The sequence below is a fragment of the Micromonospora sp. DT229 genome, from assembly GCF_049844505.1.
GTDB lineage: Bacteria > Actinomycetota > Actinomycetes > Mycobacteriales > Micromonosporaceae > Micromonospora.
The window spans coordinates 1-55,663 of the sequence record NZ_JBNCLD010000012.1 but is presented as its reverse complement, the minus strand read 5'-3'; the positions used below and the strand labels follow the sequence as shown (position 1 = coordinate 55,663).

Sequence of the window (55,663 nt, the reverse complement as noted above, 5' to 3'; positions counted from 1 at the left end):
CTGGTCGACCGGGTGGTCGGCTATCTGGCCCCCCGACTGCTCGGCGCCGGCCCGGCCGCCCTGGTCGACGCGGGTGTGACCACCATCGCCGAGGCCATCGACCTGGAGATCATCGACGTTACGCAGATCGGCCCCGATCTACGGATCACCGCGTCACCCCGCAAGAGGGAGGGCTAGGCATGTTCACCGGCATCGTCGAGGAACTGGGCGAGGTCGTCGGGGTCACCCCGACGGCGCAGGATTCCGTTCTGGTCGCGGTCCGTGGCCCTCTGGTCACCTCCGACGCTCGCCACGGCGACTCGATCGCGGTAAACGGCGTCTGCCTGACCGTCGTCGAGGTCGACGGCGGGGTGTTCACCGCAGACGTGATGGGGGAGACCCTGCGCCGTTCGGCCCTGGGCGGGCTGCGGGCCTCCGACCGGGTCAACCTGGAGCGGGCCGCCGCGCTGGGCAGCCGTCTCGGCGGACACCTGGTGCAGGGGCATGTCGACGGCGTCGGTGAGGTGCTGGCCCGGGAGCCCGCATCCCGCTGGGAGACCGTCCGGTTCCGGCTGCCGACGGGGCTGTCGCGGTACGTGGTGGAGAAGGGCTCGATCACCATCGACGGGGTCTCGCTGACCGTGGCCGAGGTCGGCACCGACTGGTTCACCGTCGGCCTGATCCCGACCACCCTGGCGCTGACCACCCTGGGCACCCGGGCTGTCGGCGACCCGGTCAACCTGGAGGTGGACGTGTTGGCCAAGTACGTCGAGCGGCTGCTCGGCGCAAACCCGCCCGGCGCCGATCCGCTCGGCGCCAACCCGCTCGGCGCCAACCCGCCCGCCCTCAACCTGCCCGGGCCGGTGGCGTCGTGACCGCCTCCAGCGGGTGCGGCCCGGTCGGCCGGTGGCGTACCGCCCGGCTCACCACCGCGACCTCCGTCCCGATTCCGTCCACCTACTCGGAGGCCGTCGCATGAGCGAGCACAGCGAGCCGGGACCCTTCACCGACATCGAGCAGGCCCTGGCGGACATCGCCGCCGGTCGGCCGGTCGTCGTGGTCGACGACCCCGACCGGGAGAACGAGGGCGACCTGATCTTCGCCGCCGAACTGGCCACCCCGGAACTGTTGGCCTTCACCGTGCGGTACACCTCCGGGTTCATCTGCGTACCGCTGACCGAGGGCGAGTGCGACCGGCTGGACCTGCCGCCCATGCACCACACCAACCAGGACCGCCGACAGACCGCGTACACCGTCACGGTGGACGCCCGGGAGGGGGTGAGCACCGGCATCTCCGCAGCCGACCGGGCGCACACCATCCGGCTGCTGGCCGACCCCTCGACCGGCCCGATCGACCTGGCCCGGCCCGGGCATGTGGTGCCGCTGCGGGCCCGCCCGGGCGGGGTGCTGCGGCGGGCCGGCCACACCGAGGCGGCCGTCGACCTGGCCCGGCTGGCCGGGCTGCGCCCGGCCGGGGTGCTCTGCGAACTGGTCAACGACGACGGCACCATGATGCGCCTGCCGGACCTGGAGAAGTTCTGCGCCGAGCACTCGCTGGCCCTGATCACCATCGCCGACCTGATCGCCCACCGGCGTCGTACCGAGAAGCAGGTCGAACTGGTCGCCGAGGCCCGGATGCCCACCGAGCACGGGGTGTTCCGGGCGGTGGGCTACCGCAGCGAGAACGACTCGGCCGAACACGTCGCCCTGGTGATGGGGGACATCGGTGACGGCCGGGACGTGCTGGTGCGGGTGCACTCCGAGTGCCTGACCGGGGACGCCTTCGCCTCGGTGCGCTGCGACTGCGGCCCCCAACTCAACGCCGCCCTGGACCGGGTGGCCCGGGAGGGGCGGGGAGTGGTCCTCTACGTGCGCGGTCACGAGGGGCGGGGCATCGGGCTGCTGCACAAACTGCGGGCCTACCAGCTGCAGGACCAGGGCCGCGACACGGTCGACGCCAACCTGGACCTGGGCCTGCCGGCCGACGCGCGGGACTACGGCACCGGGGCTCAGATCCTCTACGACCTCGGGGTGCGCACCATGCGGCTGCTCACCAACAACCCGGCCAAGCGGGCCGGGCTGGAGGGCTACGGGCTCACCGTCACCGGCCGGGAGAGCCTGCCGGTACGCACCCACCCGGAGAATGTGCGGTACCTGCGCACCAAGCGGGACCGGATGGGGCACCTGCTCGACGTGGACGAGACCGCCGAGGCCCCGATGGGCCGTCCGGTGGCCGGCAACGAGATCGGAGCGTAGGACAGATGGCGGGTTTCGGTGAGCCGGGTGCGGCCGCGGTCGACGCGGCGGGGATGACCGTGGGGGTGGTCGCCGCCCGCTGGCACGGTGACCTGACCGATCACATGCTCGACCGGGCGGTGGCCGCCGCGCAGGCCTGCGGTGCCCGGGCCGTGGTGGCCCGGGTGGCCGGCTCGGTGGAACTGCCGGTGGTGGCCCAGGCCCTGGCCCGCCGCTGTGACGTGGTGGTCGCCCTGGGGGTGGTGGTGCGGGGCGCCACCGCCCACTTCGACTACGTCTGCCAGTCGGTCACCGAGGGGCTGACCCGGGTGGCCCTCGACGAGGGCAAGCCGGTGGCGCACGGGGTGCTCACGGTCGACACCCTTGAGCAGGCCCGCGACCGGGCCGGGCTGCCCGGCTCGGCCGAGGACAAGGGCTGGGCCGCCACCGTCGCCGCGCTGGAGGCCGCCCTGGCCATCCGGCAGGTCAGCACCGGCGGCAACCAGCGCGTCGGCTTCGGGGTCTGACCGGGAGTCCCGGCCCTCCACCGGCTCAGACTTCGGTCTCGTCGGGGTCGAACTGTTCCCGGACGGCCTCCTCGACCGCCGTCGCGGACAGTCTGGTGACCACCTGCCCGCTGATCGAGCAGCCGGCCCAGTAGCTGCCGGTGGACTGCGAGCCCTGAATGCTCCAGTAGTCGCTGTCGCACCGGGCCACGTCCCTGTTGACGGCGTCGACGTCCGCCTCGCTCAGCAGCACGTGCGGGATGCCGGTCTTGCTGATGTACATGAAGTCCGTCGGCATGTAGATCGTCACGTTGTCCACCCCGGCGGCGGCCAGCAGGCCGGCCAGCGCGGTGACGTCGTGCCCGGTGTGGCAGACCAGGAACCAGAGGGTACGGCCGCTGAGGCCGGCCGGGGTGAACTTCAGCGTGACGTCCTGGACGAACTCGTCCAGCCAGCGCCCCCCGATCCAGGGTGCCTCCTGGTGGTGTCGGTCGTCGAGGTGGTAGCCGGAGTGGGCGAGCACCAGCACCGGCTCGCCGGGGTCCAGCGCAGGCACGAGCGGGGTCTGCATCTCGGCGATCGTGCTGTTCTGCTCGGACCGCAGGACGTGTGTCGCGACCGCCTCATTGTCCCGCAGGCGCTTGAGGTCGGCCGCGAACACTCGGCTCAGCTTGCTCTCGCTCTCGATGATCCAGATCATCAGGGGCTCCCGTCCATGAAGGGTGTGGCCCCAGGATCCGCTCGCACTTCGCGATCGTGGTCGCTACGGTCCGTTACCGAACAGTCGGGAATCAGGCCCGGTCACGTCGGGACGGTCTGCGGGTCACCGGCGGCGTCGTGGGTGGCCATGGCCTCCTGCCGGTCGCCCTCCTCGCGCAGCATGGCGCAGTGCAGCCACGCCGGCGGGATGCCGAAGCCCTCCACCAGGGTGCCCATCTGCGGGCGTAGCTCCTTGAGCAGGCTGTTCACCACCCCGGTGATCGCCTTGGCGCGGGCCGGGGTGAGTCGGCCGTGCTCCAGGAACCAGCCCTTGTGGGTCTCGATGACGCTGAGGGCGTACAGATCACAGACCCGGGACAGCAGGGCCTTGACCGCCGGGTCGGTGGTGTTCTCGATGCCGGCGACGAACGCCTCCAGGGTGACCCGGTCGACATGGGCGGCGGCGGCCGTCAGGACGTGATCCTGCACGTCGTTGAAGATGTCGAAGGGGCGGTCCCTCTTGGTGGCGGCGCCGTTGCGCAGCCGCCGGACCGCGCCGTCGAGCAGGTGCTTCTCCCGGTCCTCGAAGACCTTGAGCTGCCAGCCCCGGTCGGTGACGGCGACCTCCTCGTCACGGCCGGGCACGGCGCCGACGAGCCGTTCGATGAGCGCCCGCGCGGCGGTACGCTCCAACACCATCTCGCGGACCTGTTCGGCGACGAAGGAGGCACGCCCCCAACCGTCCAGGGAACCGAACTCGTCCCGGTAGCCGGTGAGCAGCCCCTTGGCCACCAACTGCAAGAGCACGGTGTTGTCGCCCTCGAAGGTGGTGAAGACGTCCGTGTCGGCCTTCAGGCCGGGCAGCCGGTTCTCGGCCAGGTAGCCGGCGCCGCCGCAGGCCTCCCGGCACATCTGGATGGTGCGGGTGGCGTGCCAGGTCTGCGCGGCCTTCAGACCGGCCGCCCGGGACTCCAACTCCCGCTGCTGATGCTCGTCGACCGGTTCGCCGCCGCCCTGCACCTCGTCGATCGCGGCCACCAGCTCGGCCTGGGCGAAGTGCAGGGCGTAGGTGGTGGCCAGGGCCGGCAGCAGCTTGCGCTGGTGGGCCAGGTAGTCGTTGAGCAGCACCTCCCGTTCGGCGTCGGGGGCGCTGAACTGGCGGCGCAGGTCGCCGTAGCGCACCGCGATGGTCAGCGCCACCTTGGTGGCCGCCGCCGCGGCGCCACCCACGCTGGCCCGGCCCCGGACCAGGGTGCCGAGCATGGTGAAGAAGCGCCGGGAGTCGTTCTCGATCGGGCTGGAGTAGGTGCCGTCGGCCGCCACCTGGCCGTACCGGTCCAGCAGCATCTCCCGAGGCAGGGTGACGTGGTCGAAGCTGAGCCGCCCGTTGTCCACCCCGAGCAGGCCGGCCTTGGGCCCGGCATCGCCGATGGTCACCTCGGGCATCGGGTTGCCCTGGGCGTCGCGGATGGGGACCAGCCAGGCGTGCACCCCGTGCCGCTGCCCCTTGGTGATCAACTGGGCGAAGACCACCGCCATCCGACCGTCTCGGGCGGCGTTGCCGATGTAGTCCTTGCGGGCCGCCTGATGCGGGGTGTGCAGGTCGAAGGTCTGGGTTTCCGGGTCGTAGGTGCAGGTGGTGCGCAGTTGCTGCACGTCCGAGCCGTGTCCGGTCTCGGTCATCGCGAAGCAGCCGAGGAGGTCACCGGCGACGATGTCGCGCAGGTAGGTGTCGTGGTGCCGCCGGGTGCCCAGGGACAGCACGGCACCGCCGAACAGGCCCCACTGCACCCCCGCCTTGACCATCAGGGACAGGTCGACCTGGGCCAGCATCTCGGTGGCCACGATCGAGCCGCCGACCTCGCCGTGGCCGCCGTACTCGGGTGGGAAGGCCGCCGGCATACCCGCATCGACCGGCAGTCGGCCCAGCAGCCGGGTGATCCGCTCCCGGGCCTGGTCGCCGGTCTCGCCGTACACCGGCAGGAAGCTGTCGTCGAGCTTGCGGCGATGAGCCTCGCGGACCTGGACCCACGGGCCGTCGAGGACCTCCTGCAGGCGGGCGGGGTCGACGGGCTCGGACGGACGACTGGACATGGCGGCTACCTCTGGCGACATCGTCATGGGTGCGTTTTGTACCCGATCGAGCTTACCCAGCCACCTTCTTGTGGCCTCGATCATGACGTTATCGGCCCGGAGAGTCGTTGCCCGCCGGGTATCCAGGGCGGGATCGGGAGATTCAGAGGCGACGGGCTTCGATGATGCGGGTCAGGAACTGGCGGGTGCGGGGGTGCACCGGGTCGGCCAGCACCTGGCTTGGTGGACCGGATTCGATCACCCGTCCGGCGTCCAGGAAGCAGATCTGGTCGGCCACGTCCCGGGCGAAGCCCATCTCGTGGGTGGCCAGCACCATGGTCATTCCCTCGGCCTTGAGGTCGCGGATCATCGTCAGCACCTCACCGACCAGCTCCGGATCCAGGGCCGAGGTGACCTCGTCGAGCAGCAACAACCGGGGGGAGTTGGCCAGCGCCCGGACGATCGCCACCCGCTGCTGCTGGCCCCCGGAGAGCCGGTCCGGGTACGCGTCGGCCTTGGCCCCCAACCCCACCCGCTCCAGCAGCTCCCGGGCCCGGGCCTCCGCCTCGGCCCGCGCCCGGCGGTGCACCCGACGGGGCGCCAGAGTGATGTTGTCCAGCACGCTCAGGTGCGGGAAGAGGTTGTACGACTGGAACACCATGCCGATGCGACGGCGTACCTTGTCGGGGTCGACGCCCGGCGCGGTGATGTCCTCGCCGTCCAGCTCGATCGTCCCGTCGTGCAGGTCCTCCAGCAGGTTGATGCAGCGCAGCAGGGTCGACTTGCCCGAACCGGAGGACCCGATCAGGGCCACCACCTGGTGTTCGGCCACGGTCAGGTCGAGACCGTCGAGGACCACCTGGTCCCCGAAGACCTTACGCAGCCCTCGGCACCGCAACACGTCCATGGTCAGCCTCCGGACTGGCGTCGGGCCGCCCGCAGCGTCACCCGGTCGGTGACGGCGATCAGCGGAATGGCCAGCAGGACGAAGAGCACCCCGGCCAGGATGTACGGGGTGTAGTTGAAGCTCTGTGCGGTTTCGATCTGCGCGGCCCGGACCGCGTCGATCGGCCCGGCCAGGGAGACCAGACCGACGTCCTTCTGCAACGCCACCACGTCGTTGAGCAGCGGCGGTGCCACCCGCCGGACGGCCTGGGGCAGCACCACGTGCCGCATGGTCTGCCGGTAGGTCAGCCCCAGGGACCGGGCCGCCGCCAACTGGCTGGGATGCACCGACTCGATGCCGGCGCGGAACACCTCGGCCAGGTACCCGCTGTAGGTGAGCACCAGCGCCAACCCGCCCAGCACCAGCACCGACGGCATGCCCTGCAACCGCAGACCGGGCACGCCGAGGGTGAGCACGTAGAGCACGATGATCAACGGCAGGCCCCGGAAGGCGTACGTGTAGCCGGTGGCCAGGGCCCGGATCGGGAAGAAGACCGGCCCCCGCAGGGTACGCAGGATCGCGATGATCAGCCCGAGCAGCAGCGCCCCGAGCGCGCAGCAGACCAGCAACCGCAGATTGAGCCAGAGGCCGGTCAGCACCGCCGGCAGGGCGTCGCGGGCGATCTGCGGGTCGAGGAACGAGGCGCGTACCCGGTCCCAGCCGGGTGCCCCGGTCACCGCGATCGCCAGCAGGGTGCCGATCGCCGCCGTGGAGGCGGCGGCGATCAGCACACTCAGCGTGGTCTGCCGGCGGCGGTACTCCTCACGGGCCCGCTGGGCCGGGGAGGGGACGTGACGGGTGGTGCTCACGTGAGTTCAGGGGCTCCCGCGACCTGGGCCAGCCAGCGCTGCTCCAACTCCTTCAACACCCCGTCGGCGGAGAGTTGCCCGACCGCGTTGCTGACACAACCGGTGAGCGGGGAGTCCTTGTCCAGCAGCAGCCCGAACGTCTCCGGGGTGCCCACCTGCGGCAACTGCCCGACGATCACCGCGTCCTCGATCTCGGCGGCGGTGATGTAGAAGGCGGTGGGCAGGTCGACGACCAGGCCGTCGAGCTGGCCGTTCTGCAGGGCCTTCTTGGCGTCGTCGTTGCTGTTGTAGACCTGCGGCTGCTGGGTCGGCTTCACCAGGTCGGTGATCGCCTGGTAGCTGGTCGTGCCGACCTGGGCGCCGAGCTTGGCGTCGCGCAGGTCCGCCAGGCTGGTCTTGCCGGCGATCTTGGAGGACTTCAGCGCGATTACGGTCTGCCGCACCAGGTAGTAGGGGGCGGAGAAGTCGACCGCCTTCTTGCGCTCGTCGGTGATCGAGAACTGGTTGATGTCGAAGTCGAAGGTCTTGGGGCCGGGCGCGATGGCCGAGTCGAACTTCACCCGCGTCCAGACGACCTCGTCGCGGGTGTAGCCGAGCTTCTCCGCCACCGCGTAGGCCACCGCCGACTCGTAGCCCTCGCCGCTGTCGGGCTTGTTGTCGACGAACCACGGCTGGTAGGCCGGCTCGTCGGTGGCGATGGTGAGCTTGCCGGGGGTCTGGGTGGGTAGGTTCTCCTTGGCGCACGCGTTGGCGCCGGAGGCCGTGGGCTGGGGGCGGGCTCGCTCTGCGGGGCGCAGGCGGTGACCGCGAAGAGGACCGCGCCGGCCGTGGCGAGCGTACGGATGCGTGGGGTGCTGACCATGGCCGACAGCGTACGACCACCTGCGGTGACCGCCGTACCGGTGTCCCACCATGGTGGTAGGGAATACAGGTCCCGCTCACCGGTCACCACCGGACCCGGTGCGTGCCGCCACCCAGGGCGACTGGGAGAATCCGGTTCCGTGAAGACGTTCGAGGAGTTGTTCGCCGAGCTGCAGGCCAAGGCCGCGGCCGGCACCCCCGGCTCGGGCACGGTCGCCGCGCTGGAGAAGGGGGTGCACTTCATCGGTAAGAAGGTGGTCGAGGAGGCCGCCGAGTCGTGGATGGCCGCCGAACATGAGGGGCCCGAGCGCACCGCCGAGGAGATCTCCCAGCTGCTCTACCAGGTTCAGGTGTTGATGCTCGCCAGCGGGTTGGAGCTCAAGGACGTCTACCGACATCTCTGAGTGCCCGCCATCGACCCTGGACCCGATCGAAGGAGCACTCCGTCATGCTGCGTGTCGCCGTACCCAACAAGGGCGCCCTGGCCTCCTCGGCCGCCGAGATGCTGCGCGAGGCGGGTTACCGCCAGCGCAGCGACCCCAAGGACCTGGTCTGCCGGGACGAGGCCAACGACATCGAATTCTTCTACCTGCGGCCGAAGGACATCGCCACCTACGTCGGCTCCGGTGATCTGGACGTCGGGATCACCGGCCGGGACCTGCTGATCGACTCCGGCGCACCGGCCGAGGAGGTCGTCGACCTGAACTTCGGCCGGGCCACCTTCCGGTTCGCCGCCCGCCCGGACGACGTCGACGACGTACGGGAGTTGGGTGGGCACCGGATCGCCACCGCCTACCCGGGCCTGGTCGAGCGCTACCTGGCCGAGCTGGGTGTCAAGGCCGAGGTGATCCGCCTCGACGGGGCGGTGGAGAACGCCATCCGACTGGGTGTGGCCGACGTGGTGGCCGACGTGGTGGAGACCGGGGCCACCCTGCGCCAGGCCGGCCTGGTGGTCTTCGGTGAGCCGCTGCTGCGCTCCTCGGCGGTGCTGGTCCGTCGGGCCGGGGCGGGGTCCCAGCCGCAGGCGGAGCAGTTGCTGCGCCGGCTGCACGGGGTGCTGGTGGCCCGCCGGTACGTGATGCTCGCCTACGACGTGCCGGCCGGTCTGCTGGACCGGGCCAGTTCCCTGACCCCGGGCATCGAGTCGCCGACGGTCTCCCCGCTGCACCGCGAGGGCTGGGTGGCGGTGCAGGCCATGGTGCTCCGCGACGACGTGCACCGGATCATGGACGAGCTCTACGAGCTCGGGGCCCGGGCGATCCTGGTCACCAACATCCACGCCTGCCGGTTGTGAGGCCGGTGCCGGCGTTGGTGTCGGTGCTGGTGTCGCCGCGTGTGGCGCCGTCCGCCCGGCCGTGGGCGGATGGCAGACTGATGGCATGAGTCAGCGGCGGGACCCAGCGCAGCCCAGTGCCGGCACGGCCGACCCGCAGCCGGTGACCGGCGGTGAGTCGGTCCGGCTCCGACCCCGGCGCATCCGGGTGGTCTGCTGGGTGTCGGCGGTCGTACTGGTGGTGGTGTTCGCGTTGATCGCCACCACCCTGACCGGCCCCACCGGCAACGGCTTCGGCACCTTCCAGCGCGGCGACCAGTTCGCCATGATCGGCCTAGGGGTGATCTTCGCCCTCGGCACCCTGCTGTTCACCCGTCCCAGGGTGGACGCGGACGCGCGCGGGGTGCGGGTGCGCAACATCATCGGCTCCTACGAGCTGCCCTGGGAGGTCGTGCGGGGGATCCGGTTCGACCGGGGTGCGCCCTGGGCCGCCCTGGAGTTGTACGACGACGACCTGCTGCCGATGGTGGCCCTCCAGGCCGCCGACAAGCAGCTGGCGGTCGACGGGGTCCGGGCCCTGCGCCGGCTGCACCAGGCCCACCTGGCCGCCCTGGCCCAGGGTGCCTCCGGCTCCTGACCCCCTCGTCCCGAGCCGCCGGCCATGCCGGGTTGGGGCCCCGGTGGCCGTGGGTGTAGTGTGGTCAAGTCGACCAGGCTGTCCGCGTGAGTGGATGGCCGTGAAAGTGGGGCGCCTGCTCCCACCCGAGTCGCCGACTGCGGCGGCCGGGTCCGGTCACCGGTTCCGGGCACCTCCCGGTTCCGGATGCGCGATCCTGTGATCGTGCCGACCGGTCGAGCGGGCCCTGGCATGTGCCGGGGCCTTCTGCTTTCCGGGCCGGTTCCCGACGGGGACCGCACGGGTCGGCCACCGATGAAGAACCGACTCGAGGAGGCCCCATCAGCGTCGAACCACGCGTGAACGAGCAGATCCGGGCACGTGAGGTCCGACTGGTCGGCCCCGAGGGTGAGCAGGTGGGCATCGTCCCGCTGGAGCGCGCCCTTCAGCTGGCCGCGGACGTCGATCTGGACCTGGTCGAGGTTGCGCCGATGGCGCGCCCGCCGGTGTGCAAGCTCATGGACTTCGGCAAGTTCAAGTACGAGAGCGCACTGAAGGCGCGCGAAGCGCGGCGTAACCAGCAGCAGACCGTCATCAAGGAGATGAAGCTCCGCCCGAAGATCGATCCGCACGACTACGAGACCAAGAAGGGTCACGTGGTGCGGTTCCTCAAGGCCGGAGACAAGGTCAAGGTGACGATCATGTTCCGCGGTCGCGAGCAGAGTCGCCCGGAGCTGGGTTACCGGCTTCTGCGTCGGCTCGAATCCGAGATCACGGAACTGGGATACGTTGAGTCCGCTCCTAAGCAGGACGGCCGAAACATGATCATGGTTCTCGCTCCGCACCGGGCCGTGAAGGCCTCCGCGGTCGCCGCCACGGCGTCGCGTGGTGGACCTCGGGAGCGGACCGCGGAGGATTCCGTGGCGGCTACCGAGCCCGAGGCGGCTACCGAGTCCGTGGCGGCCGGTGAGAGCGCAGCAGCCGGTGAGACCGGCGGGACCGCTGACACCAGCGGCCAGTAACAGGGGAGAAGACGTTCCACATGCCGAAGATGAAGAGCCACACGGGGACGGGTAAGCGGGTCCGGGTGACTGGCAAGGGCAAGCTCATGAAGGAGCAGGCCAACAAGCGCCACCTCCTGGAGAAGAAGCCCTCCACCCGTACCCGGCGGCTGACGGGCGTGGTCGAGGTGGCCAAGGCCGACGTCAAGCGCATCAAGAAGCTGCTCGGCCGCTGACGCGCGCCACCTGAGCCCAAGAAGGAGTTGAGATGGCACGCGTCAAGCGGGCTGTGAACGCCCAGAAGAAGCGCCGTACCCTGCTGGAGACCGCGAGTGGTTACCGCGGTCAGCGCTCCCGGCTGTACCGCAAGGCCAAGGAGCAGGTGCTGCACTCGATGCAGTACGCCTACCGGGACCGTCGCGACCGCAAGGGTGACTTCCGGCAGTTGTGGATCCAGCGGATCAACGCGGGTGCCCGTGCCAACGGGATGACCTACAACCGGCTGATCCAGGGCCTGCGCCTGGCCGGCATCGAGGTCGACCGCAAGATCCTGGCCGACATGGCCGTCAACGACGCCGCCGCCTTCGCGGCGATCGTCGAGTTGGCCCGTGCCGCGGTGCAGGCCGAGGGCATCGGCGGCGCGGCGGCCCAGGCCGCCTGATCCCCGCACGACACCGCGAGGCGTCCCTCGACCAGGGGGGCGCCTCGCGTGTGTGTGGTGAGAGGACACCATGCCCTTCACGCCGCGTACCCCCAGGGTGGTCGCCGCCCGCCGGTTGCACCGTCGCCGGGAACGCGAGGCCGCCGGCCGTTTCCTGGCCGAGGGACCCCAGGCGGTCCGCGAGGCCCTGGCCCGCCCCCGGACGGTGGTCGAGGTGTTCGGCACCCCCGCCGCCCTCGACCGGTACGCCGACCTGGCGGCAGCCGCCGCCGATGCCGACGTACCCGTCTCCGAGGTGACCGACGAGGCCCTCGCGGCGCTGGCCGAGACCGTGGCCCCGCAGGGCCTGGTCGCCGTCTGCCAGCACCTGGACGTGCCCCTGGAGACCGCCCTGTCCCGCGAGCCTCGGTTGGTCGCGGTGCTCGCCGGCATCCGGGACCCGGGTAACGCCGGGACGGTGTTGCGTACCGCAGACGCGGCCGGTGCCGCCGCGGTGATCTTCGCCGGGGAGGCCGTCGACCCGTACAACGGCAAGTGTGTCCGGTCCTCGGCGGGCAGTCTGTTCCATGTCGACGTGGTGCGCGAACGCGACCCGGTGGCGGTGCTCACCGCCGCCCGGGCGGCCGGTCTCACCGTGCTGGCCGCCACCGGCTACGGCGAGACGGATCTCGATGAGTTGGCCGACGCGGGCCGGCTGGCCGTACCCACCGCCTGGTTGTTCGGTTCCGAGGCGCACGGGCTGCCCGAGGAGCTGATCACCGCCGCCGACGCCCGGGTCCGGGTGCCGCTGCACGGGCGGGCCGAGAGCCTGAACCTGGCTGCGGCCGCGGCGGTCTGCCTGTACGCTTCGGCGAGAGCCCAGCGCTGACATGAGATCACGCGCAGAGCACGAGGAGAGCGGCCCTGATGGTGGACGCACCACGGCGTACGTTTAGCCAGCCCGCCGGTGTCGGCGGGCGGCGGGCCTGATCTGCTCTCCGCACCACTCCCACCGGCGGGCTGCGGCGCAGCCGCGCGTCCGTAGACTCGCTTCGCCGCCCGTGAGGGCCGGCACCGCCGTGAGGAGTGCCCGTACGCCATGACCTACCGCAACGATCCGTACGACCCGAAGCAGGTCGCCCTGCTCGACCCGGCCGCCCTGGCCGAGGCCGTGACCGAGGCCGAGAAGGCGTTCGCCGCCGCCGGTGACCCCGACGCCCTGGCCGCCGTACGCCCGGCGCACCTCGGCGACCGGTCCCCGGTCTCGCTGGCCCGCCGGGAGATCGGCGCCCTGCCGCCGGCCGCCAAGGCCGACGCCGGCAAGCGGGTCAACGAGGCCCGTCGCAGCATCGAGCAGGCCTACGCCGCCCGATCCGAGGTGCTCGACCGCGAGCAGGCGCAGCGGGTCCTGGTCGCCGAACGTGTCGATGTGACCCTGCCCTACGACCGGCGCCCGCGCGGCTCCCGGCACCCGGTCAGTGTGCTGATGGAACAGATCAGCGACCTGTTCATCGGGATGGGCTACGAGGTGGCCGAGGGGCCCGAGGTCGAGCTGGAGTGGACCAACTTCGACGCCCTCAACATCCCGGTCGACCACCCGGCCCGGGGCCTGATGGACACCTTCCACATCGCACCCGAGCAGTCCGGGCTGGTGCTGCGTACCCACACCTCGCCGGTGCAGGCGCGCACCATGCTCACCCGTAAGCCGCCGATCTACGTGGTGGTACCCGGTCGGGTCTACCGCACCGACGAGTTGGACGCCACCCACTCCCCGGTCTTCCACCAGGTCGAGGGCCTGGTGGTGGACAAGGGCATCACCATGGCCCACCTGCGCGGCACCCTGGACCACTTCGCCCGGGCCATGTTCGGCGAGGGCGCCAAGACCCGGTTCCGGCCGCACTACTTCCCGTTCACCGAGCCGTCGGCGGAGTTCGACGTGTGGTTCCCGGAGCACCGCAAGGGCCCCCAGTGGGTCGAGTGGGGCGGCTGCGGCATGGTCAACCCCCGGGTGCTGCGGGCCTGCGGCATCGACCCGGAGGTCTACTCCGGGTTCGCCTTCGGCATGGGCATCGACCGCACCGTGATGTTCCGACACGGGGTGGGGGACATGCGGGACATGGTCGAGGGCGACGTCCGGTTCACCCGGGCGTTCGGCCACGGGGCGTAGTGCGGGCGCGCGAGTTACGGAGACGGTGGTAACGAGTCATGCGAGTTTCTGTCAGTTGGTTGCGGGAGTACGTAGACCTGCCGGACCTGTCCGCCGCCGAACTGGAGCGGGCCCTGGTCGACCTCGGTATCGAGGTGGAGTCCATCGTGGACCTGTCCACCACGGTCACCGGGCAGTTGGTGGTCGGCCAGGTCCTCGACATCGAGGAGTTGACCGGCTTCAAGAAGCCGATCCGGTTCTGCCGGGTCGACGTGGGTGCCGCCAACGGCACCGGTGAACCGCAGGAGATCGTCTGCGGGGCACGTAACTTCGCCCCCGGTGACCGGGTGGTGGTGATCCTGCCCGGCGGGGTGCTGCCGGGCGGCTTCGCCATCGGCGCCCGCAAGACCTACGGGCGCAACTCCCACGGCATGATCTGCTCCGCCAAGGAACTGGGCCTGGGCGACGACCACTCCGGCATCCTGGTGCTGCCCGAACACCTCGTCGCCGCCCCCGGCGACGACGCCCGCCCGGTGGTCGGGCTGGACGACATCGTCGTCGAGGTGGAGGTCACTCCGGACCGGGGCTACCAGATGTCCCTGCGCGGGCTGGCCCGCGAACTGGCCCACGCCCTGGGTCTGGACTACTCCGACCGGGGTCGCACGCCCGCGACCCCGGGCACCCCCACGCCCGCCTACCCGGTCGAGGTACGCGACCCGGTGGGCTGCGACCGGTTCGCGGCCCGGATGGTGCGCGGGGTCGACCCGAGCGCGCAGACCCCGGAGTGGATGCAGCTGCGACTCACCGTCGCCGGCATCCGCACCATCTCGCTGCCGGTGGACATCACCAACTACGTGATGCTGGAACTCGGGCAGCCGATGCACGCCTTCGACGCCGACCGGCTGGCCGGGCCCCTGGTGGTGCGCCGGGCGGTGGCGGGGGAGAAGCTGACCACCCTGGACGGGGTGACCCGGGCGCTGGCCCCGGAAGACATGGTCATCTGCGACGCCGGCCTGCCCAACCCGCTCGGCGGCGACGGCGACGGGGTGCCGATCTCGCTGGCCGCCGTGATGGGTGGCGAGACCAGCGAGGTGCTGCCCAGCACGGTCAACGTGCTGTTCGAGGCCGCGCACTGGGATCCGGCGATGGTGGGGCGTACCGCGCGTCGACACAAGCTGTTCAGCGAGGCGGCGAAGCGGTGGGAGCGGGGGGTCGACCCGGCCCTGCCGCTGGTCGCCCTGGACCGGGCGGTCGCCCTGCTCACCGCGTACGCCGGCGGCACCGCCGGGGACGAGGTGCTGGACATCAACCATGTCGCACCCCGTACCCCGGTGACGCTGCCGGTGGACCTGCCCAGCCGGCGGGTCGGTGTGGCGTACCCACCGGCGCGGGTGGTCGCCCTGCTGGAGCAGATCGGCTGCACGGTGGCCCGGGGCGCCGACCGGCTGACCGAGGACCCCGGCGAGGTGGGGGTCGCCGCCGGTGACACCGACCTGCTCAGTGTCACCCCGCCGACCTGGCGGCCCGACCTGACCGACCCGGCCGACCTGGTCGAGGAGGTGGTCCGCCTCGACGGGTACGACAAGGTGCCGTCCCTGCTGCCCACCGCCCCGCCCGGCCGGGGGCTGACCTGGCAGCAGCGCCGCAACCGGTCGGTGTCCCGGGCGCTGGCCGAACGCGGCTACGTCGAGGTGCTGGCGCACCCCTTCGTTGCCACCGACCTGGCCGACCAGTTCGCCCTGCCCGCCGAGGACCCCCGCCGCCAGGCGGTACGGGTGGCCAATCCGCTCTCCGACGAGGAGCCGCTGCTGCGTACCACGCTGCTCGGCCCGCTGCTCGGCATCGTCCGGCGCAACCTCGGCCGTGGCCTGCGGGACCTGGCCCTCTACGAGATCGGGGTGGTCTTCCAGCCCCGTCCGGGCGCCGGCAGCCCGCCGACCATGGGGGTGGACCGGCGACCCACGGACGCCGAGTTCGCCGCCGCCGACGCGGTCGTGCCGCATCAGCCCCGGCATGTCGCCGTCGTGCTGACCGGCGACATCGAGCCGGCCGGCTGGTGGGGGGCCGGGCGACCGGCCTCCTGGGCGGACGCCGTGGAGGCGGGCCGGGAGGTCCTCGCGGCCGCCGGCATCCCGGCCGACCGGATCGAGGTACGGGCCACCGAGTACGCCCCCTGGCACCCCGGCCGCTGCGCGCAGCTGCTGGTCGACGGGGTGGTCGTCGGTCACGCCGGTGAGCTGCACCCGGCGGTGCTGGCCAACCTGGAGCTGCCCCGGCGGACCAGTGCCATGGAGCTGGACCTGGACGCCCTGCCGGCGGCCCCGGTGCTGCCCGCGCCCGGAGTCTCCGGCTTCCCGCCGGCCCTGATCGACGTGGCCCTGGTGGTCGAGGACACCGTGCCCGCCCAACAGGTCCAGCAGGCCCTCACCGAGGGAGCCGGTGAGCTGCTGGAGTCGGTGCGCCTGTTCGACGTGTACGCCTCGGAGCAGCTGGGGGCCGGCCGCAAGTCGCTGGCCTACAAGCTCACCTTCCGGGCCCCCGACCGCACCCTGACCGTCGAGGAGGCCGTGGCCGCCCGCGACGCCGCGGTGGCCCGCGCCACCGAACGCGTCGGCGCCACCCTCCGTGGCGCCTGACCGGTAAGGAAGGGCCCCTTCTTAACGCCTCGTGCATAGGAAGGGGCCCTGGTTAACACTCCTCGGCCGGCAACTGCCCGAGCTGCTGAAGGCGGGGCAGGTCCCGGACGGTCATCCGGCGGTAGTCGGTGTCGACCAGCCCTTCGGTGCGTAGCTCCCGCAGGATCTTCTGGACCGAGGTCTCCGAGGCGCCACAGATGGACGCCAGCTCCGGTTGGGTGAGTCGCACGTCGATGACGACCCCCTCGGGGGTCTGGCGGCCGTGGGTACGGCACAACTCGGCGATCACCCGGGCCACTCTGATCTTGACCGGGTAGGAGGAGAAGTCGATCCGTCGGCGGTTCGACCAGCGCAACCGGTCGGAGACCATGGCGGCGAGTTCGAGGGCGGCGTCCGGATTGGCCCGGAGGAAGGCGCGGAACCGCTCCGAGGTGATCACGCTGTAGCGGGCCGTGCCGCAGGTGGTGACGGTGGCCGAGCGTGGCCGACCGTTGAGGGCCGACATCTCGCCGACCAGGTCACCGCCGACCCGCAGGGACAGCAGGGCGGTGCGGCCGTCGGGCAGGGCGGCGGTGACCTTGGTCAGACCCTCCTCGATCAGCACCAGGTGCGACTGCTGCTGTCCTTCGTGGATCAGGATCTGACCGGCCGGTACCTGACGACGTACCCCCAGTTCCAGCAGGGCGGCCCGGACGGATGGGCCCAGCCGTTGCAGGAAGGTGCCGTGGGGCCACTGCGAGTTCGGGTCCGCTTCGCGGCGCATCCAGGCTCCTACTCTGCTCAGCAGACGACGGCGCTCGCAGCGTAGCCGGACGGTGGCACTACGCCATACCCGGCGGGACACCGTCATTCCGAGCAGGTAGGCCAGCAGCAGGCCGAAAGTCAGGTGCGGAGCCAGATCCAATTCCAGCAGTACGTCGATCGGGATGTTCCACATAAGACGAGTGCATCGTGGACGGCGCGACGGAATGCCCGCACCGTACGGGATGACCACTGACGGACATTTCTGCGGATGCCGTACTTCTACGGGGTCTGCGCGGGCCGGCACCGGTTGTATGTCGCTGATACCCGCCCCTCGCGGGCCGGGTGGGAGGGGGACGACATGCAACATCCGCAGCGGCGGCTGTTGATCTGTGTGGACATGGAGCGCTACAGCCAGCGCGGCAACCTTCAGCAGTACGACGCCCAACTGGACTTCCATCGGCTGCTGCGGGAGGCGGCCGACGAGGTGGGCATGGATCGGGCCGGTTGGACGACCCAGCAGTCCGGGGACGGTGAACTGGCCGTCCTGCCGACCGAACTGCCCGAGGCGCGGGTGATCGGCCGGTTCCTGCCGGAACTGAATCGCCGACTGCGGCGGTACAACGCCGACCGACTTCCGGTGGCCCGCATCCGGCTGCGGGTGGCGGTGCACCAGGGCATGGTGCACCTGGACGGGGCCAACGGGTTTCCGGGCCAGGCGGTCGTCACGGTCAGCCGGCTCTGCGACGCCGCCCCGGTGCGTCGGGCGCTGGCCGCCTTCCCCGACGCCGGGATCGCCCTGGTGGTCTCCCCCGACATCTACCGGGATGTGGTGACCCAGTACCCGGAGGAGCTTCGACCGGGCCGGTTCCGGCGGATCGAGGTGGTGCACGCGGAGAAGGGGTTCCACGAGCCGGGTTGGCTCTGCGTCCTCGACGAGGACGTCACCTCCTGGCGGGACGAGCCACCGTCCCCGGAGACGAACCAGCCGGAGCCGGAGGCGGCAGCCCGGCAGGATCCCCCGTCGCCGACCGGCGGGATCCGTACCGGGAACATCCGGGTCGACGGCCAGAATGCCGTGGGACCGGGCGCGATCGCGATCGGCTCTGTCGGTCGTGACGTCGTCCTGCCCCCGGAGGCGGGCCGATGACCGACGAGCCGGTGACCGGTTCCGGCACGGGCCCCAGCGACCCGACCAACCAGGAGACCGAGACCGACCGGAAGACCGAGCCGGAGCAGGAGAAGGAGAGCGACCGGGAGAAGGAGAGCGACCGGGTCGAGGAGGAGGACGACCGGGAGGATTCGCTCGACTCCGGTGAGGTGCTGCGTCGGCTGGCCGGTCTGTTCGGTGCCGCCGAGATCGATGCCGGCGACATGTACGTGCGGGGGCAGAACGCGACCGGCCACGGGGCCCTGGCCATCGGTACGGTCAATGTCAGCGCGGCGACCGAGTCGGTGGACGGGCGCCGGGTCTGGTCCGAGACCCTCAGCGAGACGACCGTGCAGGACCTGGTGCGGGGGTACGCGCCGGCCGGCAGTGACCAGCAACTCGACCACCACCTCAAGCAGCGTCACCTGGTGTGCCTGTCCGGGCCGCCGGGCAGCGGAAAACTCACCTCCGCGCTGGTCGCCTCGGTGAGGCGGCACGGGATCGACGGGGTGAACATTCTCGGGGTGGAGCAGCTCACCGACGTGTTCCGGACGAAGCTGGGTCGGCGTGCGGGCAGCGGCTACGTGCTGCGACTGTCCGAGGAGGCCGTCAGCGAGCTGGACGGCTACACCCTGATGGGGCTGGCCGAGCGGGCCGCGACCGCGGGCATGACCCTGCTGCTGGTGGGCGACTTCTCCCGGCGGGTACAGGATCTCGCCGGGCATGTCGTGGAGCATCGACCGGCACCTGCGGCCGAGGTGTTCCGGGCCCGCCTGCGGCGGGACCTGGCCGGGCGGTGCGTCGGCTTCTGCGCCGAGGACTGTGCCGGCGAGTGTGTGGACCAGTACGTCGACGAGGAATGCAGTCGGCATCCCCTGCTCTCGGCCTACCTGGCCGGTGGCCCACGGCCCCGCGAGGTGCTTCCCCTGGTTACGGCCCTGGCGCAGACGGTGCCACGCGGCAGGTCCCTGACCGACCGGCTGGCCCAACTGCTACCCCGGCAGCTTCGGGAGCGGGCCGCCCAGATCCTCGACGTGTCGGCCGACGCCGGCGCCTCGGTGGGCTGGTCCGCCGAGCAGGTACGGGCCTTCCGGCTGTCCTGTGTGGTATTCGCCGGGCTGTCCACGGTGGAGATCCGGCTGGCGGCCGACCGGCTGGTGCCGGGCCCGCACGGGGCGCAGACCGCGGTACGGCTGCGCGGCATCACCCTGGACGAGGTGCTCGGGCCGACCCTGCGGGCCGCCATGGTGATACCGAACGAGGACTGGGCGACCGGCGGCATCCGGATGCAGTTCGCCCCCGGTACCGAGCAACTGCGTACCGCTGTGCTGGACATGGCCTGGACCGACTGGTGGCTGCCCCGGGTACTGCTGGACTGGCTGGCGGAACTGGTGCGGGCCGACGAGCCGGAGGTACGGCAGGCGGCAGCCGCCGCCATCGGCTGGTCGGCCGGTCGGGAGGTGCAGACCGCCCTGGAGGTGGTGCGGAACCTGGCGGGGGAGCGGCGGGCGGGGGTGCGGCAGGCGGCCGCGATCATCCTGGTCGCGATCGCGATGCAACCCCGGCTACGGCAGCGGGTCGGTGTCGAGTTGGACCGCTGGGCCGCCGGCCCGGCGGCCCACCTGCGCGACACGGTCGCCCGCGCCCATGAGCTGGGGCTGGCCCGGCTCTGGCCGGACGCGGCCCTGGGGCAGCTTCGACTGGTCGCCGCCAACCGGATGCAACGCCGGCACAACTCCGTGGTACGCGGCCTGGTCGAGGTCTACCAGGGCGGACACGGGGCCGCCCTGGTGAAGGCCCTGGCCCAGTGGGCCGTCTCGACCGACCCGGCCGACCGGGAGGTACGGCTGCACGCCGCCCGGGCCTTGCGGATCCTGGCCGAACGGTGGGCCAGACCACCCCGGGAACACTGGCCGGAACTGCTGGATCTGGCCCGGACCGGGATCATCTCCGTCGACGACCTGGCGACCCTGTGGGCGACGGCGCTGAGCCTGCCGGAGACGGCGTACCGGTCCTGGCGGACCCTCGGCTTCTGGCTGGGCCGGGCGGACGGCCAGCCCGAGGTGACCGCCCACCTGCTGGCGTTGCTGCGGCTGGTGCTGGCCGGCCGGCCTCCGCTGGCCCGTCGGCTGCACCACCAGCTACGGCATGTCTGGCGCTCGGTGCTGCCCGGGTGCGCCCTGCTCGACGACGTCGAAACCCTGATTGCTGAGGATGCCTGATGACCACTGGACCCGCCGGGACGCCCCAGGTGCGACACGGTGTGCCGACGCAGCGACGCCGCTGGTGGCACGCGATCTTTCCGCCGACCGCCGTACCCGCGCCACCACCACCGCCTGCGGTGGCGCCGGCCCGGGTCACCTTTCGGCAGGAGGTACCCCAGCCTCTCCTGGTGCCGGCCAAGGGTGACGCCTTCGACTTCAACCTGCATGTGGTCTACCTGTGGACCGCGACCGGCATGACCTTCGACGCTCTGCGGCTGCGGGCCGAGGCGCTGCTGCCCTGGGCCTGCGGGATCGTCCGGGAGCGTGCCGTGGACCTGGCCCGGGAGCACGAGCCGCACCGGGCCCACGCCCTGGAACGGGCCCTCAACGACCTGCTGGGTCAGCAGCGGTGGCCGCAGGAGGGGCACCTGCCGCAGTTCTCGGTGCGGATCCGGGTCAGCCCGGACGAGCGGGTGCGGGAACGGCTGCGTCCGTACTGGGAGCAGCGGATCGCCTTGGAGTGCGAACACGAACTTGAGAAGATCCGCACCTGGCAGGCCGACGATCTGACCCGCCGGTGGGCGGCGGTGTTGCAGAACCTTCAGGACGACCCGGTGACCGCGTACGCCGCGCGGCTGACCGGTCAGCAGTTCGCCGAGGTCTTCCACCACTACATCGCCGAACGCCGGGACATCGTTCCCGGGTTGGTGGAGCTGCTCCGGGAGGCGGTCAAGGGCCACGGCGACCTCGGTCTGGGGCCCTCGGAGTACACCCAGGCCTGGGATGTCGCGCTGCGAACCTACGAGCGGCAGCAGGGGTTGGCGCGACCGACCAGGTGAGGTCGAGGGCGGTCCGATCCGCCGCCGGTACGGTGCTGAAGTCGCCGGTCGGGGGCGGATCGGCCGAATGGTCAGGACGCTTGGATTATTTGGTTACCCACGAGTCACCTCCGAGGGGTTAGCCTGCTGTGATCCCGATGACCCTTGGGATCACACCCGCCACCCCCACGGGAGCCCCCTCATGCCCGATGAGCCCTCTGCCTCGGTCGACGTCTGCATAGTCGGTGGTTGCGGCCGGGTGGGCCTGCCACTGGGCATCGCCTTCGCCGCCCGCGGGCTCTCCGTCGTGTTGTACGACATCAACGCCGAGGCCGTCGCCACGGTCAACTCGGCGACCCTGCCCTTCGCCGAGGCCGGGGCGGCCGAGCCCCTGGCCGAGGCGGTGGCCGCCGGCCGGCTGCGGGCCACCACCGACCCGGCCGCCGTCGGCACCTCCGAGCATCTGGTGGTGGTGGTCGGCACCCCGGTCGACGAGCACCTGAACCCGGATCTGGGGGCCGTGCCGCGGGCGTTGGAACGCTGTGCGGAGCATCTGCGCGACGGGCAGTTGGTGGTGCTGCGCAGCACGGTCTACCCCGGGGTGACCGCGTTGACGGAGAAGTTGCTGGTCGGCCGGGGAGTGCAGGCGGATGTCGCCTTCTGCCCGGAGCGCATCGCCGAGGGGCACGCGATGACCGAGCTGTTCACCCTGCCGCAGATCGTGGCCGCGCGTACCCCGCAGTCGCTGGCTCGGGCGGAGAAGCTGTTCCGGCATCTGACCAACCGGATCGTCACGCTGACGCCGGAGGAGGCGGAGCTGGCGAAGCTGTTCACCAACACCTGGCGGTACATCAAGTTCGCCACCGCCAACCAGTTCTGGATGATGGCCAACGACTTCGGGCTGGACTTCGCCCGGATCCGGCACGCCGTGGCGTACGAGTATCCCCGCGCCGCCGACCTGCCGATGCCCGGGTTCGCGGCCGGGCCGTGCCTGTTCAAGGACACCATGCAGTTGGCCGCCTTCAACCGGAACAACTTCGTGCTCGGCCACTCGGCGATGCTGATCAACGAGGGTCTGCCGTTGTACCTGGTCTCCCGGCTGGAGGACCGGTTCGACCTGGCCGACTCGGTCGTGGGCATCCTCGGCATGGCCTTCAAGGGTGGCAGCGACGATCCCCGGGAGAGCCTGGCGTACAAGCTGCGCAAGATCCTGGCGTTGAAGACCCGGGAGACCATCTGCACCGACCCGTACGTCGTCGACGAGCGTCTCCTCGGCCTGGACGAGGTGTTGCGCCGAGCCGATCTGCTGGTCATCGCGGCCCCGCACGAGCAGTACGCCCGCCTGGACACCGACAAACCGGTGATCGACATGTGGGGCCTGACCGGGCAGGGGGTGCGGGTGTGATCCCCCGGGTCTCGGTGATCGTGCCGGTCTACAACGAGGGCGCGGCGATCGTGCGCTGCCTGGAGCGGATGCTGCGGGAGATGCTGCTGCCGGCCGAGGTGCTCATCGTGCACGACATGCCGGAGGACACCACCGTCCCGTACGTCGAGCAGGCCGCCCGGACCGACCCCCGGGTGCGGGCGGTGCTCAACACCTACGGGCGGGGCCCGGCCAACGCCATCCGGTTCGGCATCGATGTGGCGCGGGCCCCGGTCGTGGTGGTGACCATGGCCGACGGCTGTGACGATCCCCGGCAGATCGACGAGCTGGCCCGACTGGTGGACCGGGGGGTGGTGGTGGCCGCGGCCTCCCGGTACATGCCGGGCGGTCAGCAGGTGGGCGGGCCCCGGCTGAAGCGGATGATGTCCCGCTGGGCGGGGCGCAGCCTCTACACCCTGGCGCGGGTGGGCACCCGGGACGCCACCAACAGCTTCAAGGCGTACGACACCGCCTTCGTCCGGCAGGTGGGCATCGAGTCGCGGACCGGTTTCGAGATCGGGCTGGAGCTGACCGCCAAGGCGACCCGGTTGCGCCTGCCGGTGGCCGAGATCCCGACCATCTGGCTGGACCGGCCCCTCGGCGAGTCCCACTTCGACCTGGGCCGGTTCCTCCCCGGGTACCTGCGCTGGTATCTGTTCGCCTACGGTCGACGGCTGAACCGGGAGAAGTTGGCCGCCCGGACCCGACCGGCGGCGGTGCAGACCGTCGAGTCCACCGAGTACGAGAAGACCGCATAGGAGCGCACGTGGCTAAGGTCCTGGTAACTGGTTCGGCCGGCTTCATCGGCGGCTATCTGGTCGCGGAGCTGTTGGACCGGGGCCACGAGGTCGTCGGGGTGGACAACTTCTCCAAGTACGGCCCGGTCAGCCACAGCTACGACACCCATCCCCGGTTCCGGTTCGTCGAGGGCGACGCCCGCGACACCGACCTGTTGACCGAGCTGCTCGACGGCTGCGACCACCTGGTGGCCGGGGCGGCGATGATCGGTGGGATCTCCTACTTCCACGCGTACGCCTATGACCTGCTCGCCACCAACGAGCGGATCATGGCCGCGACCTGCGACGCGGCGCTGCGGGCCCACCGCGACGGCACCCTGACCAAGGTCACCTACCTCTCCTCCTCGATGGTGTACGAGTCGACCGAGCACTGGCCCAGTCGGGAGGGGGACGAGCGGCGCATCCCGCCGCCGCTGTCGTCGTACGGGTTTCAGAAGTTGGCGGTGGAGTACTACGCCCGTGCCGCCTGGGAGCAGTACCGGTTGCCGTACACGATCGTGCGGCCCTTCAACTGCGTAGGCGTGGGGGAGGGGCGGGCGCTGGGGCAGGCCGAGGTGCTCTCCGGCAACGTGAAGTTGGCCATGTCGCACGTGGTGCCCGACCTGGTGCAGAAGATCGTCAAGGGGCAGGATCCGCTGCACATCCTGGGCGAGGGCGACCAGGTGCGGCACTACACCTACGGCGGCGACCTGGCCAGGGGCATCGCGTCGGCGATCGAGCATCCGGCGGCCCACAACGAGGACTTCAACCTCTCCACCGCCCGGTCGACCACCGTGCTGGAGTTGGCCGAGCTGATCTGGCACAAGATCAAGGGCCCGGAGGTGCCGTTCCGGTACGTCAGCGACGAACCCTTCCGCTACGACGTCCGCAAACGGGTGCCGGACACCACCAAGGCCGCCGAGGTGCTGGGCTTCACCGCGACCACCTCCCTCGACGAGATGCTCGACGAGGTCATCCCCTGGGTCAGCCAGGCGGTGGCCGAGGGCCGGCTGTAGGCGGTAAGGAAGGGCCCCCGGTTAACGCCTGCGGCATAGCAGGGGACCCTTCTTAACAATAAAGCATTCTCATGCGGCCCACTGCATGAACTTGCAGTGGGCCGCATGCGCTGCTAGCCTCCCTGCATAGTCATACGGAGGTAGGCATGGGAATTCGGGTCGCGGTCGCCGGTGCGAGCGGCTACGCGGGTGGTGAGTTACTCCGCCTGCTCGCCGGGCATCCCGAGTTCGACCTGGTCGCCGCCACCGCACACAGCCAGGCGGGGCAGCGCGTCGACAGCGTGCACCCGCAGCTCGTCGGGCTGGACCACACCTTCGCCGAGACCGTACCGGAGACGCTCGCCGAGGCCGACCTGGTCTTCCTGGCACTGCCGCACGGCCAGTCCGCCGCCCTCGCCGCGCAGTTGCCCGCCGAGGTCCGGGTGGTGGACCTGGGGGCGGACCACCGCCTCACCGACGGCGAGGCCTGGGCCCGCTACTACGGCGGCCCGCACGCCGGTGCCTGGACCTACGGCCTGCCGGAGCTGCCCGGGCAGGCCGAGCGGATCGCCGCCGCCACCCGGGTCGCCAACACCGGCTGCTACGCCGCCACGATCACCCTGGCGCTGGCGCCGCTGATCGCCGCCGGTGTCGCCGAGCCCGCCGACGTGGTGGTCGTCGCGGCCTCCGGCACCTCCGGGGCCGGTCGGGCCGCCAAGACCCACCTGCTGGCCAGCGAGGTGATGGGCGACCTGTCGCCCTACAAGGTCGGCGCCCACCAGCACGTACCGGAGATCAAGCAGGCCACCGGAGCGACCGGCCTGTCCTTCACCCCGGTGCTGGCCCCGATGCCGCGCGGCATCCTGGCCACCGTGACCGCCCGGCCGGTCGGCTCGGCGGACCCCCGGGCGGTGCTGGCCCAGGCGTACGCGGAAAGCCCCTTCGTGCACCTGCTGCCCGAGGGCCGCTGGCCGCACACCGCAGCGACCCTGGGCAGCAACTCCTGCCACCTGCAAGCCACCGTCGACCTCGACTCCGGTCGGTTGATCGTGGTAGCCGCCCTGGACAACCTCGGCAAGGGCGCCGCGGGTCAGGCGGTGCAGAACGCCAACCTGATGTTCGGCCTGCCCGAGACCACGGGCCTGTCCCCGCTGGGGGTAACGCCATGACCGTCACCACACCTGTGGGGTTCCGGGCGGCCGGGGTAGCCGCCGGCCTCAAGAGCAGCGGCGCAGCGGATATCGCCGTGGTCGTCAACGACGGCCCGGACACCGGGGTCGCCGCTGTCTTCACCAGCAACCGGGTCAAGGCCGCCCCGGTGGCATGGAGCGAGCAGGTGCTGCACGGCGGGCTGGTCCGGGCGGTGGTGCTCAACTCGGGCGGGGCCAACGCCTGCACCGGTCCGGCCGGGTTCCAGGACACCCACGCCACCGCCGAGCACGCCGCCGCCGCGCTGACCGCACTGCATCCCGACCAGCCGTTCGGGGCGGGTGAGGTGGCGATCTGCTCGACCGGTCTGATCGGCGAGCGGCTGCCGATGGACAAGCTCCTGCCGGGGGTGGGGGCCGCGATCGGGGCCCTGAGCGCCGACGGCGGGCAGGCCGCCGCCGAGGCGATCATGACCACGGACACCCGACCGAAGACCACGGTGATCTCCGGTACCGGCTGGACCGTCGGCGGCATGGCCAAGGGCGCCGGCATGTTGGCCCCGGCGATGGCCACCATGCTCTGCGTGCTGACCACCGACGCGGTCGCCGACCCGCAGACCCTGGACGCCGCCTTGCGCGCCGCCACCCGGGTCACCTTCGACCGGATCGACTCCGACGGCTGCATGTCCACCAACGACACCGTCCTGCTGCTGGCCAGCGGCGCCTCCGGGGTCACGCCGAGCGCTGCGGAGTTGACCACGGCGGTCACCGCGGCCTGCCACGACCTGGCCCAGCAGTTGATCGCCGACGCCGAGGGCGCCACCAAGCAGATCGCCATCGAGGTGGTCGGCGCGGCCGACGAGGACGACGCGGTCGAGGTGGGCCGGTCGGTGGCCCGCAACAACCTGGTGAAGACCGCCCTGTTCGGCAACGACCCGAACTGGGGTCGGATCCTGGCCGCCGTGGGCACCACCGCCGCCGAGTTCGAGCCGGACGCGGTCGACGTGGCCGTCAACGGCATCTGGGTGTGCAAGGGCGGGGCCGCCGCCGAGGACCGGTCGAAGGTCGACCTGACCGGCCGGGACGTCACCATCCGCATCGACCTGCACGCCGGTGCCACCGAGGCGACGGTGTGGACCAACGACCTGTCCCACGCCTACGTGCACGAGAACTCGGCCTACTCGACATGACCCTGAACTCGGACCTGACCCGCGCCCAGGCCAAGGCGGCCACCCTGATCGAGGCGCTGCCCTGGCTGGAGCGGTTCTCCGGCGCGACAGTGGTCGTCAAGTACGGCGGCAACGCCATGATCGACCCGGAGTTGCAGCGGGCCTTCGCCGCCGACATGGTCTTCCTGCGCTACGCCGGTCTCAAGCCGGTCGTGGTGCACGGCGGCGGCCCGCAGATCTCGGCGATGCTCGCGCGGCTGGGCATCGACAGCGAGTTCCGGGGCGGCCTGCGGGTGACCACCCCGGAGGCGATGGACGTGGTCCGGATGGTGCTGGTCGGCCAGGTCGGGCGGGAACTGGTCGGGCTGATCAACTCCCACGGTCCGCTGGCCGTCGGGCTCTCCGGTGAGGACGCCGGGTTGTTCACCGCGGTACGCCGCCCCGCCTACGTCGACGGGCAACCGGTCGACGTCGGGCAGGTCGGCGATGTCGAGTCGGTGAACATCTCCGCAGTGGATGACCTGATCGCGGCCGGCCGGATTCCGGTGATCTCCACCGTGGCGCCGGACGTCGACGGGGTGCTGCACAACCTCAACGCCGACACCGCCGCCGCCGCCCTCGCGATCGCGCTGCGGGCCCGCAAGCTGGTCATGCTCACCGACGTACCCGGGCTCTACGCCGACTGGCCGGACACCTCCAGCCTGATCAGCGAGATCACCACCGAGGAGCTGGCGAAGCTGCTGCCGTCGCTGGAGTCCGGCATGGTGCCCAAGATGGAAGCCTGCCTGCGCGCGGTCTCCGAGGGAGTGCCGGCCGCGCACGTGGTCGACGGCCGGGTCGCCCACTCCACCCTGCTGGAGGTCTTCACCTCGGAAGGCTTCGGAACCATGGTCGTGAACGCCCGCAGCGAGCTCGCGACACCCTCGACCAAGGAAGGCTCGGTGCCGTCATGACCGCCCTCGCCGACCGGTGGCGCCAGTCCATGATGGACAACTATGGCACCCCACCCCTGGCCCTCGTGTCCGGCTCCGGCGCCGTCGTGGTCGACGACACCGGCCGGGAGTACGTCGACCTGCTCGGCGGCATCGCCGTGAACTCCCTGGGACACGCCCACCCGGCCGTGGTGGCCGCCGTGTCCAAGCAGGTCGCCACCCTCGGGCACGTGTCGAACCTGTTCATCTCCGAGCCGCCGGTGGCCCTGGCCGAGTTGCTGCTGGCCCTGGCCGGTCGGCCCGGTCGGGTCTTCTTCGCCAACTCCGGGGCGGAGGCCAACGAGGCGGCGTTCAAGCTGTCCCGGCGCACCGGGCGCACCCATGTGGTGGCCACCGTGGGCGGCTTCCACGGCCGCACCATGGGCGCCCTGGCCCTGACCGGCCAGCCCGCCAAGGCCGACCCCTTCCGCCCGCTGCCCGGCGAGGTCACCCACGTCCCGTACGGCGATGTGGCCGCCCTGGAGCAGGCGGTCACCGACGCGACCGCCATGGTGATCCTGGAACCCATCCAGGGCGAGAACGGGGTGGTCGTGCCGCCGGCCGGCTACCTGACCGCCGCCCGGCGGATCACCACCCGGCACGGCGCCCTGCTGGTGCTCGACGAGGTGCAGACCGGGATCGGGCGTACCGGACACTGGTTCGCCCACCAGGCCGAGGGTGTGGAACCGGACGTGGTGACCCTGGCCAAGGGGCTCGGCGGCGGGCTGCCCATCGGCGCCACCCTGGCCTTCGGCCCGGCCGCCGACCTGCTGGCCCCCGGGTCCCACGGCACCACCTTCGGCGGTAACCCGGTCAGCTGCGCCGCCGCCCTGGCGGTGATCTCCACCATCGCCCACGAAGGGCTGCTCGACCACGTCAAGCGGGTGGGGGAACGGCTACGTCGGGGGATCGAGGCCCTCGGCCACCCCCTGATCGGTGGGGTCCGGGGCGCCGGGCTGCTGCTCGGGGTGATCCTGGCCGCCCCGGTGGCACCCGCCGCCGCCGAGGCACTGCGTACGGCCGGATTCCTGGTCAACCCGGTGCAGCCGGACGTGCTCCGGCTGGCCCCGCCGCTGATCCTCACCGCCGCGCAGGCCGACGCCTTCCTGGCCGCCCTGCCCACCGCCCTGACCACCGCCGCGGCCGTGGCGCCGGGCGCGACTGACCAGCACCCGCGCGGCCCGGTCGCCGTACCACCCTCTTCGGCCGACCACCCCGGCGCCGACGCGGAGCACACCCCGACGGAGGCCCCCGCATGACCCGGCACTTCCTGCGCGACGACGACCTCACACCGGCCGAGCAGTCCGCCGTGCTCGACCTGGCGGCCCGGATGAAGGCCGACCGCTTCGCGCACGCCCCGCTGGCCGGGCCCCGGGCGGTGGCCGTGCTGTTCGACAAGCAGAGCCTGCGTACCCGGATCTCCTTCGACGTCGGCATCGCCGAACTCGGCGGCCACCCCCTCGTGGTGGACACCCAGGTCACGCACTTCGGTCGGGGTGAGGCCCTGAGTGACGCCGGGCGGGTGCTGTCCCGGTACGTGGCCGCGATCGTGCTGCGTACCCACGGCGACGACCGGATCGCCGAGGTGGCCGCCGGTGCCTCCGTGCCGGTGATCAACGCCCTGACGGACGGCTTCCACCCCTGCCAACTGCTGGCCGACCTGCTCACCGTGCGGGAACGGTGCGGCGGCACCGCCGGGCGGACCCTGACCTACCTCGGCGACGCGGCGAACAACATGGCCCACTCCTACCTGCTGGCCGGGGTGACCGCCGGGATGCACGTCCGGGTCGCCGGCCCGGCCGACTTCCAGCCCGCTGGCGAGGTGGTGGCCCGGGCCCAGGAGATCGCCGCCGACACCGGCGGTTCGGTGCGGGTGCTCACCGACCCGGTGGCCGCCGTCCGGGACGCCGACGTGATCGCCACCGACACCTGGACCTCGATGGGGCAGGAGAGCGACGGACTGGACCGGATCACCCCGTTCCTGCCGTACCAGGTCAACAAGACCCTGCTGGCCGAGGCGGCACCGGAGGCGATCGTGCTGCACTGTCTGCCCGCGCACCGGGGCGAGGAGATCACCGACGAGGTGCTCGACGGCCCGCAGAGCGCGGTGTTCGACCAGGCGGAGAATCGCCTGCACGCCCAGAAGGCGCTGCTGACCTTCCTGCTGGCAGGGTAACGCCCTATGACCGCACCGCTGACCCGTGCCGCCCGCCATGCCCGAATCGTCGAACTGATCCGGGACCGGGCGATCCGGTCCCAGACCGAACTCGCCGAACTGCTCGGCGACGAGGGCGTCCAGGTCACCCAGGCCACCCTGTCGCGGGACCTGAAGGAACTCGGCGCCGTCACCGCCCGCGGTGGTGACGGTCGGGCGGTGTACGTGATCCCGGAGGACGGGCACCGCCCGTTGCGCGACGCGGAGGCGGCCCCGGCCCGGCTGGTACGGCTGCTGCGCGAGTTGCTCAACGAGGTCGACTCCAGCGGCAACATCGCCGTGCTGCGGACCCCGCCGGGGGCCGCCCAGTACCTGGCCAGCGCGTTGGACCGGGCTGGCCTGCCGGAGGTCGTCGGCACCATCGCCGGCGACGACACCATCCTCGTCGTGGCCCGTGAGAGCGACGGCGGAGCCGCGCTCGGCGAACGGCTCGCCCGCTGGGCCCGCCGCGACGAGAACGTCGACGGGAGTGGCACACCATGAACCCTCGGTACGCCCGGTTGATTGAGGTGCGATCGTGACCACCAGAATGGGCGGGGTGGACGACAAGACCCTGACCGAGAACAGCGCCGCAGCCAACCGTACGAGCCTGTGGGGTGGCCGGTTCGCCGGCGGCCCCTCGGAGGCCCTAGCCCGGCTGTCGGTGAGCGTCCAGTTCGACTGGCGACTGGCCCCGTACGACATCGCCGGTTCCCGGGCCCACGCCCGGGTGCTGGCCGGTGCCGGCCTGCTCGACCCGGAGGAACTGGGCCGCATCCTCGCCGCCCTGGACGACCTGGAGGCCGCCTGCGCCTCCGGTGCCTTCCGGCCGACGGTCGACGACGAGGACGTGCACACCGCGCTGGAACGCGGTCTGCTGGAGCGGCTCGGCAGCCTCGGCGGCAAGCTGCGCGCCGGGCGGTCCCGCAACGACCAGGTCGCCACCGACCTGCGGCTCTACCTTCGTGACCATGCCCGGGGGGTGGCCGCCCGGCTGGTCGAACTGGCCGAGGCCCTGGTCGAGCAGGCCGAGCGGCACGTCGACACGGCCGCGCCCGGCATGACCCACCTCCAGCACGCCCAGCCGGTGACCTTCGGCCACTGGCTGCTGGCGCACGTCCAGCCGCTGCTGCGGGACCTGGATCGGCTGCGCGACTGGGACCACCGGGCCGCGGTCAGCCCGCTCGGGGCCGGTGCGCTGGCCGGGTCGGGCCTGCCCCTGGACCCGGTGGCGGTCTCCAAGGAGCTGGGCTTCCGTACCTCCTTCGCCAACTCGATGGACGCGGTCGCCGACCGGGACTTCGTCGCCGAGTTCCTCTTCATCACCGCGATGATCGGGGTGCACCTGTCCCGCCTCGGCGAGGAGGTGGTGCTCTGGACCTCGCAGGAGTTCGGCTGGGTGGAACTGGACGACGCCTTCGCCACCGGCTCCTCGATCATGCCGCAGAAGAAGAACGCGGACATCGCCGAGCTGGCCCGGGGCAAGTCCGGCCGACTCGTCGGCGGGCTGGTCGCCGTACTGACCATGCTCAAGGGCCTGCCGATGACCTACGACCGGGACATGCAGGAGGACAAGGAGCCGGCCTTCGACGCCGTCGACACCCTGGAACTGCTGCTGCCGGCCCTCGCCGGGATGATCTCCACCATGACGGTACGCGTCGACCGCCTGGTCGCCGCCGCACCGGTGGGCTTCTCCCTGGCCACGGAGGTGGCCGACTGGCTGGTCCGCAAGGGCGTGCCGTTCCGCGACGCCCACGAGATCACCGGCAAGCTGGTGGCCCTCTGCGCCGCCCGGGAGTGCGCCCTGGACGAGGTCTCCGACGCCGACCTGGCCGCCGTCAGCGAGCACCTCGACCCGTCCGTACGCGACGTCCTCTCGGTCCGCTCGGCCCTGGCCGCCCGGATCACCCCCGGCTCCACCGGCCCCGGCCCGGTCGCCGACCAACTGGCCATCGCCGCGGATCACCTGGCCACCTGGCGCGAGTGGGCCGCCGAAACCGTCGTCCCCCGCTGAGCCTTCAGTTCGGGGGTCGCCTTCCCGGCGTGATGCCTGCGGACATCTCCGATGCCGCCCAGACATCACGCCGGGCCGGTCGGGGCGTCCGGAACAGGGGGAGGGCGGGGGTGTGGCAGTTCAGCTGGCCGACACGCCGAGGGCAGCGCAGCTACGCTGCCACAGCCAGTTACTGATCAAGATCAGCTGGTGCCCCGGACGGCCTCGATGACGCTCTCGGCCACCTCGCCGGGCTGGGACACGGACAAGGCGTGGGAGCCACCGGCGACCTCCCGCTGGCCGCGCGGGTCGGCCCGCTCGGCCATGAACCGGTGCGCGGCGACCGGGATGTTCATGTCGGCGTCGCTGAACACGAACCAACTGGGCAGCGACCGCCAGGCGGGATCCCCGACCAGACCGTCGTTGAGGGCCTGCTCGGTGACCGGGCGCTGGGTCCGGGCCATGAGGGAGGCCAGGTCGGCGGAGACGTCGGCGGCGAACTGCCCGTGATAGGCATCCTGGGCGATGGCCACCTCGTTGCCGCCGGAGGACACCGGATACTGCACCAGATTGCCGGCCAGGGTGCTGCCGGGGAACTGCCCGGACAGCGACAGCGCGCTCTCCCCGGTGTCCGGGGCCAGGGCGTTGACGTACACCAGTGCCCGCACCGTCGGATTGTCGGCCGCCGCCTGCGTGATCACCATTCCGCCGTACGAGTGACCGACGAGCACGACCGGCCCGGCGACCCACCGCATCACGTCCCCCAGGTACGCGGCGTCCCCGGCGAGGCTGCGCAGCGGGTTGGCCACGGCCACCGTGTTGTACCCCGCCCCCAGCCGCTCGATCACACCGTTCCAACTGGCCGACTCGGCGAACGCGCCGTGTACGAAGATGATGGTGGGTTGCTGATCGGCCATGGTTTGCACTCCCTCACTGCGAGACCGTGGCACCTGTCGGGCGGCGCCGGTACGCGCGATTACCCGCCAAGTGCCAGTAAAACCCCGGATATCCGCCGCATGGTCCGTCTTGTCGGCAGTTCGACTATCCGGATCGATCGGATTGCGTCCGCAGGTGGCTGGTTGCCGCCATCGTGCGATTGGTGCCGGTTTGTCGAACACTCGTGGCGGCGGCCCGGAAATTGGTCAATGTCATCCTGGTCGAGGACCTGCCGGTGTCCTTGATCGGCTGGCGGCCGGGGTCGGTCAGCGGTGACGCATCCACGACTGGGTGATTGCACCTACCGGGGGCGCTCGCCAGGATGGGTGCCGACCTCTCGTGTAAGGCGGACTGTTGTCATTCTCCCTGTTGGACCTTCCCACTGATCGGGTGGTGTGGATCAGGACCCTTGCACCGGAGGATGTGGACCGAGCGGTGGCGGCGGCCCCGTCCAACGCTCCGGCGGTCGTTCTGCAGAGGACGGTGGGACCCTCGAGTCAGAGCGCGACGGTCACCGCCAGCCTGGACCAACTGGAAACCGTTGCGGCGCAACTGTTCCCCGCCTGGCTTCCCGGTGCTGAGGGGATCGCGACAACGGCCGGTGGCGGGTTGGCCGCCGTTCGATCGCTGGCGATCGCACATGCCGCCGGTACGGCCCAGTACAGCCCCTTCCTCGTCGATCTGGCCGTGGGGGCCCTGGCCGGGGCGGGGCCCAACACCCGGCGGCATCCCCCCGAGATGCGGGCGGCCGGACTGGCGCGGGTGATCGCCGCCGCCCTCGGACGACCCGGGTGTGCGTTGTTGCTGCGACCCCCCGACGACCTCGACGAGAACGAGGCCCTCGCTCTGGTACGGGCGGCGCAATGGCTTGTCGACCACGGTCGGTTGGCCGTCTGGATCAGTAGCGGCTCACCGGCCCCCGGTGATCTGCTGCCGGAGGCCGGCATCGCTCGACCGGCCGGGACGACCGCGGCCGGGCGACCCGGGCCGAAGGTCCACAGCACCGTTCGCGGTACAGTCCGATGTGGACGGACGACCGATGATCACTACCCGGGGGAGCGGCAGCCCGGGAAGTCACGCCGGGCCGGCCGACACGGCAAGCCCCACCCGGCGAGCCGTACCGAGACGTTGCTCGAGGCCGCCCTGGCCACCCGGCCGTGGGCCGTCGGCCGGGCGTGGAACCACACCCTCAGCCCGGGGCCCCTGGTCAATCCGGTCCGTGTCGACCTGCTGTGGAAGCGGGAACGGTGCGTCGTCGAACTCGACGGGGACGACCACAGATCGGCGGGCAAGTACGCCGATGACCGCCAGCGCGACGTGCTGCTTCAACTCGACGGGTACGCCGTTCTCCGCTTTACCAACGCGCAGGTTCACGACGACATCGAGAACGTTCTAGCACTTCTCCAGCAGTTTCTCGCCACTCGTAGGCGAACCCGGAAAGGACACTGACATGCCGGACGAGCGACTGACGACGGTCGAGACCGCGACGCTCTTCATTCTCCTGGCCGAGGCGGTCGCGGTACCCAACGTCAGCCTGACTCGGCAGCACCGCTGCGAACTCAAGAAGGCGTCGCGGGACAAGCTGGAGAGACTGAAGCTGATCGAGGTCGAACGGGTGTCCGGCCGGCTCGTGCTGACGCTGGGCGAGAAGGGCTGGGCGTACTGCCGATCGCAGCTCGCCGCCGCCGCGTCGCCGCCGCCCGGTTCCGGTGCCATCGGTGGTGCCCTCTACGCCGTGCTCTCGCGTTGGGGTCGTTTCCTCGACGCGCAGCAGCTCAGCCTCGGTGAGTTCGTCACCGCCTCGGACGCCCCCGCCGGGACCGGCGCGCCGGAGGAGGATCGTACGCCCAGCGGGCCGGACGGGCCGGAGGTGGAGGAGCGGCTGCGCGCGGCGTACCAGATGCTCGCACCGCGTGCCGGCGACCTGGTGAGCCTGGCCGACCTGCGCGACCTGGTCGGTGACCTCGGCGCGGAGGATGTCGACGCGGCGCTGCGGCGGCTGCACCGCCGCCGTGGGGTGACCCTGGTGCCGGAAGCCAACCAGAAGACGCTGGACGGACGTACCCGGGCCGCCGCGGTGGTGATCGGCGATCAACCCAAGCACTCGATCGCCATGGGGGCATCGTGACCGAAGCGGCGTTGAAGGCACTCGCCCACCTGCACTTCAACTATGCGCCCACCAGGAACGATGTCTGGCACCACCCACGGTTTCATGTAGACGGCCTGCACTCGGACGTCCTCTCGACCATCGTGGACGGCTTGTCGGCGGCGCGGCGCAGCCGGGACGCCAGCCCGATCGGCATAGCGGTACGGGGTCAACGCGGGGCCGGAAAGACCCACCTGCTCAGCCGGGTCCGTGAGGTGACCCAGCTCGGGGGCGGATACTTCTTCCTGGTCAACCTGCTCGACGCCAACACCTTCTGGCGCAGCGTGGCGGTGTCGGTACTCGACGGCCTCCATCAGGCGGTCGACGAGGACGGCACGACCCAGCTGCACCTGTTCCTGCAACGTCTCACCGACGCGGTCAGCCTCTCGGTGCTGACCAGGATGGCGGTGGCCGGGCGGGCCCCGATGACGGTGGACAGGTTGAACGAGTTCATCGCCGCCCTGGGTGGTCTGAGTCGGCAGATCGGGATCGGCTGTCGGGACACCGCCCGGGCGCTGGCCCTGCTCGCCAGCATGGACCACCGGGCGCAGGATGTCGGGATGTCGTACCTGCTCGCCGGTGACGAGGCGGAGACCGGGGAGCGTGCCGGGTGGGGCATCCGGCCGACTCGGCGACTGCCTCAGGAGATCGTCTCGGACGTGTCCTTCCTGCTTGCGCTGACCGGCCCCTCGGTCATCGCGGTGGACCAGGTCGACGGCCTGATCGCGCAGGTGGCGAACCGCAGTCACGTGCCGAGCGCATCGGCCGGCGGTGCGGCGGACAGTGAGGCCGACCGTTGGCAGCAGGCCGTCCTGCTCGACCAGGTCGCCAGCGGGCTGATGGAGTTGCGCGAGATGACCCGGCGTACGGTGACGGTCCTGTCGTTGCTGCCCGTCTCCTGGGAACTGATCAAGAGCAACGCGGTCGACACGGTCCAGGACCGGTTCCGCGAGACGGCCATCCTCGAAGCGATCCCCGACGCTGTCGTGGGCCGGGCCCTGGTCGAGCGTCGGCTGGCGGGGCACTACGCGGAGGTCGACTTCGTCCCGCCGTACCCGACCTGGCCGGTGCGGCCCGAGGCCTTCGCCGACGCGGTCGACTTCACCCCACGGCAGTTGCTCATCAACATCGAGCGGCACATCCGCTCGTGTGTGCTCAACCGTGAGGTCGTCGAGATGACCTCCCTGGCCGCCACGGCCCAGACGGCGGCGGCGTCCGGGTCGGCCGACGGCCGCGCACTTCGACTACTGGATCAGCGGTACGCGGCACTGCGCGCCCAGGCGCAGGTGGCGGGTCTGCTCGACGCCGCCAACGAGGACAGCCAGGTGCCACCGCTGCTGGCCGCCGCCCTCGACGCCTGGATCCGGGAAGGCCCGGACGCCGACTTCACCCAGGACACCATCCCGGCACGCGGGCCCGTCCTGCACGCCCGGCTGCGGCGGACCCTCGACGAGCAGACCGGCAGCGAGGCGCACTGGGCCTTCCGGGCGATCGCCGAGCAGCACTACAACGCCGAGTTGGCCCGGCTGCGCAACGCCTGCGTGGCCGCCGGGCTGGCCCACGGGGTCACGCGGCGGCGGCTGTTCGTGCTGCGCAACGAGCAGTGGTCGGAAAGCCCCAAGCGACGCCGAGCGGTCGAGGAGTTCGTCGCGGCCGGTGGGCGGACGCTACCGCTGAGCGAGGAGGACCTCCGCAGCCTGGTGGCGCTGCGGGCACTGCTGGCCGAGGAACCGGAGGGCCTGCAGGCCTGGCTGGCGGACCGCCGCCCGGCCTCGCGTACCAGACTGCTGTCGGTCGCCCTGGCCGATGCCGGCCGCGATCCGACCCCCGGATCGACGGCGGCCGGTACGAAGGCAGCCCCGACCGGTCCGGCGGCGCCGGTTCGGTCGGCGGGGTCGGTCGTACCGGCCGGGGGGTTCCTACGGTTGGGGGTCGAGGTCGACCGGGGCGTACCGGTCGATCTGGAGTTGGCCGCGCTACGCAAGCACGTGGCGATCTTCGCCGGGTCGGGCTCCGGCAAGACCGTGCTGATCCGGCGACTGGTCGAGGAGTGTGCCCTGCGTGGGGTCTCCGCGATCGTCCTGGACCCCAACAACGATTTGGCTCGTCTCGGCGAGGCCTGGCCGCAGGCACCCTCGGCGTGGAGCGACGCCGACGCACGGGCCGCGGCCGACTATCTCGACTCGACCGATGTCGTGGTGTGGACCCCGGGGCGAGCGGGCGGACGACCCCTGACCTTCCAACCTCTGCCGGACTTCGGTGGGGTGCGTGACGACCCTGACGAGTTCACCCAGGCGGTCGACAGCGCGGTCGACGCGCTGGCCCCCCGGGCGCAGGTGGCCGCCAACACCGCGAAGGCGACGCGGGGTCAGGCGGTGCTGCGGCAGGCGTTGCGGTATTACGGCCGTTGCGAGGGCCCGGCCAGCCTGGTCGGCCTGATCAGCCTGCTACGCGACCTCCCCGACGGGGTCAGTGAACTGACCGGGGCACCGGGAATCGCCGCGGACCTGGCGGAGAACCTGGAGGCCGCCCGGATCAACGACCCCCTGTTAGGGGGTACGGGGGAGGCGGCCGATCCAGGCATGTTGCTCACCCCGGCACCCGGCAAGCGTGCCCGCGTCTCCATCATCAGCTTCGTCGGGCTGTCCGGTGACGAGAAGCGGCAGAGCTTCGTCAACCAGCTCCAGATGGCCCTCTTCTCCTGGATCAAGCGCAATCCGGCCGGTGACCGACCGCTGGGCGCGCTGCTGGTGATGGACGAGGCGCAGACGTTGGCGCCGTCCGGCCCGGTCACCACCTGCACCCGCAGCACCCTGATGCTGGCCTCCCAGGCCCGCAAGTACGGCCTGGGTCTGGTCTTCGCCACCCAGGCGCCCAAGGGCCTGCACAACCAGATCCCGGGCAACGCGGCGACCCAGTTCTTCGGGCTGCTCAACGCGCCTGTACACATCGAGGCGGCCCGCGAGATGGCGCGGTTCAAGGGCGGTGACGTGCCGGACATCTCGCGGCTGAGCAGCGGGCAGTTCTACGTGGCGGTCGAGGGGCAGCCGTTCCGCAAGGCCCGCACCCCGCTCTGCCTCACCCACCACCCCGCCAGCCCGCTACCCGCCGAGGAGGTCATAGCCCGCGCCCGCTGCGCACCCTGACCGTGAGGGCTCACTTTCAAGGCGACCGATGCGCGACGTATCGTGGGTACCTGATGTACCCCTACGGTTGAGGTGTGCTGTGGCTGGTCAGCAACAACCCACTCCGGGTCAGCGGGTGGAACGGCTTCGTCGGGCTGCCGGGCTCTCGCGCGAGCGTCTTGCCGGCCTCAGTGGGCTGTCGCCGACGACGGTGAAGTTCATCGAGAACGGCAGGCGGTCGTTGACCTTGCGGACCGCGCAGCAGATGGCTCCGCATCTGGGGGTACGGGATCTTGGTGATCTCTTCGGCCCCTCCGTGGCGTTGTCCCTTGACGCTCGGGTCAGCCATCCGGCGGTGCACGATGTACGGCGAGCGCTGACCGCGTGGCGAATCACAGTCGACGGTGAACCGGAGAGCACCGACTATCTGCGTGGTGCGGTGGATTCGGCCTGGCAGACCTGGCACACCTCCCGGCATCAGCGCACGGCGGCCGGAGAGATTCTGCCCGGCCTGCTGGATGCCACTCAGCGAGCGGCTCGATTGCACTCCGGGGCAGATCGGCGTACGAGTCTCACCCTGCTCGCGCAGGCTCACCACCTCGCGCAGGCCTTCCTCGCATGGCATGGCGACCGGGAGTTGGTCTGGCTCACCGTCGATCGGGGAATGAGCGCTGCCCTGGACGCCGATGACCCCCTCGCCATCTCCCAGGCTAGTTGGTACACCGCGCACCTGCTGCGCTCCGTCGGCCGATCTGATGAGGCGCTGGAGCGGCTTCGGGAGGCCCGCCGACTGATCGAACCTCGGATCGCGGATGGCGGACCGGAGTGGGCGGAGATGCTGGCCGATCTTCACCTCTGTGCGGCGCTGACTCGTGCCCGAGCCGGTGACCAGGGTGCGTGGTCGGATTGGAATGACGCGCGGGCGGTTGTCGAGCGGGCGTTGCCGGACGGCTTCGTGGGTGTGCGTACGCGAGTGTCTCGGCCCCTGGTCGACGTGTATGCCGTGATGTGTGCCGTCGAGTTGGGCGACCCGGATGAGGCGCGACGTCGTGCGTACGCCTTGGACCCGGCGTCGATCCCATCGGTCGAGCGTCGGGGTCGGCATTTCGTGGAGCTTGCTCGTTCAGCCGATCTGGAGGGTGCCAGGGAGGCGACCTTGCATCTCCTGACGCGGGCGGAGGCGACATCACCGGAGACGGTCCGGTACTCGCCGGTCGCGCAGGACATGGTCAGCCGGTTGTGTCGGGAAGCACCGGCATCGGTGCGCGCCGAGGCGGTCGACCTGGCCCAGCGGATCGGGGTCACCGAACTGTAGGTACGCCTTGTCACCGGGTACGCCACGTACCCCATTCCGGGCGCGGCGCTCCTTAGCGTGATCGGGCGGTGGCTGCACGGAGTCTTGTGTGAGCGGCTTAGTCTCCTGCTCCGCCACCGGCACGCGGCGGATCGGTGCTCCTTCCGATTTCGGGGCGACCATTTCGCCGCTTCCGATTGGTGCGAGGAGGCAGGCGGATGGCCGGTTCATGTCGGGGTGGTCCGGTGGGTGAGGGGTTGCCGATCGGGCGGCGGGTGGCGTATTGGCGGGGTCGGCGGCGGATGTCGCAGCAGGTGTTCGCCGATCGGCTGGGCAAGTCCAAGAGCTGGGTGGACAAGGTGGAGCGCGGCGCCCGGTCGCTGGACAAGGTTTCCACCCTCGCCGACATCGCCGCCGTGCTGCGCATCGATCAGTCGGTACTGCTCGGCCGCGACACCCGCCACAGCGAGGTGCGGGCCCGGGCGGACGGTGTGGAACGGGTCCGGGCGGCGTTGTCGACCTACGAGATGGCCGTGGGGCGGCTGCCGCCCCGGGAGGTGCCGCCGACCGGGCAACTGGCCCGTACGGTCGAGCACGCCTGGACCACCTACCAGCACGCCAGGTACCCGCAGTTGATCGAAGCGTTGCCGCGACTGCTGCTGGACGTGCAGCGGGCCTACGCCCGCGATCCGGTGCCGGGGCGGGAGTCGCTGGTGGAGGCGTACCGGGTGACCGCCTCCCTGCTGGTGAAGCTCGGCGAGGGGGAACTGGCCTGGCTCGCCGCCGATCGGGCGATGGCGGTCGCCACCGGCGACGCGGTGCTGGTGGCGGCGGCGGGGGTGCAACTGGGGCAGGTGTTACGGGCCACCGGCCGGGCCCGGCCGGCGTTGGCGGTGCTGCGGGCCGCCGCGTACCGCATCGCTCCGCCGGATCTCGACGCCGGTCCACCGGCGCATCTGTCGTTGTGCGGCACCCTGCTCGTGCAGGCCGCTCTGGCGGCGGCCCGGCACGGCGACGAAGGGGTCACCGCCAGCCTGCTAGAGGAGGCCGCCGAGTTGGCCGCCCGGGTGGGCGAGGGCCACGATCATCACCGTACGGGGTTCGGACCCACCGCGGTCGCGGCGGCCCGGATGGTGGCGGCGACCCAGTTGGGTGACGTGGGCGGGGCCGTGGCCTGGCACGAGCGGACCATCCGGGCCGCCGGTTGGCGGTGGCTGCCCGCCGAACACCGCGCCGCCCACCTGGTCGACGCCGCCCGGGCCCACCTCCAGGCCGCCGAACCGGTCGATGCCGCCCGGCTGCTGCTGGAAGCCGACGGCACCGCACCGGCCGAGGTACGGCACCGGCCTCCGGCCCGCGAGGTGCTCGCCCAGGTGGCCCGGAGCCCGTACGCCCCGGCGACGATCATCCGGTTGGCCACCGCTGTCGGGGTGTCGCCGACATGACCGCCCCCTTCCTGTCCCTGGCCCAGATCCTCAACCGGCTGGCCCTGACCGCCCGCCGTACCCTGCGGGAGCATCGTCCGACCCCGGAGGGCACCTGCCCGGTCTGCGGTACGGCGGGCTGCGCGGCGGCCGGCACCGCTCGCGAGATCCTCACCACCATCCGGCAACTGCGCTGGCACGACCGGGCAGGTAGGTGACCGGTTGCCGGTCGAGGTGGGATCGGGTTACCTGGACGGGTGGACCATCCCTGGCTGAGCGCCCCCGCCGCCGAGATCGCGCAGACCGCGCGCACCCTGCTGGGCTGGGAGGTGTCGGCCAACGGGGTGATGCCACGCCGCAAGGGTGCCCGGTTCCCCCGAGGCGAAGATGTTCGTGTCACCTGGCGAGCCTCTGCTGTCGAGAGTCCGGAGAGTGCATTCCTTGTCGCCTGACCTGCTCGCCATCTTGGCGCAACCCGCACCTGTGGTAGCCCCGGCCCTGATCGGCTGGACGCTGACCCATCACACACCTGATGGCTCGGTCACGATCGAGTTGACCGAGGTCGAGGCGTACGCGGGCGAAACCGATCCCGCCTCGCATGCTTGGCGTGGTCGGACCGGCCCGCCTACCGGCCCGCCTGCGGCCGTCTCATGCGGACCGAGGGTCGGTGTCAGCCGGGCGAGCGAGCGACCATGGCGCTACTGGCTGACGGGTGATCCGACAGTCTCGGCGTACCGCCGTGGGCGACTGGCCACCGAGCCTGTTGCGTGACCCTGCCTAGTTGGCCGGCGCCTCAGCCTGATCCCGCTCGGCCGCCTCGATGAAGGGCAGCTCCCCGCCCGCCGGACCCTGCGCGAGCATCAACCGACACCCGACGGCACCTGCCCGGTCTGCCGTACCGCAGGCTGCGAAGTGGCCGCCGCCGCCCGCGACATTCTGGGCACGATCAAGCAACTGCGCTGGCACCATCGGGGTACGGGTTCCGTTGCCCGGCCAGCTGAGTCGGCTAGTCCGAGGTGGGAGCCGTCGCCGAGTCGACGATCTCCTGGAGCGCGGCGACATGCCCCTGATACGCCCTCAGCCCCTGACGTGTCATCGACAGCCACACCCGCCGAGTGTCGGAGCCGAGACGCTCCTGCTTCACGTAACCCGCGTTGACGAGGGCAGCGACCTGTTTGCTCAGTGCCGACGGGCTCAGCGCCAAATGGTCCTTGATGACCGACAGTTCCAGGGTGCTGCCGGCGACGAGCATCGCGCAGATTCGCAGCCGGTGCACCGGGTGAATGATCGGGTCGAGGTTCGCGGTCATCGGGGCGCCCCTGTCGACCGCCGGTGCGCTGCGCCGCCTGCCAGGTAGAAGGCGGCCGCCGTGATGGCGAGGACGACGATCGGCCATGTCTGCGCGGTGAACTCGGCGACGATGAACGCGGTCAACAAGCATGCGATCGCGGCGCCGATCAAGGCGAGGAAGGCGCGACTGGTGGGCAGCGCGAACGGCGTACCCATCCGGTACCCGGCCAGCATGTTGACCGCGATGAGGACGCCGCTCGCGGCGAGCAGGAGGACGAAGCCGTCGTCGCCCAGCGCGAAGGTCAGCGTCATGGTGCCCAGCAGGAGGGCGTTGACCGGGTAGATCCACGTGGGCCACGGCGTGTCCCGCACGGCGCGCTGGGCGGCGCTGATGTTTGCCAGCGCCTCGCGGGCCTCGGCAGGGCTCGGGACCGGGAGGTTACTTTCCATAGCGGAAACCATTTCAGATATTTTCCATCACGGCAACTTTCAACCACTCGGACGTCGGCCTGCCCGCCTCTCGTCCCGGCAGATCGCCGGGCAACCGATCCGCCGGGAATGGAAGTAGACCGGGTCCGCAGCCTCATCGAGGTGGCAAGCCACCTGCGGGGGAGGACTTCGTCGGCGGGATCGTCCTACGCCGTTAGGGGCGATTCACCTCCGCCGAGGCTCGAACCTGGTGGATCAACGGCGGTTGCGTCCTGGTCAGTTCACATCCGGACAGCCCGAACGACTTCCCGGCCCGCGACGTGGACCTTGACGCGGTCACACCGATGATCACCGCACTGGGCCTGCCGTTCGTCACGGTGACCTTGCCCTACGCGCTGACGGGGTCTGGCGGGTCATCGAGATCGGTGATGGGCAGGTCAGCGACCGCCCGGCCACCACGGATCACCCTGGCCGATTGCCCGTTCGGCGGTGCCGTGCGAGCATCACGCGTCGGCGCGTCCGCATCGGGGGAAGGGCAACAAATGGCGCCATTGGAGACGGTCGGTCAGGTCGCGGACCGGGCAGTGGAACTGGGCATCGTCGCGCCCGCAGCGGTGGCGAGTCTCGCGGACATTCGTGACGAACCACTGTCGTACTACGGCGATGACAACGCACGTGCCCTGATCGACCTCATGGACGAGCTGGGTGTCGGCGTCCGGGTGGACCCCAAGGTGGACACCCTGCTGAGTGGTTACCGAGATCTGTTCGACAGGTTCACCGCCTGTACTGGCGGTGCCGTGACTATCACCGATGTGGAGCTGCTTGACGGCGACGACGGGGAGCGCATCCGGATGCTGGTCAACGGCCGTGAGTTTGGCTGGCACCTGGAGTGTGGTTCCGGGCGGTACCTCGACATGGTGACGATCTTCGAGATTCACACATTCCTGTTGCCCGACGGGAACGCGGATCCGCGGGTGTTCATCAGCCTCATGGACGCCAACGAGGAGTCCGGTTATGTCTTCGCCGATCCGGTCGCGTTCTCGACCTTGGCTGAAGAGCTGCAGGTCAAGATGGATTGACCGGAGTTGTCGAAGGCGTCCCGGCGGGCGAACCGTGCCACCCGCCGCCACAGCGTGGCGGGTAACGCCGGCCCGAGACCCGCGAGAAGATCCACCAGGAGCCTTCCGGCCGGATGGTCCATCGCCTCGTGATCGCGGACGTGCTACGAAAGGAGTGCCCGGCGTGACAAGCTCCGGCGATGCTGCGTCCCTGCGGACTCCGCGGCTGCTGTTGCGTCGCTGGCAGGACGAGGATCTAGTCCTCTTCCTGGTGGACGGCAGCCGTGAACGTCCGAACCATCAAGGTCCTCCTGATCTGGCAGGCCGCCTTCATCCTACGAGCCGAGGCTTGCCGTGTGCTCCGGCGCGCGTGTCGAACGCAGGTGGGAGTGGAGGTGCCGTGATGGGGGACATGAGGGGAGGCCGAGTCGCGGAATAGTTGACTCGTCAAATATGTTGTCGGGGGCACCGGGGCCACCTGTCCCGGTCGGACGACACGAGGAGCGCATCATGCAGTTCGGAGTCTTCACCGTCGGTGACGTCACCGTCGACCCGACAAACGGGCGGGAGCCGACCGAGCGTGAGCGCATTAAGGCGATGGTCACCATCGCGCTCAAGGCCGAGGAGGTCGGCCTCGACGTCTTCGCCACCGGCGAACACCACAACCCGCCGTTCGTGCCCTCCTCGCCCACCACCATGCTGGGTTACATCGCCGCCCGCACCGAGCGGCTGCTGCTGTCCACCGCGACCACCCTGATCACCACGAACGACCCGGTGAAGATCGCCGAGGACTACGCGATGTTGCAGCACCTGGCCGACGGCCGGGTGGACCTGATGATGGGGCGCGGCAACACCGGCCCGGTCTACCCCTGGTTCGGGCAGGATATCCGCAACGGCATCCCGCTGGCCATCGAGAACTACGACCTGCTGCGTCGGCTCTGGCGGGAGGACACCGTCGACTGGCGGGGCAAGTTCCGCACCCCGTTGCAGTCGTTCACCTCGACGCCACGTCCGCTCGACGGGGTGCCGCCGTTCGTGTGGCACGGCTCCATCCGCAGCCCGGAGATCGCCGAGCAGGCCGCATACTACGGGGACGGCTTCTTCGCCAACCACATCTTCTGGCCCGCCGAGCACACCCGCCGCATGGTGGGGCTGTACCGGCAGCGCTTCGCGCACTACGGCCACGGCTCCGCCGACCAGGCCATCGTCGGCCTCGGCGGCCAGGTGTTCATGCGCAAGAACTCCCAGGACGCGGTACGCGAGTTCCGCCCCTACTTCGACAACGCCCCGGTGTACGGGCACGGTCCGTCGTTGGAGGAGTTCACCGCGCAGACCCCGCTGACCGTGGGCAGCCCGCAGCAGGTCATCGACCGGACCCTCGGCTTCCGTGACTACGTCGGCGACTACCAGCGACAACTGTTCCTCGTCGACCACGCCGGTCTGCCGCTGAAGACCGTGCTGGAGCAGCTCGACCTGCTCGGGGAGGAGGTCGTACCGGTGCTGCGCAAGGAGTTCGAGTCGCTGCGTCCGGCGCACGTACCGCCGGCACCCACCCACGCCTCGCTGCGCGCCGCCGCCGAGCAGGCCGCCACCGACAAGAGCGCCGGGACGGAGGCCGGCCGGTGAGCGTGCGTACCATCGCCGTGGTCTCGGCCGGGCTCAGTCAGCCCTCGTCCACCCGGCTGCTCGCCGACCAGCTCGCCGCCGCCACCCGCGACGCGCTGATCGGGTACGGCGAACAGGTCACCCTGCACCCGGTCGAGCTGCGGGAACACGCCCACGACATCGTCAACCACCTGCTCACCGGCTTCCCGGCGGAGCCGCTGCGGCAGGTGCTGGAGCAGGTCACCGGCGCGGACGGGCTGATCGCCGTGACGCCGATCTTCAACGCCTCGTACAGCGGGCTGTTCAAGTCCTTCTTCGACCTGGTCGACGCCGAGGCCCTGGGAGGTCGGCCGGTGCTGGTGGGCGCGACCGGCGGCACCGCCCGGCACTCGCTGGCCCTGGAACACGCGATCCGGCCGATGTTCACCTACCTGCGGGCGGTGGTGCTGCCGACCGCCGTCTTCGCGGCCTCGGAGGACTGGTCCGGCGGTACGGCGCAGGGCGCCCTGCGGACCCGGATCGAGCGGGCCGCCGCCGAGTTGGCCGGGCAGGTGCACCGCAACGCCCCCGCCGCCGGCCCGGCCGACCCCTTCGCCCTGACGACCGACTTCGCGCAGCTGCTCCGGGGTGACCACCCCTGACCGTCGCCGCCCACCGGTCGGCCCGGTGATCAGGCCCGGCAGGGGACGGCAGAACGGCCCGGCAACCCGGCCCGGCAACCCGGCCTGGCGACACGAGCCCGGCAGAATGAGCCGGCAACACGAGCCGGTAGGACGGCCCGGCCCCGCAGGACGACCTGCGGGGCCGGCGGCCGGTCAGACGACGTGGTCGGCGGCGTGCGGGTGGGCGACGAGCACCGGGCAGCGGGCGTGGTGCACCAGCGCCTGGCTGACCGAGCCGAGCAGCAGGCCGGCGAAGCCGCCCCGACCTCGGGATCCGACCACCACCAGCGCCGCCTGCTCGGAGGCCTCGATGAGCGCCTCGTCGGGCTTGCGGCCGGTGACCACCCGTTCCTCGACGGTCAGCCCGGGGTGGCTGCCTCGGGTGGCCGCCGCGGCGGTGGCCAGCAGGTTTTCCCCGTCGATGTCCCGCTCCCCGCAGATGTGCATCAACACCAGCGGGCCTCCGCGTCGGACCGCCTCCTCGGCGCCGTGCCCGACGGCGAGTTCCGCCGACTCGGAGCCGTCGATCCCGACGACCACCGGCCCGTCGGTCGGCAGCGGCCGGTCCGGTGGGCGGACCACCAGCACCGGGCAGTGCCCGTGCGCGGCCACCTGGGTGCCGACCGACCCGAGCAGCAGACCGGCGAAGCCGCCCAGACCCCGACTGCCCACCACGACCAACTCGGCCCGACGGGACTCCTCGACCAGGGTCGCACCGGGTCCACCGGCGACCTGCCGCACCTCGACGGTCAGCGAGGGCCACCGGTCGACCAGTTCGGTGGCGGTCTGTTCGAGCATCTTCCGCCCGTCCTCCGAGGGCGCCGGCAGACCCACCTCGTAGGGGTTGATCGGTACCCCGTAGCCGAGTGGATGCAGGTAGCCGTGCACCAGGTGCAGCGGACGGGAGCGCCACACCGCCTCCTGGGCCGCGTGCTCGGCGGCGACCAGGCTCGGCGGGGAGCCGTCCACCCCCACTACGACAGGTCGGTTCATGATGCCTCCAGAGGTCGTCGCCTCATTGTCGAACGTCGCCGGCCGGCAGACCGGCCCCCGACACACCCGTTACGGGCACGGCCCACGGCGGGCCGTGGCGACCCGCACCTTGAGCGGGTCGCGCCGGGGGAGCGGCGCGACCCCACCGATCAAGATCCTTCGACGGTACGCGGCTCGCGGACGACCACCACCGGTGCGTCCGCGTGGTGCAGCACCGCGTGACTGACCGAGCCCAGCAGCAACCCGGCCAACGCCCCGCGTCCCCGCGCCCCGACTACCACCAGTTGGGCGCCACGGGACTGCTCCACCAGCACCCGGGCGGGGGAGCCACGCACCAGCGACTGCCGCACCGGCACCTTCGGGTACCGCGGCGACCAGCGCGCCACCGCCTCGGCGAGGATCTGCTCCTCCTGCTTCTGAAAGGCGTCCAGGTCGTAGACCAGCGGCAGGATGTCGCCCGGACCGGCCGGCGTCGGGTAGAGCCAGGAGTGCACAGCCACCAGCTCGGTGTCGCGCCGGGCGGCCTCCTCGAACGCGAACCCGACCGCCTCGTCGGAGGCGGGCGAGCCGTCGACCCCGACGACCACCGGCCCGTCGGCGCGCTGCTCACCCCGGACCACCAGCACCGGGCAGGTGGCCCGGGCACTGAGCTGCACGGCCACCGAGCCGAGCAGCAGCCCGGCGAAACCACCAAGGCCCCGGCTGCCGAGCACCAGCAGGGCGGCGCCTTCGGACTCGGCCAGCATGACCGCCGGTGCCGCGCCGTGCACCACCGCGCCGGTGACGGAGACCTCCGGGGCGATCTTGGTAGCCTCGGCCACCGCCTCGGTCACGAACTGCTCGGCCTGGTTACGCAGGCCGGCGTCGGCCGGCGCCCCCGGCGCGGGACCCAACGGCACCCTCATCAACGGCCAGATGAAGGCGTGTACGACCCGCAGCGGCAGCTGCCGGTACGCGGCCTCCCGGGCAGCGGCGCGTACCGCGTGCAGGGCCATCTCGGAACCGTCCACACCCACCACGACGGGGGCGGTCTTGCTGTTCATCGAGTCCTCCTTCGGATCACTATCAGCCTGACCCATCGCGCCAGGTCACGGCCACCGACCCCGACGACTCCGCATCGTCAGCCGGAGCATCAGACCGGGCAGCACGCTCACCACCGCGCAGGCGAGCAGGTCCACGGCCCCCCAGCGGTTGGGTGCCCAGCAGGTCCCGCAGGGGTGCCACCAGCACCCCGGCGACCTGTAGCAGCGCGGAGACGGCCACGGCCAACGGCAGCGCCGGGTTGTCCCGCCGTCCACCGGGCGGCCGTGGCGCGCGGACCGCCAGAGCGACCCCGAGCTGGGCCAGACCCAGCACCACGAAGACGACCGACTGCCAGGGCCGTTCCCAGTGTGCGGCGAGTACGCCCGCACCGAGGGTCACTGCCGAGATCAACGCTCCAGCGACCAGGATGTGTCGGCCCAGCCCCGCCCCGAGCACCGATTCCTGCGGTGCGCGGGGCGCCCGGCGCAGGGTGCCGGGTTCCGCCGGTTCGGCGCCCAGGGCGACTCCCGGCAGCCCGTGGGTGAGCCGGCGGGGCGGCGCCTCGGTGGTGTTCGGCCCGTCGCGGCGCAGTCGCTGGACGGCCTCGGCGCAACTGAGGCCGCCGGGGGTCACCTGCCGGGTGACGGTGTCAGTGCTCACGGATGCACCCCTGCCCAATCTCGTCACCGTGCTGCCCCAGCGGCTGCCCTGTGGCCCAAGGGTCTCCTGTGACCGGTGGGGTGTGGCAGGGGCTAGGGCCCGCTCGGCCCGGGACCAAAGGCCCTGCCGCGGGCAGGGCGTATCGTCATCGGCGATGAGCGACGACTTACGGCTGCGTGCCGTCGCCGAGGACGACCTGCCGGAGTTCTACGCCCACCAACTGGACCCCGAGGCCGCCCGGATGGCCGCCTTCGGCGCCGCCGACCCGGCCGACCCCCGAGCGTTCGCCGCACACTGGGTCCACATCCTGACCGACCCGCAGAATCTGGCCTGGACGGTTACGGTCGACGACGCGGTGGTCGGGCATGTGCTGGCCTTTCCCGCCGAGGGACGCACCGAGGTCAGCTACTGGATCGACCCGACCCGGTGGGGCCGGGGGTACGCCACCCGGGCGCTGGCCGCGCTGCTGCGCGAGGTGACCCGTCGCCCCCTGTACGCGCGGACCGCGACGGACAACATCGCCTCGCTGACCGTGCTGCGTCGCTGCGGGTTCGTCGTCCGGGCCACCGAGCGGGCGTACGCCCCGGGCCGGGGCGAGGAGATCGAGGAGTACCTGCTGGAACTGCCGGCCTGACCCCGCCCGGACGGCGCGCTGACCTGGGCGGCCACTACCCTCGCGGGGTGAACTGGCTGGAACTCGTCGGCTGGGCCGGCTCCGCGCTGCTGGTCTGGTCGTTGGTGCAGACCCGCATCCTGCGGCTACGGGCGGTCAACCTGATCGGCAGCCTGGTGCTCATCGGCTACAACGCCGCCGTCCAGGTGTGGCCCATGGTGGGGCTCAACGTCGTACTGTCGGTGATCAACATCTGGTATCTGCGGAGGCTGCTGGCCACCCGGCACGACGAGCAGACCTACCAGGTGGTCGAGGTGGGCGCCGACGACGCCTTCCTGGCCCACACCCTGCGGGTGCACGCCGCCGACATCGCCCGGTTCAATCCCGGCTTCCGCCCCGAGCCGGTGCCCGGCCGGTCGGCCTTCCTGGTGGTTCGCGCCGACGAGGTCGTCGGCGTGGTGCTGGCCCACGACGCCGGAGAGGGGGTGGCCCAGGTGGACCTGGACTACGTCACCCCGGCCTTCCGGGACTTCACCCCGGGGGAGTTCGTCTACCGACGCAGCAGCCTGTTCACCGATCGGGGATTCCGTCGGGTGGTCAGCCCACCGGGTATGCGGGCCCCCTACTACCGGCGCATCGGGTTCCGCCCCCACGGCCCCTCGTACGTGCTGGATCTACCGGACGGGTGACCCGGCGCGGAGGATGATTCACCATCGCGGCGAGTGGGCATAGGCACCGCTACGTCGGTGGGACTTCCACCGTCGGCGCCAGCGGGCGCGGTCCTACGAGGGGGAACCGGGCGTGCACAGCTACTGGAGTCAGCTGGCCCTGGTCGCAGTCCTGATCATCATCAACGCGATCTTCGCCGGGAGTGAGCTGGCTCTGGTGTCGCTGCGCGACAGCCAGATCCAGCGGCTGGCCCGCACCGGCCGAGCCGGAGAGATCCTGGCCCGGCTGGCCCGCGACCCCAACCGATTCCTGGCCACCATCCAGATCGGCATCACCCTGGCCGGCTTCCTGGCCTCGGCGGCGGCGGCGGTGTCGCTGGCCCGGCCCCTGACGCCGTTGTTGCAGATGTTCGGCCGAGCCGCCGAACCGATGGCCATCGTGCTGGTCACACTGGCCCTGACCTTCGTCACCCTGGTCTTCGGGGAACTAGCCCCGAAACGGATCGCGATGCAGATCCCGGAGCGGTGGGCCCTGCTCGTCGCCCGCCCCCTGGACCTGCTCGCCGCCCTGACCCGCCCGGCGGTGTGGTTGCTGGGCGCCACCAGCGACCTGGTGGTCCGACTGGTCGGGCTGAACCCGAAATCCGAGCGGGACGAGATCAGCCCCGACGAACTACGGGACATCGTCGCCGGCAACCACGGCTTCACCAAGGAGCAGCAGACCATCATCGCCGGTGCGGTGGAGATCGCCGACCGGAAGCTGCGCGCCGTACTGGTGCCCCGGTTGCGGGTCTTCTGCCTGGACAGCGGCACCACCACCGAGGCGGCCCGACTGGTGCTGGCCGCCTCTGGGCACTCCCGGGCTCCGGTGGTCCGCCACGGCGGCCTGGACGAGACCGTCGGGGTCATCCACCTGCGGGACCTGGTCGGGGTCCGCGACGACCAGCCGGTCGACGAGTGCGTACGACCGCCGATGCTGCTGCCGGACTCCGGCTCGGTGGTCGACGCCCTGCGCCAGTTCAAGGCGGAACGCCAGCACATGGCGCTGGTGGTGGACGAACGGGGAGCCGTCGAGGGCATCGTCACCCTGGAGGACGTCCTGGAGGAGATCGTCGGGGAGATCTACGACGAGACCGACCGGGACATCCGCGAGGTACGCACCGACGACGACGGCGCGCTGCTGCTGTCCGGCACCTTCCCGATCCACGACCTGTTGGACATCGGGGTGGAACTGCCCTCCCGCCCGGAGGGCGACTACACCACGGTCGCCGGCCTGGTCCTCGCCGGCCTCGGCCGGATCCCCACCGTCGGCGAGCACCTGACGGTCGACGGGTGGCGCCTGGAGGTCACCCAGGTCGACGACCGGGCCATCAACGGGGTACGGCTGTGCCGCCCCGCCGAACTGGCACCGGACGCCCAGCCGACCGACCAGCAGCCGACCGACCAGCAGGCGGTTGACCAGGAGGAGGTTGAACAGCAGGCGCCCCAGCAGGCGACCGGCCAGGAGACGGCCGGCCAGAATCCGACCGGCCAGGAGACGGCCGGCCAGAATCCGACCGGCCAGACTGCGGCCGGGCAGGGGCCGCAGGCGGGGGCGCGGTCGGTCAACGCGGCGCGGGATCCACAGGAAGACCTGGCACCGGCGGATCGAACCTGAGTCGGTGCACCGGCACCTGCACGGTGCTGCGGCCCAGCAGCCGGGCGACCGCCCGGATCGCCCAGGGCCCGGAGGGGTGCCGTTCCGGGCCGATCAACCGACTGCTGAGCCGGCCGTACCAGTGGCGGGTCACCACCAGGTCGGTCAACCGCAGCGGCCCGCCCGGGGTACCCCGTACCACCAGATCCACCACCCGACCCAACCGCCGGCCCTGCTCGTCGTACGCGGTGCGGCCCAGCAACTCACCCGCCCGCACGGCCGGCTCCGGGAATCCTGCCGATCAGGTGGCGACGCAGCCACAGCTCCACCGGAGAGGTGGGCAGATCCTCGGCCCGTACCCGCAGCCGTACCGCACTGTCGATACCCGCGACGAGCCCGTACGGGATGCGCAGCGGCACCATCGGCGGCTCGGCGACGAAGCGTTCCGCGGTCAGCACCAGCATCCGGCCGATCCGGCCACCGACCCGCAACCCGAGTGCCCCCGGCCCGGTCAGCAGGGTCCGCAGGTACGGCCTCCCCTGCGCGTCCAGGGCGAACTCCACATCGTCGACCTTGCCGATCAGCCGGCCGTCGAGGTCGACGAGTTGGCGGTCGAGCAGATCATGGCTGATCTGGATCCTCACTGCCCCATTCTGGTCCCGATGGCCACCGGGATGGCGGCGATCGCCGCAGCCACGATGATCAGCAGCAGGACCGCACCCAGGGCGTTGAGCCACCGCCCGTTGACCCGGTCGCCCAGGTAGGTGCGGTCGTTGGCCACCACCAGGATCGGCAGGTAGGTCAGCGGCAACGCCACCGCACTGATGATCAACATGTACTCGGTGAGGGTCACCGGATCGATCCGGGTGAGCAGCAGCAACACCCCCAGCAGCACACTGACCAGCAGCACGGTGTGGAACCGGGCGGCCTCGCGCGGGTCGACCCGCTTACCCCACTGCCAGCCGAAGTACTGCGCGGCGGCGTACGCGGCCGACAGCCCGGTCTCCAGCGCGGCCCCGAAGGTGACCGCGAAGAAGGCCAGGGCCGCGATCGCCAGCCCCACCCCACCGAAGGCCAGCACCACCGGGTGGGCCACCTCGCCGAGGTCGGAGACCGTCAGGCCGGCGGGCCGCAGCACCACCGTCGCGGTGGCGATCAACGACAGGGCGAGGAACCCGCCGATCGGGAAACCGACCAGCACACTGAACCGGGCATCGGCCAGGTCCGCCGAACTCCACCGTTCCTCCACCCCGCCGGAGGAGAAGAAGAAGACCTCGTACGGGCTGACCGTGGAGGCGAACAACGCCACCGCGACGAACCAGTACGCCCCCCACCCCTGGCCGCCGTCGTCGATGCTCACCGCCCCCCGCCCGAGCGCCGCCCAGTCGGTCGGCAACCAGAACAGCGCCACGGCGAAGACCACGAGGGTCAGCCCGGCCAGCCCGAACAGCCGTTCCATCACCGGGAAACGCACCCGCCACAGCACCAGCCACACCGCCGCCCCGGCGACCGGCACCCAGAGCAGGTACGGCACCCCGCTGGCCAGTTGCAACGCCAACGCCACCCCGCCCAGTTCGGCGGCCAGGGTGATCACGGTGACCAGGTAGGAGGCCACCAGGTTGACCAGGGCCATCCGGGCCCCGAGCCGCTCCCGGACCAGGTCGAACACCGCCCGGCCGGTCACCGCCGCGATCCGTCCGGCCATCTCGGCGTACGCGCAGATCGCGATCACCCCGAGCAGCAGCACCCAGGCGTGCGACATGCCGAAGCGGGCACCGGCCTGACCGGCGGCGACCAGGTCGCCGATGTCGACGAAGCCACCGACTGCGGAGAGGATGCCGAGGGTGGCCGCGAGCAGCTTCTTCACCTCGACGGTGACGCGGACGCGGTCATCGAGGCGACGATATCGCCGAGAGTGCCGCTAACTACCGCGAAACCGGCATTGTCGCCCGGTCACTCGACCTGCCCACGGCATCGGGCGTGAAGCTGCCTGCTCAGCTGCCGGGGTAGAGGTTCTGGAGGCGGAGCAGCAGCTCCGGGCGTACCCGCCGGCGGACCGTCACCCGGTCCCCGCCGGCCTCGCCGTACTCCAAGCCGAGTAGGGCGAAGAGACCGGTAGAGAGCTGGGACATCTCCACGGCGGCCTCCTCGATCTTGGCAAGGTCACCCGACCGAGGTCGCAGGGCTGCCAACCCGATAGGGCGCAGAGGTGCTGATGGGGGAGAATCGGTGACCGTGACCGACAGCAGCCTCCCGCCGGCCGGGCGGGACTCCTTCCTAGACGACCTGCGGTGGCGCGGCCTGATCCAGGACTCCACCGACCCTGACGATCTGCGCGCACTGCTCGACGGCCCGGCGGCCGTCTTCTATGTGGGGTTCGACCCGACCGCGCCCAGCCTGCATGTCGGCCATCTGATGCAGGTGACCACGGCACGTCGTCTGCAACTGGCTGGACACCGTCCGCTGCTGCTGGTCGGCGGTGCGACCGGGCAGATCGGCGACCCGAAGGAGAGCGCCGAGCGCACCCTCAACCCGCCCGAGGTGGTCGCCGGCTGGGTCCAGCGCATCCGCGACCAGCTCGCGCCCTTCGTGTCGTACACCGGTGACAACGCGGCCCAGCTGGTCAACAACCTGGAGTGGACCGGCGAGATGTCGGTGGTGGAGTTCCTCCGGGACGTGGGCAAGCACTTCCCGGTCAACAAGATGCTGGCCCGGGAGGTGGTCCGGGCCCGGCTGGAGAGCGGCATCAGCTTCACCGAGTTCAGCTACCAGCTGCTCCAGGCCAACGACTTCTTCGAACTGCATCGCCGGTACGGCTGCCAACTCCAGTTCGGCGGCTCGGACCAGTGGGGCAACATCACCGCCGGGGTCGACTACGTCCGGCGGCGTGGCGCGGGTCCGGTGCAGGGCTTCACCACCCCGCTGGTCACCAAGTCCGACGGCTCGAAGTTCGGCAAGACCGAGGGCGGCGCGATCTGGCTCGACCCCGAGATGACCAGCCCGTACGCGTTCTACCAGTTCTGGATCAACGTCGACGATCGCGACGTGGGGCGCTACCTGCGCTACTTCAGCTTCCGCTCCCGGGAGGAACTCGAAGCGCTGGAGAAGGAGACCGCGGAACGTCCAGCCTCCCGTGCCGCCCAGCGTGCTCTCGCCGAGGAACTCACCACCCTGGTGCACGGCGAGCGGGAGATGGCCCAGGTGGTCGCCGCCAGCCAGGCCCTGTTCGGTCGTGGCTCCCTGGCGGAGTTGTCGCCGGCGACCCTGCGCGCCGCCCTCACCGAAGCCGGCCTGGTACGCCTGGACGAGTTGCCGGAGGTGGCCGTCCTGCTCAAGGAGTCCGGCCTGGTGCCCAGCATGAAGGAGGCCCGCCGGGTGATCACCGAGGGTGGCGCCTACGTCAACAACAACCGGGTGACCGAGGTCGACGCCGTGGTCGGGACGGAGGACCTGCTGCACGGCCGGTACCTGGTGTTGCGTCGGGGCAAGCGGTCCTTCGCCGGGGTGGAGCTGGAGGTTTCCGGCGAGGTCCGGTGAGGCCCCGCCAGGGGGTGTGACGCGCGACGCGTCCGGCGGATTTGACGTTCAATCCGTCGGACGCGTAACTTTCTCTCTGCCAGCGCGGAACGGGCGAAACGGGTCGAAAGATCCGAAGGCCGGAGCGCAGGTCGACCCCGGGAACGAGCGGCACCACCGCCTCGAGACCGGGCCGGGCGGTGCCCCGAACCCGTCGCGAGGCGGATTTGGCGAGGCGGAACCGACCGGGTATGGTTGGCCGCCGGCAGGGACCCAGGCGCGCTAGCGGGAAACCGCAGCGGCTGGCCTGCCGAAACCCCGATACGAACGGCGCAAGCCGATCAGATCGGGGTGCCCGGAGAACGGGTGGAAGCATGACAAAGCGGCGCAAGCCGATTTGACACGGCGGAAACCACCGGGTAACGTAGTAAAAGTGCCCGGCGCGAGAGCGGCGGGTGCGGGATTGGAACGGTAGCCCCGGATGGTGGCCCTGGTGGGTTGTCTGATGGTGTGTGGTTGTTCTTTGAGAACTCAACAGGGTGTTTGATAAGCCAGTGCCAAGTAGTTTATGCCCCGTGCCGGC

Annotated in this window: 57 protein-coding genes and 1 pseudogene (1 of these 58 cut by a window edge); 42 read left to right on the top strand and 16 right to left on the bottom strand. The window is 71.2% G+C overall.

The genetic code is table 11. The features are described 5' to 3' along the window. From ribD to ribH, 4 genes are all read left to right on the top strand, one after another. Positions 1–177, top strand: partial view of a bifunctional diaminohydroxyphosphoribosylaminopyrimidine deaminase/5-amino-6-(5-phosphoribosylamino)uracil reductase RibD gene (gene ribD, locus ACLQ2T_RS19400; RefSeq protein WP_425767764.1) — the 3' portion only. It extends 885 nt beyond the left edge of the window; 177 of the gene's 1,062 nt are visible here — the last part of the coding sequence; its start codon lies beyond the left edge, outside the window; it ends in the stop codon at positions 175–177. 2 nt (positions 178–179) lie between these two features. Further along, complete coding sequence (locus ACLQ2T_RS19395; protein ID WP_425767763.1) at positions 180–854, top strand: riboflavin synthase; 675 nt, start codon at positions 180–182, stop codon at positions 852–854. A gap of 100 nt (positions 855–954) precedes the next feature. Then, the gene (locus ACLQ2T_RS19390) at positions 955–2,235 is read left to right on the top strand and encodes a bifunctional 3,4-dihydroxy-2-butanone-4-phosphate synthase/GTP cyclohydrolase II (RefSeq protein ID WP_425767762.1); all 1,281 of its coding nucleotides are present in this window, start codon (positions 955–957) and stop codon (positions 2,233–2,235) included. Positions 2,236–2,240: 5 nt separating this feature from the next. Continuing rightward, positions 2,241–2,741 carry a 6,7-dimethyl-8-ribityllumazine synthase gene (gene ribH, locus ACLQ2T_RS19385; RefSeq protein WP_425767761.1) on the top strand — a complete coding sequence of 167 codons (501 nt, stop codon included), beginning with the start codon at positions 2,241–2,243 and terminating at the stop codon, positions 2,739–2,741. Positions 2,742–2,766: 25 nt separating this feature from the next. On the opposite strand, the gene ACLQ2T_RS19380 is transcribed toward ribH, so the two are convergent. The 5 genes from ACLQ2T_RS19380 to ACLQ2T_RS19360 form a co-directional block, all read right to left on the bottom strand. Further along, a complete protein-coding gene (locus tag ACLQ2T_RS19380) occupies positions 2,767–3,420 on the bottom strand; it encodes a hypothetical protein (RefSeq protein WP_425767760.1) in 654 nt (217 codons plus the stop codon). Between the two features lie 101 nt (positions 3,421–3,521). Further along, the gene (locus ACLQ2T_RS19375) at positions 3,522–5,513 is read right to left on the bottom strand and encodes an acyl-CoA dehydrogenase (RefSeq protein WP_425767759.1); all 1,992 of its coding nucleotides are present in this window, start codon (positions 5,511–5,513) and stop codon (positions 3,522–3,524) included. Positions 5,514–5,655: 142 nt separating this feature from the next. Further along, entirely contained in the window at positions 5,656–6,399 is a 744-nt protein-coding gene (locus ACLQ2T_RS19370; protein ID WP_425767758.1) for an amino acid ABC transporter ATP-binding protein, read from the bottom strand. Positions 6,400–6,401: 2 nt separating this feature from the next. After that, positions 6,402–7,247: an amino acid ABC transporter permease gene (locus tag ACLQ2T_RS19365; RefSeq protein ID WP_425767757.1), complete on the bottom strand. Its 846-nt coding sequence runs from the start codon at positions 7,245–7,247 to the stop codon at positions 6,402–6,404. Further along, a complete protein-coding gene (locus ACLQ2T_RS19360) occupies positions 7,244–8,161 on the bottom strand; it encodes an ABC transporter substrate-binding protein (RefSeq protein ID WP_425767756.1) in 918 nt (305 codons plus the stop codon). Before ACLQ2T_RS19360 ends, ACLQ2T_RS19365 begins: the two co-directional genes overlap by 4 nt. Positions 8,162–8,248: 87 nt before the next feature. Between ACLQ2T_RS19360 and ACLQ2T_RS19355 the strand changes: the two genes are divergently transcribed. The 9 genes from ACLQ2T_RS19355 (at position 8,249) to pheT (ending at position 16,420) form a co-directional block, all read left to right on the top strand. Continuing rightward, the gene (locus tag ACLQ2T_RS19355) at positions 8,249–8,512 is read left to right on the top strand and encodes a phosphoribosyl-ATP diphosphatase (RefSeq protein ID WP_013732805.1); all 264 of its coding nucleotides are present in this window, start codon (positions 8,249–8,251) and stop codon (positions 8,510–8,512) included. A 44-nt stretch (positions 8,513–8,556) separates the two neighbouring features. After that, complete coding sequence (gene hisG, locus ACLQ2T_RS19350; RefSeq protein ID WP_425767755.1) at positions 8,557–9,402, top strand: ATP phosphoribosyltransferase; 846 nt, start codon at positions 8,557–8,559, stop codon at positions 9,400–9,402. Between the two features lie 85 nt (positions 9,403–9,487). Further along, a complete protein-coding gene (locus tag ACLQ2T_RS19345; RefSeq protein ID WP_425767754.1) occupies positions 9,488–10,018 on the top strand; it encodes a PH domain-containing protein in 531 nt (176 codons plus the stop codon). 338 nt (positions 10,019–10,356) lie between these two features. Then, the gene (infC, locus tag ACLQ2T_RS19340; RefSeq protein ID WP_425767753.1) at positions 10,357–11,019 is read left to right on the top strand and encodes a translation initiation factor IF-3; all 663 of its coding nucleotides are present in this window, start codon (positions 10,357–10,359) and stop codon (positions 11,017–11,019) included. Positions 11,020–11,039: 20 nt separating this feature from the next. Further along, positions 11,040–11,234 carry a 50S ribosomal protein L35 gene (gene rpmI, locus ACLQ2T_RS19335; protein WP_221085149.1) on the top strand — a complete coding sequence of 65 codons (195 nt, stop codon included), beginning with the start codon at positions 11,040–11,042 and terminating at the stop codon, positions 11,232–11,234. Positions 11,235–11,266: 32 nt separating this feature from the next. After that, on the top strand, positions 11,267–11,659 hold the full coding sequence (rplT, locus tag ACLQ2T_RS19330) for a 50S ribosomal protein L20 (RefSeq protein ID WP_327026717.1): 393 nt from the start codon (positions 11,267–11,269) through the stop codon (positions 11,657–11,659). 70 nt (positions 11,660–11,729) lie between these two features. After that, positions 11,730–12,527: a TrmH family RNA methyltransferase gene (locus ACLQ2T_RS19325; RefSeq protein ID WP_425767752.1), complete on the top strand. Its 798-nt coding sequence runs from the start codon at positions 11,730–11,732 to the stop codon at positions 12,525–12,527. Between the two features lie 210 nt (positions 12,528–12,737). Beyond that, on the top strand, positions 12,738–13,805 hold the full coding sequence (pheS, locus tag ACLQ2T_RS19320) for a phenylalanine--tRNA ligase subunit alpha (RefSeq protein WP_327026715.1): 1,068 nt from the start codon (positions 12,738–12,740) through the stop codon (positions 13,803–13,805). A gap of 38 nt (positions 13,806–13,843) precedes the next feature. Further along, positions 13,844–16,420 (top strand): phenylalanine--tRNA ligase subunit beta, encoded by a 2,577-nt coding sequence (gene pheT / locus ACLQ2T_RS19315; protein WP_425767751.1) that lies wholly within the window; start codon positions 13,844–13,846, stop codon positions 16,418–16,420. A 52-nt stretch (positions 16,421–16,472) separates the two neighbouring features. On the opposite strand, the gene ACLQ2T_RS19310 is transcribed toward pheT, so the two are convergent. Further along, positions 16,473–17,357 carry a Crp/Fnr family transcriptional regulator gene (locus tag ACLQ2T_RS19310; RefSeq protein WP_425767750.1) on the bottom strand — a complete coding sequence of 295 codons (885 nt, stop codon included), beginning with the start codon at positions 17,355–17,357 and terminating at the stop codon, positions 16,473–16,475. A 75-nt stretch (positions 17,358–17,432) separates the two neighbouring features. On the opposite strand from ACLQ2T_RS19310, the gene ACLQ2T_RS19305 reads away from it, so the two are divergent. The 13 genes from ACLQ2T_RS19305 (at position 17,433) to argH (ending at position 32,023) form a co-directional block, all read left to right on the top strand. After that, complete coding sequence (locus ACLQ2T_RS19305; protein ID WP_425767749.1) at positions 17,433–18,311, top strand: hypothetical protein; 879 nt, start codon at positions 17,433–17,435, stop codon at positions 18,309–18,311. Next, on the top strand, positions 18,308–20,533 hold the full coding sequence (locus ACLQ2T_RS19300) for a hypothetical protein (protein WP_425767748.1): 2,226 nt from the start codon (positions 18,308–18,310) through the stop codon (positions 20,531–20,533). The genes ACLQ2T_RS19305 and ACLQ2T_RS19300 overlap by 4 nt, the downstream gene beginning before the upstream one ends. Then, positions 20,533–21,354: a hypothetical protein gene (locus tag ACLQ2T_RS19295; protein WP_425767747.1), complete on the top strand. Its 822-nt coding sequence runs from the start codon at positions 20,533–20,535 to the stop codon at positions 21,352–21,354. The genes ACLQ2T_RS19300 and ACLQ2T_RS19295 overlap by 1 nt, the downstream gene beginning before the upstream one ends. 181 nt (positions 21,355–21,535) lie before the next feature. Further along, the gene (locus ACLQ2T_RS19290) at positions 21,536–22,738 is read left to right on the top strand and encodes a nucleotide sugar dehydrogenase (RefSeq protein ID WP_425767746.1); all 1,203 of its coding nucleotides are present in this window, start codon (positions 21,536–21,538) and stop codon (positions 22,736–22,738) included. Next, complete coding sequence (locus tag ACLQ2T_RS19285) at positions 22,735–23,514, top strand: glycosyltransferase family 2 protein (protein ID WP_425767745.1); 780 nt, start codon at positions 22,735–22,737, stop codon at positions 23,512–23,514. The genes ACLQ2T_RS19290 and ACLQ2T_RS19285 overlap by 4 nt, the downstream gene beginning before the upstream one ends. 8 nt (positions 23,515–23,522) lie before the next feature. Beyond that, positions 23,523–24,548 (top strand): NAD-dependent epimerase/dehydratase family protein, encoded by a 1,026-nt coding sequence (locus tag ACLQ2T_RS19280; RefSeq protein ID WP_425767744.1) that lies wholly within the window; start codon positions 23,523–23,525, stop codon positions 24,546–24,548. Positions 24,549–24,694: 146 nt separating this feature from the next. Next, positions 24,695–25,696, top strand: coding sequence for an N-acetyl-gamma-glutamyl-phosphate reductase (gene argC / locus ACLQ2T_RS19275; RefSeq protein ID WP_425767743.1), 1,002 nt, complete (start codon positions 24,695–24,697; stop codon positions 25,694–25,696). Beyond that, complete coding sequence (gene argJ, locus ACLQ2T_RS19270) at positions 25,693–26,865, top strand: bifunctional glutamate N-acetyltransferase/amino-acid acetyltransferase ArgJ (protein WP_425767742.1); 1,173 nt, start codon at positions 25,693–25,695, stop codon at positions 26,863–26,865. The genes argC and argJ overlap by 4 nt, the downstream gene beginning before the upstream one ends. Further along, positions 26,862–27,797, top strand: a complete 936-nt coding sequence (gene argB / locus ACLQ2T_RS19265) for an acetylglutamate kinase (protein ID WP_425767741.1) — start codon at positions 26,862–26,864, stop codon at positions 27,795–27,797. The genes argJ and argB overlap by 4 nt, the downstream gene beginning before the upstream one ends. Beyond that, positions 27,794–29,074, top strand: a complete 1,281-nt coding sequence (locus tag ACLQ2T_RS19260; protein WP_425767740.1) for an acetylornithine transaminase — start codon at positions 27,794–27,796, stop codon at positions 29,072–29,074. Before argB ends, ACLQ2T_RS19260 begins: the two co-directional genes overlap by 4 nt. Further along, entirely contained in the window at positions 29,071–29,991 is a 921-nt protein-coding gene (argF, locus tag ACLQ2T_RS19255) for an ornithine carbamoyltransferase (protein ID WP_425767739.1), read from the top strand. The genes ACLQ2T_RS19260 and argF overlap by 4 nt, the downstream gene beginning before the upstream one ends. 6 nt (positions 29,992–29,997) lie before the next feature. Continuing rightward, complete coding sequence (locus ACLQ2T_RS19250; protein WP_425767738.1) at positions 29,998–30,513, top strand: arginine repressor; 516 nt, start codon at positions 29,998–30,000, stop codon at positions 30,511–30,513. Between the two features lie 46 nt (positions 30,514–30,559). Beyond that, on the top strand, positions 30,560–32,023 hold the full coding sequence (gene argH / locus ACLQ2T_RS19245) for an argininosuccinate lyase (protein WP_425767845.1): 1,464 nt from the start codon (positions 30,560–30,562) through the stop codon (positions 32,021–32,023). 182 nt (positions 32,024–32,205) lie between these two features. Here argH and ACLQ2T_RS19240 read toward each other — a convergent pair whose 3' ends face one another. After that, positions 32,206–32,919 (bottom strand): alpha/beta fold hydrolase, encoded by a 714-nt coding sequence (locus ACLQ2T_RS19240; RefSeq protein ID WP_425767737.1) that lies wholly within the window; start codon positions 32,917–32,919, stop codon positions 32,206–32,208. A gap of 502 nt (positions 32,920–33,421) precedes the next feature. Here ACLQ2T_RS19240 and ACLQ2T_RS19235 point away from each other — a divergent pair. The 8 genes from ACLQ2T_RS19235 to ACLQ2T_RS19200 all read left to right on the top strand — a co-directional run bounded on the left by ACLQ2T_RS19235 (position 33,422) and on the right by ACLQ2T_RS19200 (position 41,698). Beyond that, positions 33,422–34,387, top strand: a complete 966-nt coding sequence (locus ACLQ2T_RS19235; protein WP_425767736.1) for an endonuclease domain-containing protein — start codon at positions 33,422–33,424, stop codon at positions 34,385–34,387. 1 nt (position 34,388) lies between these two features. Further along, positions 34,389–35,066, top strand: a complete 678-nt coding sequence (locus ACLQ2T_RS19230) for a hypothetical protein (RefSeq protein WP_425767735.1) — start codon at positions 34,389–34,391, stop codon at positions 35,064–35,066. Beyond that, positions 35,063–38,230: an ATP-binding protein gene (locus tag ACLQ2T_RS19225; RefSeq protein ID WP_425767734.1), complete on the top strand. Its 3,168-nt coding sequence runs from the start codon at positions 35,063–35,065 to the stop codon at positions 38,228–38,230. The genes ACLQ2T_RS19230 and ACLQ2T_RS19225 overlap by 4 nt, the downstream gene beginning before the upstream one ends. A 79-nt stretch (positions 38,231–38,309) precedes the next feature. Beyond that, positions 38,310–39,524, top strand: coding sequence for a helix-turn-helix transcriptional regulator (locus ACLQ2T_RS19220; RefSeq protein ID WP_425767733.1), 1,215 nt, complete (start codon positions 38,310–38,312; stop codon positions 39,522–39,524). Between the two features lie 197 nt (positions 39,525–39,721). Then, a complete protein-coding gene (locus tag ACLQ2T_RS19215) occupies positions 39,722–40,948 on the top strand; it encodes a helix-turn-helix domain-containing protein (protein ID WP_425767732.1) in 1,227 nt (408 codons plus the stop codon). Continuing rightward, positions 40,945–41,145, top strand: coding sequence for a hypothetical protein (locus ACLQ2T_RS19210; RefSeq protein WP_425767731.1), 201 nt, complete (start codon positions 40,945–40,947; stop codon positions 41,143–41,145). The genes ACLQ2T_RS19215 and ACLQ2T_RS19210 overlap by 4 nt, the downstream gene beginning before the upstream one ends. Before the next feature lie 39 nt (positions 41,146–41,184). Then, positions 41,185–41,379: a hypothetical protein gene (locus ACLQ2T_RS19205; protein WP_425767730.1), complete on the top strand. Its 195-nt coding sequence runs from the start codon at positions 41,185–41,187 to the stop codon at positions 41,377–41,379. Beyond that, positions 41,360–41,698 carry a DNA-3-methyladenine glycosylase gene (locus ACLQ2T_RS19200; protein ID WP_425767729.1) on the top strand — a complete coding sequence of 113 codons (339 nt, stop codon included), beginning with the start codon at positions 41,360–41,362 and terminating at the stop codon, positions 41,696–41,698. Before ACLQ2T_RS19205 ends, ACLQ2T_RS19200 begins: the two co-directional genes overlap by 20 nt. Before the next feature lie 235 nt (positions 41,699–41,933). On the opposite strand, the gene ACLQ2T_RS19195 is transcribed toward ACLQ2T_RS19200, so the two are convergent. Both ACLQ2T_RS19195 and ACLQ2T_RS19190 read right to left on the bottom strand, forming a co-directional pair. After that, positions 41,934–42,236: a transcriptional regulator gene (locus ACLQ2T_RS19195; RefSeq protein ID WP_425767728.1), complete on the bottom strand. Its 303-nt coding sequence runs from the start codon at positions 42,234–42,236 to the stop codon at positions 41,934–41,936. Continuing rightward, the gene (locus ACLQ2T_RS19190) at positions 42,233–42,679 is read right to left on the bottom strand and encodes a hypothetical protein (protein ID WP_425767727.1); all 447 of its coding nucleotides are present in this window, start codon (positions 42,677–42,679) and stop codon (positions 42,233–42,235) included. Before ACLQ2T_RS19190 ends, ACLQ2T_RS19195 begins: the two co-directional genes overlap by 4 nt. A 221-nt stretch (positions 42,680–42,900) precedes the next feature. Here ACLQ2T_RS19190 and ACLQ2T_RS19185 point away from each other — a divergent pair. From ACLQ2T_RS19185 to ACLQ2T_RS19170, 4 genes and pseudogenes are all read left to right on the top strand, one after another. Next, a pseudogene (locus ACLQ2T_RS19185) lies at positions 42,901–43,286 on the top strand (ATP-grasp domain-containing protein). Beyond that, complete coding sequence (locus ACLQ2T_RS19180) at positions 43,189–43,725, top strand: hypothetical protein (protein WP_425767726.1); 537 nt, start codon at positions 43,189–43,191, stop codon at positions 43,723–43,725. Before ACLQ2T_RS19185 ends, ACLQ2T_RS19180 begins: the two are co-directional and overlap by 98 nt. Before the next feature lie 489 nt (positions 43,726–44,214). After that, complete coding sequence (locus ACLQ2T_RS19175; protein WP_425767725.1) at positions 44,215–45,330, top strand: LLM class flavin-dependent oxidoreductase; 1,116 nt, start codon at positions 44,215–44,217, stop codon at positions 45,328–45,330. Then, the gene (locus ACLQ2T_RS19170) at positions 45,327–45,950 is read left to right on the top strand and encodes an FMN reductase (RefSeq protein WP_425767724.1); all 624 of its coding nucleotides are present in this window, start codon (positions 45,327–45,329) and stop codon (positions 45,948–45,950) included. The genes ACLQ2T_RS19175 and ACLQ2T_RS19170 overlap by 4 nt, the downstream gene beginning before the upstream one ends. A gap of 174 nt (positions 45,951–46,124) precedes the next feature. Here ACLQ2T_RS19170 and ACLQ2T_RS19165 read toward each other — a convergent pair whose 3' ends face one another. The 3 genes from ACLQ2T_RS19165 to ACLQ2T_RS19155 all read right to left on the bottom strand — a co-directional run bounded on the left by ACLQ2T_RS19165 (position 46,125) and on the right by ACLQ2T_RS19155 (position 48,647). Then, entirely contained in the window at positions 46,125–46,964 is an 840-nt protein-coding gene (locus tag ACLQ2T_RS19165) for a universal stress protein (protein WP_425767723.1), read from the bottom strand. A 149-nt stretch (positions 46,965–47,113) separates the two neighbouring features. Next, positions 47,114–48,007, bottom strand: coding sequence for a universal stress protein (locus tag ACLQ2T_RS19160; protein WP_425767722.1), 894 nt, complete (start codon positions 48,005–48,007; stop codon positions 47,114–47,116). Positions 48,008–48,029: 22 nt separating this feature from the next. Continuing rightward, complete coding sequence (locus ACLQ2T_RS19155; protein ID WP_425767721.1) at positions 48,030–48,647, bottom strand: cation transporting ATPase C-terminal domain-containing protein; 618 nt, start codon at positions 48,645–48,647, stop codon at positions 48,030–48,032. Between the two features lie 154 nt (positions 48,648–48,801). Between ACLQ2T_RS19155 and ACLQ2T_RS19150 the strand changes: the two genes are divergently transcribed. The 3 genes from ACLQ2T_RS19150 (at position 48,802) to ACLQ2T_RS19140 (ending at position 51,585) form a co-directional block, all read left to right on the top strand. Next, entirely contained in the window at positions 48,802–49,281 is a 480-nt protein-coding gene (locus ACLQ2T_RS19150; RefSeq protein WP_425767720.1) for a GNAT family N-acetyltransferase, read from the top strand. Positions 49,282–49,328: 47 nt separating this feature from the next. Then, entirely contained in the window at positions 49,329–49,949 is a 621-nt protein-coding gene (locus tag ACLQ2T_RS19145; RefSeq protein ID WP_425767719.1) for a hypothetical protein, read from the top strand. Between the two features lie 112 nt (positions 49,950–50,061). After that, positions 50,062–51,585: a hemolysin family protein gene (locus tag ACLQ2T_RS19140; protein WP_425767718.1), complete on the top strand. Its 1,524-nt coding sequence runs from the start codon at positions 50,062–50,064 to the stop codon at positions 51,583–51,585. On the opposite strand, the gene ACLQ2T_RS19135 is transcribed toward ACLQ2T_RS19140, so the two are convergent. From ACLQ2T_RS19135 to ACLQ2T_RS19120, 4 genes are all read right to left on the bottom strand, one after another. Beyond that, positions 51,533–51,841 (bottom strand): PRC-barrel domain-containing protein, encoded by a 309-nt coding sequence (locus tag ACLQ2T_RS19135; protein ID WP_425767717.1) that lies wholly within the window; start codon positions 51,839–51,841, stop codon positions 51,533–51,535. The genes ACLQ2T_RS19140 and ACLQ2T_RS19135 overlap by 53 nt on opposite strands. Beyond that, complete coding sequence (locus tag ACLQ2T_RS19130) at positions 51,828–52,208, bottom strand: hypothetical protein (RefSeq protein WP_425767716.1); 381 nt, start codon at positions 52,206–52,208, stop codon at positions 51,828–51,830. Before ACLQ2T_RS19130 ends, ACLQ2T_RS19135 begins: the two co-directional genes overlap by 14 nt. Further along, complete coding sequence (locus ACLQ2T_RS19125) at positions 52,205–53,431, bottom strand: NRAMP family divalent metal transporter (RefSeq protein ID WP_425767715.1); 1,227 nt, start codon at positions 53,429–53,431, stop codon at positions 52,205–52,207. The genes ACLQ2T_RS19130 and ACLQ2T_RS19125 overlap by 4 nt, the downstream gene beginning before the upstream one ends. Before the next feature lie 127 nt (positions 53,432–53,558). Continuing rightward, a complete protein-coding gene (locus ACLQ2T_RS19120; protein WP_425767714.1) occupies positions 53,559–53,696 on the bottom strand; it encodes a hypothetical protein in 138 nt (45 codons plus the stop codon). 103 nt (positions 53,697–53,799) lie between these two features. On the opposite strand from ACLQ2T_RS19120, the gene tyrS reads away from it, so the two are divergent. Continuing rightward, the gene (tyrS, locus tag ACLQ2T_RS19115; protein ID WP_425767844.1) at positions 53,800–55,101 is read left to right on the top strand and encodes a tyrosine--tRNA ligase; all 1,302 of its coding nucleotides are present in this window, start codon (positions 53,800–53,802) and stop codon (positions 55,099–55,101) included. Positions 55,102–55,663: the final 562 nt, after the last annotated feature.

Bases quoted from the DNA above. Each gene is read 5' to 3' on its own strand.
- rpmI (WP_221085149.1), top strand. From the start codon at position 11,040: ATGCCGAAGATGAAGAGCCACACGGGGACGGGTAAGCGGGTCCGGGTG.
- argB (WP_425767741.1), top strand. From the start codon at position 26,862: ATGACCCTGAACTCGGACCTGACCCGCGCCCAGGCCAAGGCGGCCACC.
- ACLQ2T_RS19160 (WP_425767722.1), bottom strand. From the start codon at position 48,007: ATGAACAGCAAGACCGCCCCCGTCGTGGTGGGTGTGGACGGTTCCGAG.
- ACLQ2T_RS19240 (WP_425767737.1), bottom strand. From the start codon at position 32,919: ATGGCCGATCAGCAACCCACCATCATCTTCGTACACGGCGCGTTCGCC.
- ACLQ2T_RS19305 (WP_425767749.1), top strand. From the start codon at position 17,433: ATGCCGTACTTCTACGGGGTCTGCGCGGGCCGGCACCGGTTGTATGTC.
- ACLQ2T_RS19195 (WP_425767728.1), bottom strand. From the start codon at position 42,236: ATGACCGCGAACCTCGACCCGATCATTCACCCGGTGCACCGGCTGCGA.
- ACLQ2T_RS19295 (WP_425767747.1), top strand. From the start codon at position 20,533: ATGACCACTGGACCCGCCGGGACGCCCCAGGTGCGACACGGTGTGCCG.
- ACLQ2T_RS19210 (WP_425767731.1), top strand. From the start codon at position 40,945: ATGACCGCCCCCTTCCTGTCCCTGGCCCAGATCCTCAACCGGCTGGCC.
- argF (WP_425767739.1), top strand. From the start codon at position 29,071: ATGACCCGGCACTTCCTGCGCGACGACGACCTCACACCGGCCGAGCAG.
- rplT (WP_327026717.1), top strand. From the start codon at position 11,267: ATGGCACGCGTCAAGCGGGCTGTGAACGCCCAGAAGAAGCGCCGTACC.
- ACLQ2T_RS19390 (WP_425767762.1), top strand. From the start codon at position 955: ATGAGCGAGCACAGCGAGCCGGGACCCTTCACCGACATCGAGCAGGCC.
- hisG (WP_425767755.1), top strand. From the start codon at position 8,557: ATGCTGCGTGTCGCCGTACCCAACAAGGGCGCCCTGGCCTCCTCGGCC.
- ACLQ2T_RS19120 (WP_425767714.1), bottom strand. From the start codon at position 53,696: ATGTCCCAGCTCTCTACCGGTCTCTTCGCCCTACTCGGCTTGGAGTAC.
- ACLQ2T_RS19300 (WP_425767748.1), top strand. From the start codon at position 18,308: ATGACCGACGAGCCGGTGACCGGTTCCGGCACGGGCCCCAGCGACCCG.
- ACLQ2T_RS19190 (WP_425767727.1), bottom strand. From the start codon at position 42,679: ATGGTTTCCGCTATGGAAAGTAACCTCCCGGTCCCGAGCCCTGCCGAG.
- ACLQ2T_RS19175 (WP_425767725.1), top strand. From the start codon at position 44,215: ATGCAGTTCGGAGTCTTCACCGTCGGTGACGTCACCGTCGACCCGACA.
- ACLQ2T_RS19215 (WP_425767732.1), top strand. From the start codon at position 39,722: ATGGCCGGTTCATGTCGGGGTGGTCCGGTGGGTGAGGGGTTGCCGATC.
- ACLQ2T_RS19150 (WP_425767720.1), top strand. From the start codon at position 48,802: ATGAGCGACGACTTACGGCTGCGTGCCGTCGCCGAGGACGACCTGCCG.
- ribH (WP_425767761.1), top strand. From the start codon at position 2,241: ATGGCGGGTTTCGGTGAGCCGGGTGCGGCCGCGGTCGACGCGGCGGGG.
- argJ (WP_425767742.1), top strand. From the start codon at position 25,693: ATGACCGTCACCACACCTGTGGGGTTCCGGGCGGCCGGGGTAGCCGCC.
- ACLQ2T_RS19165 (WP_425767723.1), bottom strand. From the start codon at position 46,964: ATGAACCGACCTGTCGTAGTGGGGGTGGACGGCTCCCCGCCGAGCCTG.
- argH (WP_425767845.1), top strand. From the start codon at position 30,560: ATGGGCGGGGTGGACGACAAGACCCTGACCGAGAACAGCGCCGCAGCC.
- ACLQ2T_RS19375 (WP_425767759.1), bottom strand. From the start codon at position 5,513: ATGTCCAGTCGTCCGTCCGAGCCCGTCGACCCCGCCCGCCTGCAGGAG.
- pheT (WP_425767751.1), top strand. From the start codon at position 13,844: ATGCGAGTTTCTGTCAGTTGGTTGCGGGAGTACGTAGACCTGCCGGAC.
- ACLQ2T_RS19310 (WP_425767750.1), bottom strand. From the start codon at position 17,357: ATGTGGAACATCCCGATCGACGTACTGCTGGAATTGGATCTGGCTCCG.
- ACLQ2T_RS19360 (WP_425767756.1), bottom strand. From the start codon at position 8,161: ATGGTGGGACACCGGTACGGCGGTCACCGCAGGTGGTCGTACGCTGTC.
- ACLQ2T_RS19370 (WP_425767758.1), bottom strand. From the start codon at position 6,399: ATGGACGTGTTGCGGTGCCGAGGGCTGCGTAAGGTCTTCGGGGACCAG.
- ACLQ2T_RS19345 (WP_425767754.1), top strand. From the start codon at position 9,488: ATGAGTCAGCGGCGGGACCCAGCGCAGCCCAGTGCCGGCACGGCCGAC.
- ACLQ2T_RS19325 (WP_425767752.1), top strand. From the start codon at position 11,730: ATGCCCTTCACGCCGCGTACCCCCAGGGTGGTCGCCGCCCGCCGGTTG.
- ACLQ2T_RS19395 (WP_425767763.1), top strand. From the start codon at position 180: ATGTTCACCGGCATCGTCGAGGAACTGGGCGAGGTCGTCGGGGTCACC.
- ACLQ2T_RS19180 (WP_425767726.1), top strand. From the start codon at position 43,189: ATGGCGCCATTGGAGACGGTCGGTCAGGTCGCGGACCGGGCAGTGGAA.
- argC (WP_425767743.1), top strand. From the start codon at position 24,695: ATGGGAATTCGGGTCGCGGTCGCCGGTGCGAGCGGCTACGCGGGTGGT.
- ACLQ2T_RS19230 (WP_425767735.1), top strand. From the start codon at position 34,389: ATGCCGGACGAGCGACTGACGACGGTCGAGACCGCGACGCTCTTCATT.
- ACLQ2T_RS19260 (WP_425767740.1), top strand. From the start codon at position 27,794: ATGACCGCCCTCGCCGACCGGTGGCGCCAGTCCATGATGGACAACTAT.
- ACLQ2T_RS19380 (WP_425767760.1), bottom strand. From the start codon at position 3,420: ATGATCTGGATCATCGAGAGCGAGAGCAAGCTGAGCCGAGTGTTCGCG.
- ACLQ2T_RS19290 (WP_425767746.1), top strand. From the start codon at position 21,536: ATGCCCGATGAGCCCTCTGCCTCGGTCGACGTCTGCATAGTCGGTGGT.
- pheS (WP_327026715.1), top strand. From the start codon at position 12,738: ATGACCTACCGCAACGATCCGTACGACCCGAAGCAGGTCGCCCTGCTC.
- ACLQ2T_RS19250 (WP_425767738.1), top strand. From the start codon at position 29,998: ATGACCGCACCGCTGACCCGTGCCGCCCGCCATGCCCGAATCGTCGAA.